Annotated in this window: 48 protein-coding genes and 1 tRNA gene (2 of these 49 running past the window's edge); 29 read left to right on the plus strand and 20 right to left on the minus strand. The window is 64.9% G+C overall.

Annotation, left to right across the window (positions count from 1 at the left end; all coding sequences use genetic code 11):
- The 3 genes from tkt to M2331_RS04525 all read left to right on the plus strand — a co-directional run.
- Positions 1 to 229: the 3' portion of a transketolase gene (tkt, locus tag M2331_RS04515; RefSeq protein WP_181559168.1), read on the plus strand. Its footprint begins 1,739 nt before the window's first position; only the last 229 of its 1,968 coding nucleotides appear in the window; its start codon lies off the left edge, out of view; the stop codon is at positions 227 to 229.
- A 23-nt stretch (positions 230 to 252) separates the two neighbouring features.
- A complete protein-coding gene (gene gap / locus M2331_RS04520) occupies positions 253 to 1,263 on the plus strand; it encodes a type I glyceraldehyde-3-phosphate dehydrogenase (protein WP_181559169.1) in 1,011 nt (336 codons plus the stop codon).
- An 84-nt stretch (positions 1,264 to 1,347) separates the two neighbouring features.
- Entirely contained in the window at positions 1,348 to 2,553 is a 1,206-nt protein-coding gene (locus tag M2331_RS04525; RefSeq protein ID WP_181559170.1) for a phosphoglycerate kinase, read from the plus strand.
- On the opposite strand, the gene M2331_RS04530 is transcribed toward M2331_RS04525, so the two are convergent.
- A complete protein-coding gene (locus tag M2331_RS04530; RefSeq protein ID WP_181559171.1) occupies positions 2,554 to 3,078 on the minus strand; it encodes a TlpA family protein disulfide reductase in 525 nt (174 codons plus the stop codon). It abuts the gene before it with no gap.
- 149 nt (positions 3,079 to 3,227) lie between these two features.
- Between M2331_RS04530 and M2331_RS04535 the strand changes: the two genes are divergently transcribed.
- From M2331_RS04535 to M2331_RS04550, 4 genes are all read left to right on the plus strand, one after another.
- Positions 3,228 to 4,127 carry a fructose bisphosphate aldolase gene (locus M2331_RS04535; RefSeq protein ID WP_181561363.1) on the plus strand — a complete coding sequence of 300 codons (900 nt, stop codon included), beginning with the start codon at positions 3,228 to 3,230 and terminating at the stop codon, positions 4,125 to 4,127.
- Between the two features lie 112 nt (positions 4,128 to 4,239).
- Positions 4,240 to 4,809, plus strand: coding sequence for a glutathione peroxidase (locus tag M2331_RS04540; protein ID WP_181559172.1), 570 nt, complete (start codon positions 4,240 to 4,242; stop codon positions 4,807 to 4,809).
- Between the two features lie 30 nt (positions 4,810 to 4,839).
- Positions 4,840 to 5,484, plus strand: coding sequence for a thiamine phosphate synthase (thiE, locus tag M2331_RS04545; RefSeq protein ID WP_181559173.1), 645 nt, complete (start codon positions 4,840 to 4,842; stop codon positions 5,482 to 5,484).
- Complete coding sequence (locus M2331_RS04550) at positions 5,481 to 6,008, plus strand: TPM domain-containing protein (protein WP_181559174.1); 528 nt, start codon at positions 5,481 to 5,483, stop codon at positions 6,006 to 6,008. The genes thiE and M2331_RS04550 overlap by 4 nt, the downstream gene beginning before the upstream one ends.
- A gap of 11 nt (positions 6,009 to 6,019) precedes the next feature.
- Here the strand turns inward: M2331_RS04550 and epsI are convergent, their stop codons facing one another.
- On the minus strand, positions 6,020 to 6,751 hold the full coding sequence (epsI, locus tag M2331_RS04555; protein ID WP_413716066.1) for an exosortase-associated protein EpsI, V-type: 732 nt from the start codon (positions 6,749 to 6,751) through the stop codon (positions 6,020 to 6,022).
- Positions 6,752 to 7,090: 339 nt separating this feature from the next.
- Here epsI and ffh point away from each other — a divergent pair, with 339 nt between their 5' ends.
- The 9 genes from ffh (at position 7,091) to M2331_RS04600 (ending at position 14,528) form a co-directional block, all read left to right on the plus strand.
- Positions 7,091 to 8,578, plus strand: a complete 1,488-nt coding sequence (gene ffh / locus M2331_RS04560; RefSeq protein WP_181559176.1) for a signal recognition particle protein — start codon at positions 7,091 to 7,093, stop codon at positions 8,576 to 8,578.
- 51 nt (positions 8,579 to 8,629) lie between these two features.
- On the plus strand, positions 8,630 to 9,094 hold the full coding sequence (gene rpsP, locus M2331_RS04565) for a 30S ribosomal protein S16 (RefSeq protein WP_181559177.1): 465 nt from the start codon (positions 8,630 to 8,632) through the stop codon (positions 9,092 to 9,094).
- Between the two features lie 2 nt (positions 9,095 to 9,096).
- A complete protein-coding gene (gene rimM, locus M2331_RS04570; protein ID WP_181559178.1) occupies positions 9,097 to 9,591 on the plus strand; it encodes a ribosome maturation factor RimM in 495 nt (164 codons plus the stop codon).
- Positions 9,592 to 9,682: 91 nt separating this feature from the next.
- Positions 9,683 to 10,687, plus strand: coding sequence for a class I SAM-dependent methyltransferase (locus tag M2331_RS04575; RefSeq protein ID WP_181559179.1), 1,005 nt, complete (start codon positions 9,683 to 9,685; stop codon positions 10,685 to 10,687).
- A gap of 13 nt (positions 10,688 to 10,700) precedes the next feature.
- The gene (gene trmD, locus M2331_RS04580; protein WP_181559180.1) at positions 10,701 to 11,402 is read left to right on the plus strand and encodes a tRNA (guanosine(37)-N1)-methyltransferase TrmD; all 702 of its coding nucleotides are present in this window, start codon (positions 10,701 to 10,703) and stop codon (positions 11,400 to 11,402) included.
- Positions 11,403 to 11,444: 42 nt separating this feature from the next.
- Positions 11,445 to 11,813, plus strand: a complete 369-nt coding sequence (gene rplS / locus M2331_RS04585; protein WP_181559181.1) for a 50S ribosomal protein L19 — start codon at positions 11,445 to 11,447, stop codon at positions 11,811 to 11,813.
- 186 nt (positions 11,814 to 11,999) lie between these two features.
- Entirely contained in the window at positions 12,000 to 12,794 is a 795-nt protein-coding gene (locus M2331_RS04590) for an ATP-binding cassette domain-containing protein (RefSeq protein WP_181559182.1), read from the plus strand.
- 3 nt (positions 12,795 to 12,797) lie between these two features.
- Positions 12,798 to 14,360: an ABC transporter permease/substrate-binding protein gene (locus M2331_RS04595; RefSeq protein WP_181559183.1), complete on the plus strand. Its 1,563-nt coding sequence runs from the start codon at positions 12,798 to 12,800 to the stop codon at positions 14,358 to 14,360.
- A gap of 91 nt (positions 14,361 to 14,451) precedes the next feature.
- Positions 14,452 to 14,528, plus strand: a tRNA-Arg gene (locus M2331_RS04600).
- Positions 14,529 to 14,533: 5 nt separating this feature from the next.
- Here M2331_RS04600 and M2331_RS04605 read toward each other — a convergent pair.
- A complete protein-coding gene (locus M2331_RS04605; protein ID WP_181559184.1) occupies positions 14,534 to 15,247 on the minus strand; it encodes a DNA alkylation repair protein in 714 nt (237 codons plus the stop codon).
- Positions 15,248 to 15,455: 208 nt separating this feature from the next.
- Between M2331_RS04605 and M2331_RS04610 the strand changes: the two genes are divergently transcribed.
- On the plus strand, positions 15,456 to 16,454 hold the full coding sequence (locus M2331_RS04610) for an SdiA-regulated domain-containing protein (protein ID WP_181561364.1): 999 nt from the start codon (positions 15,456 to 15,458) through the stop codon (positions 16,452 to 16,454).
- A 47-nt stretch (positions 16,455 to 16,501) separates the two neighbouring features.
- Here the strand turns inward: M2331_RS04610 and M2331_RS04615 are convergent, their stop codons facing one another.
- From M2331_RS04615 to M2331_RS04630, 4 genes are all read right to left on the minus strand, one after another.
- Positions 16,502 to 16,936, minus strand: coding sequence for a pyridoxamine 5'-phosphate oxidase family protein (locus M2331_RS04615; protein ID WP_181559185.1), 435 nt, complete (start codon positions 16,934 to 16,936; stop codon positions 16,502 to 16,504).
- Between the two features lie 94 nt (positions 16,937 to 17,030).
- On the minus strand, positions 17,031 to 18,473 hold the full coding sequence (locus M2331_RS04620; RefSeq protein WP_181559186.1) for a family 43 glycosylhydrolase: 1,443 nt from the start codon (positions 18,471 to 18,473) through the stop codon (positions 17,031 to 17,033).
- 63 nt (positions 18,474 to 18,536) lie between these two features.
- The gene (locus M2331_RS04625; protein ID WP_264592293.1) at positions 18,537 to 19,241 is read right to left on the minus strand and encodes an acetylxylan esterase; all 705 of its coding nucleotides are present in this window, start codon (positions 19,239 to 19,241) and stop codon (positions 18,537 to 18,539) included.
- A gap of 61 nt (positions 19,242 to 19,302) precedes the next feature.
- Complete coding sequence (locus M2331_RS04630; protein ID WP_181559188.1) at positions 19,303 to 20,253, minus strand: alpha/beta hydrolase; 951 nt, start codon at positions 20,251 to 20,253, stop codon at positions 19,303 to 19,305.
- 325 nt (positions 20,254 to 20,578) lie between these two features.
- Here M2331_RS04630 and M2331_RS04635 point away from each other — a divergent pair, with 325 nt between their 5' ends.
- Positions 20,579 to 23,041 (plus strand): glycoside hydrolase family 9 protein, encoded by a 2,463-nt coding sequence (locus tag M2331_RS04635; protein ID WP_264592294.1) that lies wholly within the window; start codon positions 20,579 to 20,581, stop codon positions 23,039 to 23,041.
- A gap of 193 nt (positions 23,042 to 23,234) precedes the next feature.
- On the opposite strand, the gene M2331_RS04640 is transcribed toward M2331_RS04635, so the two are convergent.
- Complete coding sequence (locus tag M2331_RS04640) at positions 23,235 to 23,831, minus strand: 2-dehydro-3-deoxy-6-phosphogalactonate aldolase (protein WP_181561365.1); 597 nt, start codon at positions 23,829 to 23,831, stop codon at positions 23,235 to 23,237.
- A gap of 46 nt (positions 23,832 to 23,877) precedes the next feature.
- Complete coding sequence (locus M2331_RS04645; RefSeq protein WP_181559190.1) at positions 23,878 to 24,888, minus strand: sugar kinase; 1,011 nt, start codon at positions 24,886 to 24,888, stop codon at positions 23,878 to 23,880.
- Between the two features lie 141 nt (positions 24,889 to 25,029).
- On the opposite strand from M2331_RS04645, the gene M2331_RS04650 reads away from it, so the two are divergent.
- From M2331_RS04650 to M2331_RS04665, 4 genes are all read left to right on the plus strand, one after another.
- Entirely contained in the window at positions 25,030 to 26,130 is a 1,101-nt protein-coding gene (locus tag M2331_RS04650; protein WP_181559191.1) for a fumarylacetoacetate hydrolase family protein, read from the plus strand.
- A complete protein-coding gene (locus M2331_RS04655; RefSeq protein WP_181559192.1) occupies positions 26,127 to 26,891 on the plus strand; it encodes an SDR family NAD(P)-dependent oxidoreductase in 765 nt (254 codons plus the stop codon). The genes M2331_RS04650 and M2331_RS04655 overlap by 4 nt, the downstream gene beginning before the upstream one ends.
- 1 nt (position 26,892) lies before the next feature.
- A complete protein-coding gene (locus tag M2331_RS04660) occupies positions 26,893 to 27,753 on the plus strand; it encodes an SMP-30/gluconolactonase/LRE family protein (RefSeq protein ID WP_181559193.1) in 861 nt (286 codons plus the stop codon).
- A gap of 67 nt (positions 27,754 to 27,820) precedes the next feature.
- On the plus strand, positions 27,821 to 29,239 hold the full coding sequence (locus tag M2331_RS04665) for a sugar porter family MFS transporter (RefSeq protein WP_181559194.1): 1,419 nt from the start codon (positions 27,821 to 27,823) through the stop codon (positions 29,237 to 29,239).
- A 61-nt stretch (positions 29,240 to 29,300) separates the two neighbouring features.
- Here M2331_RS04665 and M2331_RS04670 read toward each other — a convergent pair whose 3' ends face one another.
- From M2331_RS04670 to M2331_RS04685, 4 genes are all read right to left on the minus strand, one after another.
- Positions 29,301 to 30,374 (minus strand): LacI family DNA-binding transcriptional regulator, encoded by a 1,074-nt coding sequence (locus M2331_RS04670; protein WP_181559195.1) that lies wholly within the window; start codon positions 30,372 to 30,374, stop codon positions 29,301 to 29,303.
- A 262-nt stretch (positions 30,375 to 30,636) separates the two neighbouring features.
- On the minus strand, positions 30,637 to 31,947 hold the full coding sequence (gene xylA, locus M2331_RS04675; RefSeq protein WP_181559196.1) for a xylose isomerase: 1,311 nt from the start codon (positions 31,945 to 31,947) through the stop codon (positions 30,637 to 30,639).
- Between the two features lie 28 nt (positions 31,948 to 31,975).
- A complete protein-coding gene (xylB, locus tag M2331_RS04680; RefSeq protein WP_181559197.1) occupies positions 31,976 to 33,424 on the minus strand; it encodes a xylulokinase in 1,449 nt (482 codons plus the stop codon).
- A gap of 5 nt (positions 33,425 to 33,429) precedes the next feature.
- Positions 33,430 to 34,542 carry a glycoside hydrolase family 43 protein gene (locus M2331_RS04685; protein WP_181561366.1) on the minus strand — a complete coding sequence of 371 codons (1,113 nt, stop codon included), beginning with the start codon at positions 34,540 to 34,542 and terminating at the stop codon, positions 33,430 to 33,432.
- A 260-nt stretch (positions 34,543 to 34,802) separates the two neighbouring features.
- Between M2331_RS04685 and M2331_RS04690 the strand changes: the two genes are divergently transcribed.
- Together M2331_RS04690 and M2331_RS04695 are read left to right on the plus strand one after the other, a co-directional pair.
- Complete coding sequence (locus M2331_RS04690; RefSeq protein WP_181559198.1) at positions 34,803 to 36,464, plus strand: glycoside hydrolase family 43 protein; 1,662 nt, start codon at positions 34,803 to 34,805, stop codon at positions 36,462 to 36,464.
- A 19-nt stretch (positions 36,465 to 36,483) separates the two neighbouring features.
- Positions 36,484 to 38,850, plus strand: a complete 2,367-nt coding sequence (locus tag M2331_RS04695; protein ID WP_181559199.1) for a glycosyl hydrolase family 95 catalytic domain-containing protein — start codon at positions 36,484 to 36,486, stop codon at positions 38,848 to 38,850.
- Here the strand turns inward: M2331_RS04695 and M2331_RS04700 are convergent.
- The 4 genes from M2331_RS04700 to M2331_RS04715 form a co-directional block, all read right to left on the minus strand.
- The gene (locus M2331_RS04700; RefSeq protein WP_181559200.1) at positions 38,834 to 41,503 is read right to left on the minus strand and encodes a glycoside hydrolase family 3 C-terminal domain-containing protein; all 2,670 of its coding nucleotides are present in this window, start codon (positions 41,501 to 41,503) and stop codon (positions 38,834 to 38,836) included. The two genes, M2331_RS04695 and M2331_RS04700, sit on opposite strands and share 17 nt — an antisense overlap.
- Before the next feature lie 46 nt (positions 41,504 to 41,549).
- On the minus strand, positions 41,550 to 43,553 hold the full coding sequence (locus tag M2331_RS04705) for a right-handed parallel beta-helix repeat-containing protein (protein WP_264592295.1): 2,004 nt from the start codon (positions 43,551 to 43,553) through the stop codon (positions 41,550 to 41,552).
- 161 nt (positions 43,554 to 43,714) lie between these two features.
- Positions 43,715 to 45,259: a tryptophan halogenase family protein gene (locus tag M2331_RS04710; protein ID WP_181559202.1), complete on the minus strand. Its 1,545-nt coding sequence runs from the start codon at positions 45,257 to 45,259 to the stop codon at positions 43,715 to 43,717.
- A gap of 65 nt (positions 45,260 to 45,324) precedes the next feature.
- Positions 45,325 to 48,228 carry a TonB-dependent receptor gene (locus M2331_RS04715; RefSeq protein WP_181559203.1) on the minus strand — a complete coding sequence of 968 codons (2,904 nt, stop codon included), beginning with the start codon at positions 48,226 to 48,228 and terminating at the stop codon, positions 45,325 to 45,327.
- Positions 48,229 to 48,592: 364 nt separating this feature from the next.
- Here M2331_RS04715 and M2331_RS04720 point away from each other — a divergent pair, with 364 nt between their 5' ends.
- From M2331_RS04720 to M2331_RS04740, 5 genes are all read left to right on the plus strand, one after another.
- Positions 48,593 to 49,282, plus strand: coding sequence for a SapC family protein (locus M2331_RS04720; protein WP_181559204.1), 690 nt, complete (start codon positions 48,593 to 48,595; stop codon positions 49,280 to 49,282).
- Between the two features lie 13 nt (positions 49,283 to 49,295).
- A complete protein-coding gene (locus tag M2331_RS04725; protein ID WP_181559205.1) occupies positions 49,296 to 50,312 on the plus strand; it encodes a cupin-like domain-containing protein in 1,017 nt (338 codons plus the stop codon).
- Positions 50,313 to 50,350: 38 nt separating this feature from the next.
- Positions 50,351 to 51,439: an alpha/beta hydrolase gene (locus tag M2331_RS04730; RefSeq protein WP_181559206.1), complete on the plus strand. Its 1,089-nt coding sequence runs from the start codon at positions 50,351 to 50,353 to the stop codon at positions 51,437 to 51,439.
- Positions 51,436 to 53,385: an NPCBM/NEW2 domain-containing protein gene (locus M2331_RS04735; protein ID WP_181559207.1), complete on the plus strand. Its 1,950-nt coding sequence runs from the start codon at positions 51,436 to 51,438 to the stop codon at positions 53,383 to 53,385. The genes M2331_RS04730 and M2331_RS04735 overlap by 4 nt, the downstream gene beginning before the upstream one ends.
- 366 nt (positions 53,386 to 53,751) lie before the next feature.
- Positions 53,752 to 54,621: an OmpA family protein gene (locus M2331_RS04740; protein ID WP_181559208.1), complete on the plus strand. Its 870-nt coding sequence runs from the start codon at positions 53,752 to 53,754 to the stop codon at positions 54,619 to 54,621.
- A gap of 78 nt (positions 54,622 to 54,699) precedes the next feature.
- On the opposite strand, the gene M2331_RS04745 is transcribed toward M2331_RS04740, so the two are convergent.
- From M2331_RS04745 to M2331_RS04755, 3 genes are all read right to left on the minus strand, one after another.
- Entirely contained in the window at positions 54,700 to 55,509 is an 810-nt protein-coding gene (locus M2331_RS04745) for a FadR/GntR family transcriptional regulator (protein ID WP_181559209.1), read from the minus strand.
- A 120-nt stretch (positions 55,510 to 55,629) separates the two neighbouring features.
- Positions 55,630 to 57,201 (minus strand): alpha-N-arabinofuranosidase, encoded by a 1,572-nt coding sequence (locus M2331_RS04750; protein WP_181559210.1) that lies wholly within the window; start codon positions 57,199 to 57,201, stop codon positions 55,630 to 55,632.
- An 82-nt stretch (positions 57,202 to 57,283) separates the two neighbouring features.
- Positions 57,284 to 57,671 carry the 3' portion of a sialate O-acetylesterase gene (locus M2331_RS04755; protein ID WP_181559211.1) on the minus strand. 1,559 nt of this gene lie beyond the right edge of the window, so the window shows 388 of its 1,947 coding nt (coding positions 1,560-1,947); its start codon lies off the right edge, out of view — the gene reads right to left on this strand; it ends in the stop codon at positions 57,284 to 57,286.

Genomic DNA, 57,671 nt, shown 5'->3' on the forward strand with positions numbered 1-57,671 from the left:
CTTCCTGGCGCAGGACGCGGCTTACAAGGCTGCGGTGCTGCCGCAGGGCGCGCTGCGGGTCTCGATCGAGGCTGGCACCACCTTCGGCTGGGCGACGATTACGGGAACCGATGGCATCAATATCGGTATCGACAGCTTCGGCCTCTCGGCGCCGGCGCAGGAAATTTACGATCATTTCGGGCTGAATGCCCAGAGTGTCGCGGCACGGGTTTCCGCCGCGCTGGTTTGACTTTGAGCTAAGGAGTGCAGGACATGGCGATCAAGGTAGCAATCAACGGGTTCGGACGGATCGGGCGCCTCGTCGCGCGCGCGCTGCTGGAGCGCACCGATCATGATTTCGAGCTGGTCGCGATCAACGACCTGGGCGATGCCAAGTCGAACGCGCTGCTGTTCAAGCGGGACAGCGTGCATGGCAACTGGAAGGGCGAGGTCTCGGTCGATGGCGACAGCCTCGTCGTGGACGGCAAGCGCATCAAGGTGACGGCGGAGCGTGACCCCGCCAATCTGCCGCACGCCGAGCTCGGCGTGGTGATCGCGCTCGAATGCACCGGCATCTTCGCGGACAAGGCCAAGGCCAGCGCGCACCTGACCGCGGGCGCCAAGCGCGTCGTCATTTCCGCGCCGGCCACGGGCGTCGACAAGACCATCGTGTTCGGTGTGAACCATGATGCGCTGACCGCCGACGACATCGTCATCTCCAACGCGAGCTGCACCACCAACTGCCTCGCGCCGCTCGCCAAGGTGCTCAACGATGCGGTTGGCATCGAGAGCGGCTTCATGACGACGATCCACAGCTACACCAACGACCAGAACACGCTGGATCAGATCCACAAGGACATGCGTCGCGCCCGTGCCGCTGCGCTCTCCATGATCCCGACCACGACGGGCGCAGCCCGCGCCGTGGGCGAGGTGCTGCCGGAGCTGAAGGGCAAGCTGGACGGCTCCTCGGTGCGCGTGCCGACGCCGAACGTGTCGGTCGTCGACCTCAAGTTCATCGCCAAGCGTGACACGACGAAGGAAGAGGTCAACAGCCTGCTCAAGGCTGCTGCCGACAACGGCCCGCTCAAGGGCGTGCTGGGCTATTCGGATGAGCCGTTGGTCTCCATCGACTATAATGGCGATCCGCGCAGCTCCACCGTCGACAGCCTCGAGACGGCGGTCATCGACGGCAAGCTCGTGCGCGTGCTGAGCTGGTACGACAATGAGTGGGGCTTCTCGAACCGCATGATCGACACCAGCAAGGTTGTTGCTGGCCTGATCTGAGGATTGCGGAACACCGCTGACATTTCTTCGGGCCGGGCATGTTCACACACGCTCGGCCCGATTCACGCATGGGAGAGTGACGACGTGGCCAAACCCTTCAAGACGCTGGACGACATGGGCGATATCGCCGGCAAGGCCGTGCTGGTCCGCGAGGATCTGAATGTGCCGATGTCGGAAGGGTCGGTGAGCGACGACACGCGCCTGCGGGCCGCCGTGCCGACGCTGCTGGAACTGGCGGACCGGGGCGCGAAAGTGCTGATCCTCGCGCATTTCGGTCGCCCCAAGGGCCAGAAGTCGCCCGATCTCTCGCTCAGCCTCGTCACGCGCGGGCTGAGCCATGTGCTGGGCCGCGACGTGCAGTTCATTCCTGACTGCCAGGGCGAAGCGGCAGCTGCCGGCATTGCGGTTATGCGCGGTGGCGACATCGCCATATTGGAAAACACCCGCTTCCATGCGGGCGAGGAGAAGAATGATCCGGCGCTGGCCGATGCTATGGCCGCGCTTGGCGACATGTATGTGAACGACGCCTTTTCCGCTGCCCATCGCGCGCACTGCTCGACCGAGGGCCTTGCTCATCGCCTTCCGTCCTTCGCCGGTCGTTCGATGGAAAAGGAACTGGATGCGCTCGAAGCCGCGTTGGGCCAGCCGGAGAAGCCGGTCGCGGCGGTCGTGGGCGGCGCCAAGGTTTCGACCAAGCTGGCCGTGCTCGAAAACCTCATCGCCAAGGTCGATCATCTCATCATCGGCGGCGGCATGGCCAACACCTTCCTCGCGGCACGCGGCGTCGATGTGAAGAAGTCGCTGTGCGAGCATGATCTGGTCGATACGGCCAACGAGATTTTCGAGAAGGCCGAAGCAGCGGGCTGCACCCTGCACCTGCCCTATGACGTCGCCGTCGCGACCGAATTCGCTGCCAATCCCGCCAGCTACCGCGTGTGCAACGTGAACGAGCTGGCCGATGGCGAAATGATCCTCGACGTGGGACCGGCCGCCGTCGAGGCGCTCGCGGACGTTCTCAAGACCTGCAAGACCCTGGTGTGGAACGGCCCGCTCGGCGCGTTCGAGCTGACGCCCTTCGACACGGCCACCGTTGCGCTGGCCCGCACCGCCGCGGCGCTGACGGCGGAAAGTTCGCTGGTGTCAGTTGCCGGCGGCGGCGATACGGTCGCCGCGCTCAATCATGCCGGCGTGGCAGCGGACTTCTCGTTCGTTTCGACGGCGGGCGGCGCCTTCCTCGAGTGGATGGAAGGCAAGGAACTGCCGGGCGTCGCGGCGCTTACGCGCGGTTGATCAACGCGAGCGAGCGGGAGCCGTTGGCGCCCGCTCGTTCATCAGCGGAATGATTACGCGGTTGAGTTGATCGAGGTCGAAGGCGCCGGTGGCGGCATAACGAACGCGTCCGTCGCGCCCGATCACGAAGTTTGTGGGGAGCGCGCCCAGATGGCGATAGGGGCCTTTCACCCGTCGAACCATCGGGATGGTCATCCCGGCCAGCATTTTCTTGAGCTTGGGGAGCGGCACGGAATCTTCTGTCGCCACGGCAAAAACGCGCAGCCCCTTGTCCTTCAGGATGTCGTGAAAGGCGTCCAACGTCGGCAGTTCCTTGATGCATGGTCCGCACCATGTCGCCCAGAAATTGAGGACGACGACTTGCCCTTTGAGATCGGCCAGCGAAACCGAGCTTCCATCAGCCAGCATCAGCGTGAACGCTGGCGCTAGGTCGCCCACCTTGATCTTTTGAGCGTGGGCTGGCCGGGCCACGCTCATGCCGATGATCGCAATCAGTGCGGCAACGGCCGCGAATTTTGAGCGCATCGATCGTCCCCCCTTCCAACCATCTTTCGTTCCGGGCAGTGCGCCCGTCAAGATGGTTGACCGGCTTGCAATATGCGGCGCAGGCGCGGCATAGGCGTGCCACACAGCACCGCCGATTTTGGCACCACTTCGAAAAACAGGACAGGATGATGCAGGACTCCGACATGACCGAGAAGATTGCCAAGGGGCAGGGCTTCATTGCCGCGCTCGACCAGAGCGGCGGTTCCACGCCCAAGGCGCTGAAGGGCTATGGCATCGAAGAAAACGCCTATTCGGGCGATGAAGAGATGTTCGGCCTGATCCACCAGATGCGTAGCCGCATCATCACCTCGCCCGCCTTCACCGGCGAGAAGGTGCTGGGCGCCATCCTGTTCGAGAAGACCATGGACGGCACCGTGGACGGCAAGCCGACGCCGGCCGCGCTCATCGAACGCGGCGTCGTGCCGTTCATCAAGATCGACAAGGGCCTGGAAGACGAGGCCAATGGCGTGCAGATGATGAAGCCGATGCCGGAGCTGGACGCGTTGCTTAAGCGCGCCAAGAGCCTTGGCGTGTTCGGCACCAAGGAGCGCTCGGTTGTCAATCTCGCCAACCGCGAGGGGATTGCCGCCATCGTCAAGCAGCAGTTTGAGATTGGCCAGCAGGTGCTGGCGGCGGGCCTGATGCCGATCATCGAGCCGGAAGTGAACATCAAGAGCGCCGAGCGGGCGCAGGCCGATCAGATCCTGCTGGAGGAAATCCTCAAGGCGCTCGATGCACTGCCCGAGGGTCAGCAGGTGATGCTCAAGCTCTCGATTCCCGAGAAGGCCGGTCTGTTCGGTCCGCTGGTCGATCATCCCAAGGTGCTGCGCGTCGTCGCGCTTTCGGGCGGTTACAAGCGCCCCGAGGCGTGCGCCGAACTGGCGAAGAATCGCGGCATGATCGCCAGCTTCAGCCGGGCTCTGCTGGAGGATCTGCGTCATCAGATGAGCGATGAGGCGTTCAACGCCTCGCTCGCCAGCGCGATCGACGAGATCTACGAAGCCTCGACGGACAAGGTCGCGGCCTGACGCGCACGACGGGGCGGCGCCCAATTGCGCCGCCTGCGGTCTCCACCCGATGACAGAGGAAGGGCGGCTCCCTATCTTGGGCGAGCTGCCCTTTTTCATCTGGAGGATGACCATGACCGCGACGACGACTGCATTGGACGAAATTCCGCTCAAGACCATCAAGGGCGATGATGCGTCGCTGGGCGATTACGCCGGCAAGGTGCTGCTGATCGTCAACGTGGCGTCCAAATGCGGCCTCACCCCGCAATATGAGGGGCTGGAAGCGCTCTATCGCAAATATAAGGACGATGGCCTCGTCGTGCTGGGCTTTCCCGCCAACGATTTTGCGGGGCAGGAGCCGGGCTCCAATGAGGAGATCGAGAGCTTCTGCACAACCAATTTCGGCGTGGACTTCCCCATGTTCGAGAAGGTGGTCGCTACCGGGCCGGACAAGCACCCGCTGTTCGCGGCCCTGACGCAGGCGCAGCCGGAGGCGCGCAACGATGGCGCGTTCCGTGAGCGTCTCAAGAGCGGCAACCGCACGCCGAACGATCCGCCGGAACTGCTCTGGAATTTCGAGAAATTCCTCGTCGGACGCGATGGCACGGTGCTGGCGCGCTTCTCGCCGGATACAAAGCCGGACGATGGCGACCTCGTCGCTGCGATCGAGGCGGCCTTGTCGGGTTCCGCCGCCGCCGGTTGACCGCGCGGCCACCGGGCTTATGGGGGCGGAATGACCGAGACCACACAGGCGCTCAGCCTTCCGCCCTGCCAACTCTACCTGATCTCCCCGCCGGTGATCGGAGAGGATTTCGCCGCTCGCCTTGCCGAGGCGCTGGATGGTGGCAGTGTCGCCGCGTTTCAGCTTCGCCTCAAGGGCGTGAGCGAGGAAGAAGTCGCGCGGCTGGCCGAACCGCTCCAGCGCCTGTGCGCGGAGCGGGATGTCGCCTTCATCGTGAATGACAGCATCGCGCTGGCCCAGCGCCTCGGCGCCGATGGCGTTCATCTGGGGCAGGGGGACGGCGACCCTCGCGAGGCCCGACGCTTGCTCGGCCCGTCCGCTCAGATCGGCGTGACCTGTCATGACAGTCGTCATATGGCGATGGAAGCGGGTGAGGCTGGGGCTGATTATGTCGCGTTCGGGGCCTTTTATCCGACCACCACCAAGGAAGTCAGCCACCATGCGGAACCGGACCTGCTGCGCTGGTGGTCGTCCATCTTCGAAATTCCGTGCGTTGCCATCGGCGGCATCACTGCCGACAATGCAGCGCCGCTGGTCCAAGCCGGTGCCGATTTTCTCGCGGTGAGTGGCGCGGTGTGGAACCACCCTGATGGGCCGCGCGCCGGTGTTTCCGCCTTTGCGAAAGTGCTTGGGTGATCCTGACACGCGGGCTTTCCGCCCTTGGCATCGCGGCCCTGTGCGTGGCGGCGGGGCTAATGGGTGCGGCCGCCGCGGCCGGTGAACCGACCGAGACCGCCCGGGTCGTTCTTCCATCCAGCCTGCCGATTGCGCGCGATGGCTGGGTGACCGACGCTGCGGCGCTGTTCACCCCCGATCAGCGTCACCAGATCGAGCGCCGTCTGGTCGCGCTGCAGGCCGCGACGGGGCGGGAAGCCATCGTCGTCACGGTGCCGTCCCTCGATGGGCAAGATATTGCCCGCTATGCGAGCGAGGTTGGGGATCGCTGGGCCGTGGGTGCGCCGGGGGCGGAGGGGATCGTGATCCTGCTCGCGCCGAGAGAACAGCTGGTCCGCATCGCGGTCGGGCAGGGCCTTGCCGCCGCCATTCCGGATGATGACTGCCAGGCGATCATCGACACGGTAATGCTGCCACAGTTTCGCAACGGGCTTTTCGCGGCCGGGCTGGTCGCCGGGATCGCCGAGCTGGAAGGCCGGCTCTAGCGACGCCGGGATCAGGCGTCGCCGACGACCATGTCCCGGGTCGGTTCGCCCGAATGCTTGAGCATGTCTGCGATGAAGCTCTGCATGTTGTGCAGGGACTCATCGTAATTCTTGTCGATCACCGACATGCGGACAAGCAACCCGTCGGCAAGATAGCCGGCGATATTGGCCTTGGTCATCGCGATGCGCTGCATAAGCCAGCTTTGCGGGAAGTCGGAACCGATGCGCGTCCAGTAGAGGATGTTCTCGTTGCGCGAGCCGAGCACCGCCGTCACCGACCGAGCCGGAATGACTGTCTGATGGCCTGCGACATCGACCGGAAGACTGATGGGTTCGCTATGCTCGATCGCGAAGCCCCCCGCATAATAGCAGATTTCGGGGCGGTGGAGCTGGACGTTGTTCAACTGCTTGCTGTTGTAAGCCGCCAGGAACATCACGCACACGCCCTTGGAATTGACGTAGGTACGCGTGAGAATGTGTTGATAGAGCTTGTTGGCAAGGTCGCTCTCGGGCGGCAACACGAGCTCGCTGACCGGGAGCGTCTTCCAATCGCCGAACGCCTTGGGGAACAGGGCCTCGAACTGCTTGTCGGACAGATCACGATAGCGCTGTTGTGGCTCGCGCGCGACGGCAAGGCCGCTGACGGCCAGCATGGCGCCGCCCATGAGGAGATGGCGACGGCTAAGTGTGCCCGGGGTAGGCTCGCTCTCTACCGTAACTGAATTTACGTCGTCCGCTGCCACTGCACCCTCATTCCTTGGCTCTGTCGCGCAGAATAGCAGCTAAGAGCGGATTTCCAAACTGCAAGCGCCATAGCGGCAAATTCCTGCCAAAGCCTTTCTGATTCGGCCTCTCCGTGCGTCCACCGCAGGCCCGGATGCCTGCCTTCTTGTCTTAACCGGCGGATTTCGTTAAGGAGCCGCTGTTCCGGCGCGGTTGTCCAACTGCCCGGGCGCCCTGACAGTCCTGGATTTTCACTGTCCAAGGATAGACGCTGGTCGGCGAGGTTTCGCCCACCGGCGCTTTGTGCGTTGTGGCGTTTTGGTTGGTTTTTCAGCGGCTTCTGCCGCAATGAGGTGGTGATGTTCGATAGTCTGAGCGATCGGCTCGGTGGGGTGTTCGAGAAGCTTCGGGGGCGCGGCGCGCTCACCGAGGCGGACGTGCGCGCCGCGATGCGCGAGGTCCGAATCGCCCTGCTGGAAGCCGACGTCGCCTTGCCGGTCGTGCGCGCGTTCGTCGACAAGGCGACCGAGCGCGCGGTGGGGTCGGACGTTCTGCGCTCGGTCACGCCGGGGCAGATGGTCGTCAAGATCGTCTCTGACACGCTGACCGAGACATTGGGCGCCGAGACCAGCGAGCTGCTGATCGACGTGACGCCGCCGGCCGTCATCATGATGGTCGGCCTGCAGGGCTCGGGCAAGACCACGAGCACGGCCAAGCTCGCCAAGCGCCTCAAGGAAAAAGAGCGCAAGAAGGTGCTGATGGCGTCGCTCGACGTCAATCGCCCGGCGGCGCAGGAGCAGCTGGCCGTTCTCGGCACGCAGACCGATGTCGCGACGCTGCCGATCGTGCCCGGCCAGCAGCCGGTGGATATCGCCCGCCGCGCGCTCCAGTCCGCGAAGCTGCAGGGCTTCGACGTGCTGATGCTGGACACGGCCGGCCGCCTGCATGTCGATCAGGCACTGATGGACGAGATGAAGGCGGTCGCGGACGTGGCCACGCCGGCAGAAATCCTGCTGGTCGTCGACAGCCTGACCGGTCAGGACGCCGTCAACGTCGCCAAGAGCTTCACCGAGCAGGTGCCGCTCACCGGTGTGGTGCTGACCCGCATGGATGGCGACGCGCGCGGTGGTGCGGCGCTCTCCATGCGTGCCGTCACTGGCCAGCCGATTAAGTTCGCCGGCACGGGCGAAAAGCTCGATGCCATCGAGCCCTTCCATCCCGCGCGGGTCGCGCAGCGCATCCTTGGTATGGGCGACGTCGTCAGCCTGGTCGAGCGCGCGGCGGAGACGATCCAGCAGGAAGATGCCGACAAGCTGGCCAAGCGCATGGCTGCCGGCAAGTTCGATCTCAACGATCTGCGCGCCCAGCTCAGCCAGATGCAGCGCATGGGCGGCCTCGGCATGCTGGCGGGCATGATCCCCGGCCTCAAAAAGGCGCAGGCGCAGATGACCAATGCCGGCGTCAACGACAAGACACTCGTTCACCTCGATGCACTCATCGGCTCGATGACGCTCAAGGAGCGTGAGCGTCCGGAATTGCTCAACGCCAAGCGCAAGATCCGCGTGGCCAAGGGCGCTGGGCTTCAGGTGCAAGACGTCAACCGTCTCCTCAAGATGCACAAGGAGATGGAAACCGCCATGAAGAAGATCAAGAAAATGGGCGGTCTCAAGGGACTGGCCAAGATGTTCGCGGGCGGCGGTGGCGGCGGCGGGCTGGGCGGTTTGCTCGGCGGTGGCGGCGGTGCGCCGGGAGCGGGGCAGGGCGATCTCAGCGCGCTCAAGGGACTTCCGGGGATGCCGGACATGCCCAAGCTTCCGCCGGGTTTTCAGAATTTTCTCAAGAAGTAACGCAACGAATTTCAGGTTAAGAGTTCAGAAGAAAGGTAAGGTAAGTTACAGATGGCAACCAGCATTCGCCTGTCGCGCGGTGGCTCCAAGAAGCGCCCCTATTACAAGATCGTGGTGACGGACAGCCGCTCGCCGCGCGATGGCCGCTTCATCGAGCGCATCGGCAGCTACAACCCGCTGCTCGCCAAGGATGACGAGAAGCGCGTCGTGCTCGACACCGAGCGCGCCAAGCACTGGGTGAGCGTCGGCGCCCAGCCGACCGACCGTGTCGCCCGCTTCCTCGATGCCGCAGGCGTCAAGGAGCGCGCCGCGCGCAACAACCCCAACAAGGCAGAGCCGGGCCAGAAGGCCAAGGACCGCGCCGAGGACAAGGCCACCAAGCTGGCCGAGGCCGAGGAAGCCCGCAAGGCTGCGGAAGAAGCCGCCAATGCTCCGGCTGACGAGCCGGCTGCTGAAGCCCCCGCCGAGGAAGCACCCGCTACCGAGGCTGCCGCTGAAGAGCAGGCCGAAGGCTGATCTTGCCCGTGGATCGTCCCGTCACGCTCGCGGCTGTCATCGGCGCGCATGGCGTGACGGGGGAAGTGCGTCTCAAGCTCTTCGGCGATGGGCCGGAGAGCTTGAAGCGCTACAAGAGCTTCGAGGCGGGCGGTCGCACCCTCACGCTCAAGACGGTACGCGATGGCTCGAATGGCGCCGTCGCGCGCTTTGCGGAAATTACCGATCGCAATGCCGCCGAAGCCTTGCGCGGCGTGGAACTCACCGTTCCGCGCTCAGCGCTGCCCCCGCTCGAACCCGGCGAATATTATCATGTCGATTTGATCGGCCTGTCCTGCGTTGCCGAATCGGCTGAAGCGGTGGGGACGGTCGTGGCTGTCGAGAATTTCGGGGCCGGTGACGTCATCGAAATCGAGAAGCCCGGCGGAAAACGGTTCATGGTCCCCATGCTGCCGGAAGCGGTGCTCGACTGGAACGAGGAAAGACTTGTCCTGAGCAGTCTTTTCCTTGCAGACTGACAGGACATTCCGCTTCGGCGAATGAGGACGGGCCTCTTGCTTGCCCACATGGATCGGTCTCGATCGATCACCTCCAAGAGCGCAGGGCCGCATGAACGCGATTGTTTTGGACAATGAGGGTATTGGCTGCCTGCCCGCGCCGGATTGTCCGTTGTGCGGCGAATCGGGCACTCAGCACTATCGCGATCTGCGCGATCCGATGTTCGGCGCGCCGGGACGCTGGGGGCTGAGGATCTGTCGCAACCCGCACTGCGGCTCTGGGTGGATCGACCCCATGCCCACGCCGCAGAGCCTGGCGACGCTCTATCAATCCTACCATACCCATGACCAGGCACCGGTAATCGTGGCGCCGGAGGGGGCCGCCTCGCATGCGCCGGCTTTGCGCTATCGACTTCTGGGCCTGCTGCCCTGGTGGAAGCATCACTACCAGTCGGGCCTCAATTACTTCGCGCACCGTAAGCCCGGCGTCATGCTGGATGTCGGCTGCGGGTCCGGCGGGTTCCTGCGGTCGATTGTCGAGGCGGGCTGGAGCGCCGTCGGCATCGACTTCGATGAACAGGCGGTCGCTGTGGCGTCGCAGGTGCGCGGCGCACAGGTCTTTGCGACCGATATTTTCGATCCGCGATTCGATGGGAAAAAGTTCGACGGCATCCTGCTCGACAATGTCATCGAGCATGTGCCCGAGCCGGGTCGCACGATCGCGCGGTGCAGTGAATTGCTCGCACCCGGCGGGCGGCTGGTGATGATCACGCCGAACGTCGATGCGCTGGGGCACCGCCATTTTGGGGAACATTGGCGGGGGCTGGAAACGCCCCGGCATCTGCATCTGTTTACCCGGCGCGCCCTGAGAAAACTCGCGGTCAGCAATGGTCTGCGGTCTGCCAAGGTTTTTGCCAAGCCCAGCTCGCGGCAGTTCAATTTCATGGTGGGCGCGTCGGAAGAGATCATGCGGACGCGCGGGCTGCGCACGAGGCGCTGGCCGGTCGCGAAACGTCTCCTGCGGGTCAAGTCTCTCCTCTCTGCGCTTCTGGGCGGCGGGGAGGCCGAATTTCTGGTGTGCATCGCCGATCGTCCCGCGCGTCCCAAATCCCGCTGATCGCCTTTAAATCATGACCTTCACCGCGCAGATTCTCACTTTGTATCCGGAGATGTTTCCCGGGCCGCTCGGCATTTCGCTTGCCGGTCGGGCGCTGGGGGAGGGGGCGTGGTCCTGCGCACCCATCCAGATTCGCGATTTCGCGACGGACAAGCACAAGAGCGTGGACGATACGCCGGCAGGCGGCGGGGCAGGCATGGTGCTGCGCGCCGATGTGCTTGGGCGGGCGGTCGATCATGCGCTGGGTGCGCGCCCGGACCTGCCGGTTCTGGCGATGACGCCGCGCGGCACGCCGATCACGCAGGCGCGGGTTCGCACGCTGGCCGAGGGGCCGGGCGCCACGATTCTGTGCGGGCGCTTCGAAGGCTTTGACGAACGCCTGTTCGAAGGGCGGCCGATCGAGCAGGTGTCGATGGGCGACATCATCCTCTCGGGCGGAGAAATCGGCGCTTTCATGCTGCTGGATGCTTGCATTCGCCTGCTTCCCGGCGTAATGGGCGCGGCTTCTAGCGGTGTCGAGGAGTCGTTCGAGAACGGCCTCCTTGAATATCCGCAATATACCCGACCTGCTGAGTGGGAAGGGCGTATGATCCCTGAAGTGTTGCGATCGGGGGATCATGCGAAGATCGCCGCCTGGCGGAAACAACGGGCGGAGGATGACACACGGTTACGCAGGCCGGACCTCTGGGAGCGTTACAGGAACGCTCGGGACTGACCTGCCTCTGGCGCGCGACGCAGACGAAGGAAGACAGGACAGATGAACCTGCTGCAGACCATCGAGGCGGAAAACATTGCCGCCATCTCAAAGGATATTCCGGATTTCCGTCCGGGCGACACGCTGCGCGTGGGCGTGAAGGTCGTCGAAGGCGACCGCACCCGCGTCCAGAACTTCGAGGGCGTGTGCATCGCGCGCTCGAACAAGGGCATGGGCTCCAACTTCACCGTGCGCAAGATCAGTTTCGGTGAGGGTGTCGAGCGCGTGTTCCCGCTTTACTCGCCGAACGTGGACAGCGTCACGGTCGTCCGCAAGGGCGTCGTGCGTCGCGCCAAGCTCTATTATCTGCGTGGCCGCACCGGCAAGCGTGCGCGTATCGCCGAGCGTCGCGACACCCGCGAAGAGGCATAAGCCTTATGGGCGCGGTGACGCGCCCAAAGCCATCAGGCGATGGCGAGCGATCATCCCGCGGGATGATGTGAGCGGAGGCCCAAGGGCCTCCGTTTTCGTTTGTGGGGTGCTGGCATCGCGCCGCATTTGCGGCGGGCCGGGGAAAGTTCGCTTTCTATTCTCGCCTGGCGCCGTCATCATGCCCCGATGAGCCAAGCCGATGCGATCGCGCTGGAGAGCGTTGCCAAGAGTTTCGATGGCGGTCGGACCTTCGCCACGCATGATGTCGATCTGCATATTGCAGCGGGCACCTTCGTGGCGCTCGTGGGCGCCTCCGGCTCGGGCAAGACGACGCTGCTCAAGTGCATCAACCGGCTGATCGAGCCGGACAGCGGTATCGTCCGCATCCACGGCGAGCCCGTGAATGACCGGCCCGCTTATGAAGTGCGGCGGGAGATCGGCTATGTGTTTCAGGGCATCGGCCTGTTTCCGCATCTGAGCGTCGCCGAGAATATCGGCCTGACGCCGCGCCTGCTCGGCTGGCCGGCGCAGGATGTCGCCCGCCGCGTGGCCGAGCTGCTGGCGCTGGTCGAACTGCCCGAGGATTATGGCGTGCGCATGCCTGATGCGCTCTCGGGCGGTCAGCGGCAGCGGGTCGGGATCGCGCGAGCGCTGGCGGCAAGGCCCGGCATCTTGCTGATGGACGAGCCGTTCGGGGCGCTCGACCCGATCACCCGCGACACGCTCGGCCGCGCCTGCCGCCGCCTGCACGAGACGCTGGGCCTCACCACCGTGCTGGTGACCCATGACGTCTTCGAGGCCGTGCTGCTCGCCGACCGGATCGTCATGCTGGAGGGCGGTCGGATCATTGCCGACGATACCCCGCACCGGCTGCTGACCGATCCGCCCAACGAGGCCGTGCGCGCGCTAATGGCGATGCCTATGCGGCAGGCCGAACAGGTCCGCCGCCTGATCGCCGTCGGGCCGGACGGGACCGGCTGAGCGATGGACAGCTCCCTCTCCAGCGCGCTGCGCGTGCTCCCGGAATATCTGGGCTTTCATGTGCTGCTGAGCGCGGCCGCGCTGGGGCTGGGCATCCTGCTCAGCCTGCCGCTGGCCATCGCCGCAAGCCGCAGCGCGCGACTGCGCTGGCCGGTGCTCTCCTTCGTCAGCCTCGTGCAGACCATTCCGGGGCTAGCGCTGATGGCGCTGTTCTACCCCTTATTGCTGGCGCTCTCGCTGCTCTCTTTGCGGCTGACCGGGCAGGGCTTCTCGGCGCTCGGCTTCCTGCCTGCGCTGCTGGCGCTGACCCTCTACTCCATGCTGCCGATCGTGCGGAACATCGTCACCGGCATCACTACGCTCGATCCGGCGCTGATCGAGGCGGCGCATGGCGTCGGCATGACCGACCGGCAACGCCTCTTGCAGGTGGAGATGCCGCTGGTCGCCCCGGTCGCCATGGCGGGGGTGCGGACCGCCGCTGTCTGGGTGATCGGCACCGCCACGCTGGCGACGCCGGTCGGGCAGACGAGCCTTGGCAATTATATCTTCTCCGGCCTCCAGACCGAGAATTGGGTGTGGGTGCTGTTCGGCTGCGGCGTCTCCGCGGCACTGGCGCTGGCCGTGGATCAACTCCTCGGTCTGATCGAGACGGGGATCGCCCGGCGCGCGCGCAGGCGCATCTGGGCGGGGGCGCTGATCCTGTGCCTCGGCATCGCCACGGCGGCGGCCAGCGTGTTCGCCCCGGCAACGAGGGGCGGTTATGTCATCGGCGCCAAGAACTTTACCGAGCAATATATCCTGGCCGATCTTATCGGCCAGCGGCTGGCGGATGAGGGCGGCACGGCCACCGTGCGCAGCGGGCTGGGATCGGCAGTGGTCTTCCGGGCGCTCGCGCAGGGCGATGTGGACGTCTATGTCGATTATTCCGGCACGGTCTGGGCCAATGTGATGGGGCGTACCGATCAGCCGGGGCGCGCCGCGATGCTGGCGCAGATGGCGGAGTGGTTGAAGCGCGAACATGGCGTGACGCTGGTCGGTCCACTCGGCTTCGAGAATGCCTATGCGCTGGCGATGCGGGCCGACAAGGCGCAGCAACTCGGCATCCGCTCGATTGCCGACCTCGCGCCCTACGCTCCACGCTTTGTCATGGGCGGCGATTTCGAGTTCTTCACGCGGCCGGACTGGACGGCGCTGACGCAAGGCTACGGCCTGCGCTTCGCGCGGACGCGCGAATATCAATCCACCTTCCTATATCGGGCGGTGAAGGATGGGGATGTCGATGTGATCTCCGCCTTTTCAAGCGACGGGCGCATCGCGGCGGACAATCTGCTGGTGCTCGCCGATCCGCTGGAGCGCATCCCGCCCTATGACGCGATCGTGATGGTGGCGCCCGGCCGCGAGACGGATGCGCGGCTGATGGCGGCGCTCAAACCGCTGATCGGCGCCATTCCGGTCGAGCAGATGCGCGCGGCCAATCTGATGGTCGACCGCCCGGATCGTCCGGTTGCCCCGGCCGTCGCCGCCCGGTGGCTGATGGAGAGGAACGCAGGGCAGGGCGACCAATAATCGCGGCCCAATCATCGCCCGCCAATAATCGGAGGGCGGCCTACCTTTGCTCTTGGCCGGCTGCATCAAAACTGATAGCGGACCTTTCCACGCACCCGTAGCTCAGCTGGATAGAGCGTTGCCCTCCGAAGGCAAAGGCCACTGGTTCGAATCCAGTCGGGTGCACCAAAATCTCACAATTTTGATCGCTGCTTGTGGTGCAGCCTTTCGATCACCTTCTCACTTGAGAGTTCGCGTCGCGCGTCGCTGCCGATCCAGCGTGCGGTCTTGTCGTCCGATGCGGCGAGCTGCTCCGCGAGCGCCAGGGCCGGGTGGTGACAGGCGAGGTTGCGTTTGCCGATGTTGCGCAGCGCCCAGTTCACCGCCTTGCGCACATAGTTTCGCGCATCCTGTGCGTGGTGCGCGATCAGGGGCAGCGCGTCCATGAAGGTTGCATTCGGCTCGGCCTTGCGATGGACCGCCATGCCGGCGATCATGGCAAAGGCAGCGCGGCGGACGAACTCGCGCTCGTCGGCGGCGAACACGTGAATGAGCGCGTCAAGCCCGGCCTCCACGAACAGGTCGGCGGCAATGTCCACGATCTCCCAGGACTCGAAATCGTCCGCCCATGCGCGGGCTTGCCCCGCCGTCAGCCGCGCCGGCTCGGCGGTATAGATCGCCAGCACCCGCACATCGCGAATGCCAGTCTGCCACAAGGCCATCGCGCGTTCATGGTTAGGGCCGATCTGTTTGGCGATGCCCCGCAAAACCGGGTTGCTCAGCCCCAACGCATTATCGGTACGAATGCCGACCCGCTCCATGCCGGCAAGCACTGGCCCGGAGGCCATGCTTTGCATGGCGGTCACGATCTCCGGCACCGATGATGCTTGGGTGAGGCGGTCGGGCATAAGGTCAGATCCTGTATTGGGAACGTTGCGAGGTCGCATCTAGGCCGCCTGCTGCATTCGCTCTTTGATGTGGCGCAGGCGCATGTCCCGATCTGGTGCGGTCCTTTCCGCAGACGGCGTCATGGTTAACCAAATGTAATCATCCTGTCATTCGCACCTCCGATAGGCGGGCGACCTCCATGGGGGAGGGCATGATTCGGAGGTTGCCATGAAGATGATTTTCCTGCGCGCGGGCATTGCGATGTTCGCCTTTTCTGCTGCGTCTTCCCACGCGGCTGGCCTGCTCGACAACTATGTCGTCGGCTTCAGCAAAGCGATCGACACCAAGGAAGCCAGCGCCGTCGCTTATAATTGGGACACGCGCACGCTGATGGTCACCAATGACGAGGAAGAGGATGACGGTACGAACATCTGGGGCGAATATGATCTGAATGGCAACAAGACCGCCACCATCATCCTCTCCGGCTGCCTCTCGCTCGGCAGTTCGCAATGCGATGCCGAGGGCCTCGCTTATGTGGGCAACGGCCAATATGTCGTCGCCGAAGAGCGCTATCAGGATATCGCGCTGCTCAGCCAGACCGGCGTGGACGGCACGACCCGCACCTACACCGCCTATCCGGATGCGCCGACGATCAGCGTCGGCCCCGATGCCGGCAATAGCGGCCTGGAGGGCATTGCCTACAATAAGGTGACTGGCGACTTTTTCGGCGTGAAGGAACGCAGCCCCGAGACGATCTGGAAGATCTCCGGCGCCAATTTCGGCACGGAGACGGCGACGGTCACCGAGCTGTTCGATATTGCGGCGCTGCCGGGCCTCGATCGGCTTTCCGACATCGCGGTGCTCTCCAACGGCATCTTCTCCGCGACGCCGTTCGGCGACAATCTGTTCATCCTCAGCGGCCGCTCGTTCAACCTTCTCGAGGTGACGCAGGCCGGCCAGATCGTGAGCAGCTATGATCTCTCCGGCTTCAAGTCGCTGGTCGACCCGGCCAACCAGGGCGGCAAGTTCGAGGGCCTGACCCTCGACGATGCCGGTAACATCTACCTCGTGAGCGACGATGGCGACGGGCCGAACCAGTCCTATCTGGTGAAGCTCAGCTATGCCGGATCGGTGCCGGAGCCTGCGACCTGGGCGATGATGCTGGGCGGCTTCGCGCTGATCGGCAGCACCATGCGGCGGCGCAAGGTCGCACTCGCTTTCAGCTAAACGCAGCGGGAACGGGCGTCGCGGGCAAACCGCGGCGCCCACTCAGATCAGAGGGGGACTTCCCCCTCGTCGCTGCCGTTCCAATAATGGATGCGACGGGCGCGGACCTGGATCATGACGAGATCCGGCGTGTCGATGCCCTGCTCGAACCAGCGTTCGAGATCCTTGTTCCAATGCTCGGCAAAGCGCGCCTTGTCGCGGATGAGTTCCGCGCGACCCTCGACGGCGATGAACAGCGGCGGTCCGCCCAGCAGGCCGACCGCGCCGGTGAAGGTGAGGCCGACCTCGGGGTCGCGCTCGATATCGGCGATGGTGCGCGCCGCCTCATAGGTGAAGAAGAAGCTGTCGCCGCGCCAGGCGACTTCGCCATTGTTGCTCATCGGCCGGCTGGCCAGCGCGCCGCCCTCCGTGCGCGTGGAGAGCATCCCGAAATCGATCTTGCCCATTTTTTCGGACAGGTCATCGAGCGTCATGTCAGCCATTAAGGGCCTCCTGGAGAAGCCGGACGAGAGCGTCCGGCCTCCTCCAACGGATCATGATGGCTTAAGGTTGCGTCGGGTCGCCTGACGCCGATCTTCAGGGCTTCTTGAACGTCCAGCGGCCGGCCGGACTCTCGGGATCGAACTTGACCAGCGCCGGCGTAGTACCGCCGATGGCAACGAGGGCGCGTGCTTCGCCCGTGCCGGGCGTGGCCTTCGGCATGATCCGATAGCTGCCGTCGGTGAGCTGGTCGATGCGCCAGAGCTGCTCGGGTGCGCCGGTGAAGGCCGGCACCGCTTCCACCTCACCGGTGGCCGTCGCCGCAAGCGCCCGTTGCGTGCCGGAAATGACGATCTTATAATAAGGCGCGCCCATCACGCCGCCCGCGCCCTGCACGGGGGCGACCGTCCAAAGCTGCTGGGGGCGGACCATATAGTCGCCCAGATCGACGCGCACGGCTCCGGCCGGCCAGCCGGGTTCGACCTGCCCCAAGGTCTGGTCGGGTACGTTGACCGGCGGTGTGCCGGGCGGGGCGAAGAAGCTGCGCCGGGCGTCGAAATCGATCCGCACGAAATCGGCGGCAAGCTGGAGGGCATAGCCGCTACGCTCGGCCTCGATCTCGTAGGTGCCCTCGGCGATGTTATCGCCCGCAACCGGCCAGCCATCCTTCCACAGCAGGGGGCGGATGCCGAGCACGCTGCGGCCCCGGTTCATGTCGATCTCATAGTGCATCGAGAATTTCTCGACGCCACCGCCAAGGTCGATCAGCCCGAAGTGCCCAGGGCCGATGTCCCGCCCGCGCGCGTTGACGACCATTTTGCCGCCGCCCTTGAGCAGCGGAATGCCCATATGATCCACATAAGGCCCAAGCGGATCGCGTGAGCGGCCGACGCGGATGTGGTAGGTGGAATTGGGGCCGTCACAGCAGGTGCCGTGCGTGCCAAGCAGATAATACCAGCCATCGCGGTGGAGCAGGGCGGTGGCTTCCATGTCGATGGCGATATCCACCGCCTTGTTGCCGGCCTTGCGCGCGCCGGTGGCCGGGTCCAGCTCGATCATCTGGATTGCGCCGAAATAGGTGCCGTAGCTCAGCCATAGGCGGCCATCGACATAGAGGAAGGCAGGATCGATGGCGTCGAGATTCTCCTTGCCATCGCTGGAGGCGACCGTGCCCACCTCATGATAGCCAAAGTCGGGGGAGGCGGGATCGAGGGATTTGGTCCACATCATCTTCACGTCGCTGGCATGGCCGCCGGACATGCCGCCGCCACCGACGGCGTAGGAGACGTAATAGCGATCGCCGATCTTGATGACATCGGGCGCAACGCCGCCGCCCGGCCGATTGCCACCGCTGCGCCACGTCCAGCCATCTTCGGAAACCAGGCCGCCTTGACCGGTGCCGAAGGTGTAATATTTGCCGTCCGAATAGGTGATGGTGGACGGATCGTGGATATAGGGCTCGCCTTCAAGCTGTGCGCTGGCGGGGCTCTGGAACAGGAGGGCAAGGGCGAGGCTGGTGGCTGCGATGGTGCGGTTCATGCGATCACCTCGGTCAGGCGAAGGGAAGGAGGAAGGGCTGCGGGGCTGGAGCGCTTGGCTCGTTCAAAGCGTGGTCACGGCGAGATCGGTGATGCCTCGCCCGGCTTCATCGATGAAGCGGACGCAATAGTCGCTCAGGCCCGGCCCGTTGATGACCGCGCCGCGAATGATGTTGCGCCCCTTTTTCAGGGTGATGCGGCGCGAGACCACATCGTCCATCACCATGCGGCGATCGTTGAACAGAACGGCCGTCTCGACTCCATTGACCCACCACATGGAGGCCGAGTTTGAGCCGACGGCCATGCGCACCTCCATGTCGAGCGGGCTGTCCACGACCGTCGCGACATGGAAGATCACGCCATATTTGGTTTTGCCCAGCGACTGGGCGAAATTGAACAGCTTCACGTCGAGCGCGCTTGAATCGAGTGCATGCCAGGCGAGCGTCTGCCCTTCCACGGTCACTGTTTCACCCGCGCGTGGCAGGCCGCTGGTCTGAGTGGGGAAGGGATAGGCGGTCAGCGTCTTGCGCACATAGCTGCCGGTAAACACCGTGTTGGTGCGGTTGGGCTTGGTGATCGGCTCCAGGATGAGCCAGCGGCGGATGAACCCGTCCGCATCCGGCCTGGCCGGGGCGCGTCCGGCAGGCGTGAAATAGGGCGCGAGCGTGCCGGCGCTTTCCGCCGCGCTTGCGACACCCTGCAAGGCACCCAACAGGACCAGCGGGGCGAGGCAGCAACGCACATGGGATATGGCCTTGGACGCGATCATGGTCATTCCTTCAAGGGTGGGCTGCGGCGTGCGCAGCCCGGGGAGAGACCTGCGGGGCAGGTCAGGACGGTTTCAGCAGCCCGTGCATGTCCAGCCACGCTACAAAGGCATCCAGCCAGCCGGTGCTGGTCGTGCCGTCCTTGCCGAGGCCGAAACCGTGGCCGCCGCGCTCGTAGAGGTGGAATTCAACCGGTTTTCCGGCCTCCTGCCAGGCATCGAGCAGGCCGAAGCCCTTTTTGGCGAACAGGGGATCATCCGAGGCGATGACGCCGAACAGCGGCGGCGCGTTGGCCGGAACGGTCACCCGTTCCATCGAGCCGTAGATGGGCGCGATGAACGCCAGGTCGAGATCGGGGCGGGCGAGGGTCGTGACCATCGTCGTCATGGCCCCGGCGGAAAAGCCCATCATGCCGACGCGCTTGGGATCGATCCCCCACTCGGCGGACCGCGCGCGCACCAGCGTGATCGCGGCGACGGCATCGGCGATCTGCTCCGGCAGGCCGGCCACGGCCTCGTCCGGGCTGGACCGCGTCTCCGCTCGGCCGACATTGGCGAAGGCAGCGCGCAACTGGCGATCGAAATCGGCAAGCGCGAGCGGCGTGGGCCGCAGGCGATATTTGAGCACGAAAGCCGTGATGCCCCGGTCTGCCAGCGCACGGGCAACCCGCCAGCCTTCATTTTCCATGGAAAGCAGCAGGAAGGCCCCGCCCGGCGCGACGATGACCGCCGTGCCATTGGCCTTGCCGGGTGCTGGCAGCACAGGGGTGAGCGTGGCGGTGGAGACATTGCGCGCCATCGGCACGCCATATTGGCGGAACCAGCTTTCGGGTGCCGTGGCGCCCTTGACCGGGCCGGTGCCGAGCAGAATGGCGCCGGGTTCAGCCGGCGCGGGAATGGCGGTAACGGTCGCATCCTGCGCGGCGGCAGGAGACAGGGCGGCAGGAAACAGGACGGCCACAGCCAGCGCAGACAGCACGGCGTGAACGGACGCATGACGAATCGAGATGTTCAAGACTTTCCTCCCCGGTTCAGTGGCGGTCGATAGGCCGACCGCCTGACTGCTCCTCGATACGCCATTGCGGCGAACCTGCGAGTCCCCCGATGCGATGGCGGCAGGATAATCGTTGATTTCTTCAAACGTCAACTTGTCCGACAAAAATAGCCCGCAGTTTCGATCGCTGAGCGGTGCCGGGGAGTCTGTAAGCCAACGTTATTCCACAATTTTGTTGCCAACCTGAAAATCACGCCGCTATGTTAGCGTTAACAAAATCAGGAGGGATGGGATGAGGCGCGCAGCTGTGCTTGGGTCTTTTGTCGTAGTTTTTATGGCTTCTGTGATGCCCGCTGCGCATGGCGAGGAGCCCGCCCTGCGGCTAGGAGACTCGGGCTATTTTGAGGCGCCTGCCGCCAATGTGCTGGTGTTCAGCAACTGGTATGACGGCCTCTTCGCCGATTCGAAGATCAGCGGTGTGGAGATCATCCAGCAGGATCGGCGCATCGCCACCAATGGCGATGTCCGCCTCTCCGCCACGCCGGGGCAGTGGGATGCGATCGGGCGGATGATCGAACGCAAGGTCGACGCGCGGACCGGCACCATCGAGGCGGTGCTGGAATACCCAGAGCATGATTTCCGCTACATCATCCGTGCCGTGCCGCGCGGCGCGGACCTTCTCCTGACCGTCGAACTGCCGCGCGCCTTGCCGGCGGCGCTGGTGGGCAAGGCGGGCCTGAATTTGGAGTTCCTGCCCTCGGCTTACTACCACAATGCCTTCATGGTGGATGGCAAGCCCGGCGCCTTCCCGCGTTATCCGGCCAGCGCGATGGTGCGGACGCCGGAGCGTAATCCCGCCAGCGGACGCAGCGACGGCCCGGGTGCCGAACCGCTCCCTCTGGCGCAGGGCAGCGACATCGTCCTCGCGCCGTCCGATGCCGCGCGCCGGGTCCGCCTCCGCTCGCAGACTTCCATCGCGCTCTATGATGGGCGCAATCAGGCGCAGAATGGCTGGTTCGTCCTGCGGTCGCTGCTGCCGGCGGGCAAGACGGGCGTGGTGGTGCAGTGGACTCTCTCGCCAACCAGCGCGCCCGGCTGGCTGCGGCCGCCGTCCATCGGCCATTCGCAGCTTGGCTACACGCCGGGGCAGGCGAAGGTCGCGACGATCGAGATCGACCGCGCCGACACCCGTCGGGCGCAAGCGACCCTTCTGCGCGTCGAGCCTTCGGGGCAGGAGGTGCCCGTTCTCAATGGCACGCCGACCGAAGCGGGGGATTATCTGCGCTATCGCTATCTGCGTTTCGACTTCAGCACCGTGCGCGCGCCGGGCCTCTATCGGCTGGCCTATGGCGACAGCAAGACCGCGCCGTTCCGCATCGCGCAGGATCTGTTTGCCGAGGCCTGGCATCCGACACTGGACGTCTACTTCCCGGTGGCGATGGACCATGTGACCGTCAACGAGGCCTATCGGGTCTGGCACGGCGAGTCCCACAAGGACGATGCCCGGCAGGCGCCGCTCAATCATGAGCATATCGACCTCTATGCGCAGGGGCCGACCACCGATACGCGCTTCAAGCCTGGCGAGCATATTCCCGGCCTCAACATCGGCGGATGGTACGATGCCGGCGACTATGACATCCGCACGCAGACCCAATATGCCGTGATACGCTCCATGGTGCGCAGTTGGGAAAGCTTCGGGCTGGATCGCGACACGACCAGCGTGGATGGTGCCACACGGCGCGTGGAAATCCATGTGCCCGATGGTCAGCCCGACCTGCTCCAGCAGATCCGCCACGGCACGCTCCAGCTCGCCGCGCAATTCGATGCGGTGGGCCATGCGATCCACGGCATCGTGGAGCCGGATGTGGGGCAGTACACGCATCTTGGCGACGCTGTGACCAAGACCGACGGCAAGATCTACGATCCGGCGCTCAAGCCTTATCAGGACAAGGGGGATTACAGTGGCACGCCCGATGATCGCTGGGCGTTCACCAGTCGGTCCTCGGCGCTCAATTACGGTTCGATTGCGGCGCTGGCTGCGGCCAGTCGCGCCCTCAAGACGCTGGACCCGGCGCTCTCCGCCAAGGCACTGGCCATCGCGACGCGGGTGTGGGCCGAGGAGCAGAGCCATCCGCCTTATGTCTTCCAGCATGGCAATACGACCGGCGGGCCGCTCGAAGCCGAGCAGTTTGCGGCCGCCGTGCAATTGCTCAAGACCACGCGCGACAAGCGCTACGTGGCACAGATCGAGGCGCTGTGGCCGTCCGTCTCAAAATTCTTCGGCTTTCAGGCCGCGCTGGCGACAGAAGCCCTGCCGTTCATGCCACCTTCCTATCGCACGGCGATGGAGCCGCTCGTGCGGCAATGGGCCGCGCAGAGCGACAAGATCGCCGCCGCCAATCCCTATGGCGTGCCGATCTCGGAAGGCGGCTGGGCGGGGAATGAAGGCGTGATCGACTATGGCCTCGCCGCTTATGCGCTGCACAAGGCTTTTCCAGCGATCGTGAAGCCCGATGCGGTGTTCCGCAGCATCGACCATCTGCTCGGCAACCATTCCGGCTCGGACATCTCCTTCGTCTCGGCGGTGGGCGCGCGATCCAAGGAAGTGGCCTATGGCACCAATCGTGCGGACTTCAGCTTCATCGCCGGCGGCGTGGTCCCGGGTGCGCTGATCATCAAACCGGATTTTCCGGAGAACCATGAGGACTGGCCGTTCTTCTGGGGACAGAATGAATATGTGATCTCCGCCGGTGCAGGATTTATCGAACTGGCGAACGCTGCGCATGAGTTGGCGAACCCGGAGCGGTAATCAGGGCTGAGACTAACCACCCCTCCAACCGTCACCCCGGGCTTGACCCGGGGTCCAGCTAACCTGTTTCGGCGCATTTCGTCTGGCAAGATCCTGGCGAGAAGTCGGTCCGGAAGGAAGCTGGACCCCGGGTCAAGCCCGGGGTGACGGCGGGGGTGGGGCAGGGTTTTGCCGAACACGCCACCTCAGGCGCTCAGTTCTCAAGGGCGCGCCACGCCGTGACCATGGCATCGGCCCGCTGGCGGACCTGCGCCGCATCCAGACCTGGCTGATAGATCGATGATCCAATGCCGAACCCGGCAGCACCGGCGCTGTGCCATGCGGCCATATTGTCCGGCCCGATGCCGCCCACCACCAGCACAGGAATGTCGGCGGGCAGCACCGCCTTCATCGCCTTGAGCACCGCCGGGCTGTGCATCTCGGCGGGGAAGAGCTTGAGCGCATCGGCCCCGGCATCGATAGCAGCGAAGGCCTCGCTCGGGGTTGCGATGCCGGGCATGGAAAGCATGCCGAGCGCCTTGGTGCGGTGGATTACCGGTGGGTCCATATTGGGCGAGACGATGACGCGTCCGCCCGCCTGCGCGACCTGATCGACCGCGTCCACGCTCAGCACGGTACCGGCCCCGATGAGCGCGCCGCCGGGAAGGCGGGCGAGGGCGGCGATGCTCTCCAGCGGGCGCGGCGAATTGAGCGGCACCTCGATGCAGCGCAGGCCCGCCTCGATGAGCGCAGCCCCGATCGCGGGCGCCTCCTCGGGGGTGAGGCCGCGCAGGATCGCCACCAGCGGCATGTCGGCGATCTGATCGAACCATGGTTTCACAGGGATGCTCGCTTTCTCATCGGCGGACGTCGCCGGTTTGGCCGGGGCGGAATGCGGCGAGTTCCTCCGCGCTGATCGGGCTGAAATCGCCATGGACGAAATGATTGAGCACAGACAGCGCCAGACCGCGCTCGGCGGCGGTGGCGATGCCGGCATCGAGATGCGCGATTACCCCGGCGGCGAATGCGTCCCCGGTGCCGATCCGATCGACGATCCCTCCAACTTCAACAACTTGCGTCTCGAAGCTGTCATCCGGTGTATCGAGGCGGGCGCAAAGGTGGTGGAGCCCGGCATGGGTGACCACGCGATGGGTGGAGGCGATGTGGCGCAGATTTGGGAAGCGCGCAAAGGCTGCCTGGGCGGCGGCGCGACGTCCGTCCGCGTCCTGCGCATCGAAGGACTGGCCGAGCAGCATCGCAATGTCCCGCGCGCTGCCGAAGAACAGATCGGCCATCTCGACATGGCGGGCGAGGATCGGCGCGGGATTGTCGCACCAGCTTTCCCAGAGCGTCGCGCGGAAATTCCCATCGAAGGAGATCGGAATGCCGGCGGCCTTCGCAGCCTCCATCGCCGCGAGGGACAATTTGGGGGCGTCAGGCGAGAGGGCGGGAATGATGCCGGAAAGATGCAGCATGGCCACGCCCTCCAGCGCCGCGGCCCAGTCATAACGTTCGGCTGGGGTGATCGCGAAGCTGCTGCCGGCGCGATCATAGCTGATCGCAGGCGCGCGCAGGCCGCTGCCGGGCATGAGATAGAACAGCCCCATCCGCCCGGGCTGGCGCTGCACATGGCGCACGTCCACGCCGGGCCGGCGCAATGCCTCCAGCGCCGCATCGCCGACCGGCCCCGGCGGGAGCGCGGTGAGAAACGCGCTCGGAACGCCCAGCCGCGCCAGCGCCACCGCGACATTGGCTTCCGCGCCGACGAATCGCGCATCCAGCCGCTCGCTCTGGAACAGGCTTTCGCCGGGGACGGCGGAGAGGCGGAGCAGCAGTTCGCCGAAACAGAGGATGGGGCCGGGTGTCATCGTCTCTCTTGTCAACGCGTTAGAGGCGCAGGAGTAGCCCCTCTTGACAAACAAGCGCAATAGCTCTTGATAGCGCTAACACACAGGGGCGCCCTCGGGGGCGAGGGAGAGGAAGTGATACATCCAGAAGAGTCCGGCCCGATGCTGCCCGTCGATTGGGAAGAGGGCATGTTTCTGGGGCGAGCCGATTTTGGCGATGGCCCAAGCCCCGTGCTCGTCCGGCAGGGTGAGCTGCTCGATATGGCGCACGTCTGGCCGACCGTCTCGGCCCTTGTAGAAAGCGGCGATTTTTCAGGCGCTGGCGGCACCTCGCTGGGCCATTTTGATCCTGCATCCACGCGCTTGCTCAGCCCCGTCGATCTACAATGCGTCAAGGCTTGCGGCGTCACCTTCGCTCTCTCCGCCATCGAGCGGGTGATCGAGGAGCGGGCGCGGGGCGACTGGAGCCGGGCTGCCTCGATCCGTGAGCGGCTGGAGTCGCGCATTGGCGGGCAAATCCGCTCCGTCCAGCCCGGTACGCCGGAAGCCGCCTCGCTCAAGGAGGCGCTGATCGAGGACGGGCTGTGGTCGCAATATCTGGAGGTCGCCATCGGCCCGGATGCGGAGGTATTCACCAAGTCGCCGGTGCTCTCCACCGTGGGGCCGGGCGCCGCGATCGGCATTCGCTCGGATTCTGCGTGGAACAACCCCGAGCCGGAGATCGTGCTGCTGGCGGACAGCCTCGGCGCCGTCGTCGGCGCGACGCTCGGCAATGACGTCAATCTGCGCGATTTCGAGGGCCGCTCGGCGCTGCTGCTCGGTAAGGCCAAGGACAATAACGCCTCCTGTTCCATCGGCCCGCTGGTGCGATTGTTCGATGACAGCTTCAGCATCGATGATGTGCGCCGTGCCGAAGTGCGGCTGACCATCGCCGGAGAGGATGGGTTCGTGCTCGAAGGCGTGAGCAACATGGCGGAGATCAGCCGCGATCCGCTCGATCTGGTGCGCCAGACGCTGAGCGAGCATCAATATCCCGATGGCTTTGCGCTGTTCCTCGGCACGCTGTTCGCGCCCGTGCAGGACCGCGACGAGCCGGGGCGTGGCTTCACCCACAAGGTGGGCGATGTCGTGACCATCGCCTCCGACAAGCTCGGGCGCCTGGTCAACCGGGTCGTCACCTCGCGCGATGCACCACCCTGGCAGCTGGGTATTGGCGCCTTCTACGCAAATCTGCAGCGGCGCGGTCTTCTGGAATCGGCATGAACAAGTCTGAGCAAACACAATACGCCGTCTATCCCAGCCTGGCGGGCAAGAACGTGCTGGTCACCGGTGGGGCGACCGGGATCGGGGCGGCCATTGTCGCGGCGTTTGCGGGGCAGGGCGCGCATGTCGCCTTCCTCGATTTCAACGACATTGCCGGCGCCGATCTGGCGCGGGATCTCGCCGGCGCGCGCTTTCGCCATTGCGACCTGCGCAATGTCGCTGAGCTGGACCGGACCGTCCGAGCGCTGGAGAGCGAGATGGGCGGGTTCGACGTGCTGGTCAACAATGCCGCCAATGACGACCGCCACCGCTATGACGAGGTGACCGCCGATTATTGGGACGAGCGCATGGCGACCAACCTGCGCCACCAGTTCTTCGCCGCGCAAGCCGTGGTTCCGGCGATGCGCGCGCGGGGCGGCGGTGCCGTCATCAATCTGGGCTCGGTGAGCTGGCATCTCGGCATGTCTGAACTGGTTCTTTACCAGACGGCGAAGGCCGGCGTGGAAGGCATGACTCGGGCGCTGGCCCGCGATCTGGGCGGCGACAATATCCGCGTGACCGCCATCGTGCCGGGCAATGTCGATACCCCCCGCCAGAAGCAGTGGTACACGCCGGAAGGTGAGGCGGAGATCCTGCAGGCGCAGTGCCTCCCGCGCCGCATCCAGCCGCGCGATGTCGCTGCGCTGGCGCTGTTCCTCGCTTCCGATGACGGCGCGCTGTGCAGCGGGCACGAATATTTCGTCGACGCAGGCTGGCGCTGAGATGCAGCCCGAGCCGATCCTTCCCTTGGGCATGACGCTCGGCGAAGGGCCGGTCTGGTGGGACGATGCCCTGTGGTTCGTCGATATCAAGGCGCACAGGCTCTACCGCCATGTGCCGGCCACCGGCGCGCTGGCGGTATGGGATGCGCCGGACCAGATCGGCTGGGCACTGCCCACGCGCAGTGGCGACATGATGACTGGCGTGCGCACCGGCCTGCATCGGTTCGATCCGCAAAGCGGGGTATTTTCGCTGTTCCACGATCCCGAGCCGCATCTGCCCGGCAATCGGCTGAACGACGCCGCCACCGATACTCAAGGGCGGCTGTGGTTCGGCAGCATGGACGATAGCGAAGTCGCGCAAACCGGGCACCTCTATTGCCTAGCCGGCGGGCAGTGCGCCGCCACGGCCGTGCCTGCTGTCGAGATCACCAACGGCCCTGCCATCAGCGCAGATGGGCGCACGCTTTATCATACCGACACGCTTGGCCGGAAAATCTGGAAAGTCCCGGTCGATGAGAACGGCACGGTTGGCGCAGGCGAGCCGTTCATCACCATCGAGGATGGCGCGGGCTGGCCCGACGGCTCCGTGCTGGATAGTGAGGGCTGCCTGTGGGTCGCCTTGTTCGGCGGCTGGGGCGTGCGGCGCTACGATCCGCAGGGTCGGCTGATGCAGACCATCTCCTTCCCGGTCGCCAACGTGACCAAGATCGCCTTTGGTGGGCCGGATCTGCGCACCGCCTATGCCACCACCGCGAACAAGGGGCTGGATGCTGCCGCGCGTAAGGCACAGCCGTTGGCCGGCCACGTTTTCGCATTCGATCCCAAGGTTGCAGGATTGCCGGTTACCCCGGCAGATATTTGACAGAAGAAACGCCGTCACGGCCTCGGCTGGAGTCGGCAGAATTTTTGAGAGAGAGGAGGGGCTCGGCATGAGCGCTGAAACGCACGCCATCGGGCGAACCAACATCGGGTTCATATTCGCCATCGTGGCCATCGCCACCATTGGTGGCTTCATGTTCGGCTATGATTCCGGCGTGATCAACGGCACCCAGAAAGGGCTGGAATCCGCGTTTGACCTGGGCGCGCTGGGCATCGGTATCAATGTCGGCGCCATTCTGGTCGGCTCCGCGCTGGGCGCGTTTCTCGCCGGGCGCATGTCCGACCTCATTGGCCGTCGCGGCGTGATGATGCTGGCCGGCCTGCTCTTCCTCATCAGCGCGCTTCTGGCCGGTGCGGCCGGGTCTTCGGCGATGTTCATCATGGCGCGGATCATCGGCGGTCTCGGCGTCGGCGCGGCCAGCGTGATTTCGCCGGTCTATATTTCCGAGGTGACGCCCGCCTCGATCCGGGGGCGCCTCTCCAGCATCCAGCAGGTGATGATCATCACCGGCCTTACCGGAGCGTTCGTCGCCAACTTCGTGCTGGCGCGCTATGCCGGCGGCTCGACGGCGACCTTGTGGTTCGACCTGCCGGCCTGGCGCTGGATGTTCCTGCTGCAGGCGATCCCGGCAGCCATCTACATCCTGGCGCTGCTGATCATTCCCGAAAGCCCACGCTATCTGGTGGTCAAAGGCAAGGAAGAGCGCGCCCATGCGGTTCTCTCGCGGCTGTTCGGGCCGGAGGAAGCGACGCGCAAGGTTGGTGAGATCCGCGACAGCCTCGCTGCCGATCACCATCGCCCGCGTCTCTCCGATCTCATCGACAAGACGACCGGGCGCATCCGGCCGATCGTGTGGACCGGCATCGGCCTTGCGATCTTCCAGCAGTTCGTCGGCATCAACGTGGTCTTCTATTATGGCGCCACCTTGTGGGAGGCCGTCGGCTTCTCGGAGGATTATGCGCTGCAGACGAACATCCTCTCGGGCGTGCTCTCCATCGGCGCCTGCATCGCCACCATGTTCCTTGTGGACAAGATCGGCCGCAAGCCGCTGCTGCTGTTCGGATCGGCCGGCATGGCCGTCACGCTGGCGGTCGTGGCCTATGCTTTCTCCACAGCGGTCACGGGCGCGGATGGCGGCGTGGTGCTGCCGGGCAGCAATGGCATCATCGCGCTGATTTCCGCCAATCTCTACGTGATCTTCTTCAACCTGAGCTGGGGGCCGATCATGTGGGTGATGCTGGGCGAGATGTTCCCTAACCAGATCCGCGGCTCGGGCCTGGCGGTGGCGGGGCTGGCGCAGTGGCTGGCGAACGCCCTCGTTTCGGTGAGCTTCCCCTCGCTGGTCATCAGCCCCGGCCTTGCGGTGGCCTATTTCGGCTATGCCTTCTTTGCCGCCGTCTCCTTCTTCTTCGTCCGCGCCATGGTGCGCGAGACCAAGGGACGGGAACTGGAGCAGATGGAAGGCTGATCGCTCACCCGACAGCACGCTCGGCCCGGTCACGCTTAGGCGTCGCCGGGCTGTTCGCTTTTCAGGGCTTGGGCTGGGGCGGGGGGCCGTCGCTCTCGCGCGCAATCAGCGTGTAGGGCGTCACGACATGCGGGTGGTCCACGCCCTTCGATGAGGCGTTGCGCATCCGGATTTCCCGGGTCAGCAGCGCCACCGCCTGCTGCGCCATATCGGTGATCGGCTGGCGGATCGTGGTCAGCTCCGGCCAACTGGTGAGCGCCAGAGCGGTATCGTCGAAGCCGCAGATGGTCAGCATTTGCGGCACGTCGATGCCACGGCGGTGCGCGACGGTGAGCGCAGCTGCGGCCATGTCGTCGTTGGAGGCGAAGATCGCCGTTGGCGGCTCGGCCAGATCGAGCAGGCGCGTGGCTGCCTCCAGGCCGGAGCGGAAGGTGAAGAAGCCCTGCTCGATCAGCTCGGGCTGCGGCTCGATGCCGTGCTTCTCCAGCGCGGAGCGATAGCCCTCCAGCCGTTCGGCGCTGGCCGTCTGGTTGGGGTGGCCGGTGATGAAGCCGATGCGCTGATGCCCGAGCAGGATCAGATGATCGGTCATGGCGTGGGCGGCCGCCTTGTCATCGATGCTCACCGAGAGCGCCCAGTCGGGCGCGCGCCCGGTGGCGACCGCGACGACCGGCACACCGGCGCCCTCCAGCACGGCGAGCACGGAGGGGGAATCGCTCAGCGGCGGGGGCAGGACGATCCCGTCCACCCGGCCCTTGAGCAGCGCCTCGATGGCCTTGTCCTCTGCGCCTTCCTCATTGCACTCCTTGACGATCAATTGCGCGCCGGTGCGGCTGGTCTCCGCCAATATGCCGACCAGAAACTCGCTGAGATAGGCAAAGCTCGGGTTGGAGTGGAGCAGCCCGATGCGCGTGTCCTCGCCACCCGCGAGGGTGCGGGCGGCGATGTTGGGCGCATAGTTCAGCTCGGCAATCGCGGCCTCGACCGCCAGGCGCTTGTCCTCACGGACATTGGTGCCCTTGTTGATCACGCGGCTCACGGTCATCGGCGAAACGCCGGCCAGGCGGGCGACATCCTCGATCTTGGGACCAGAGCTCTGCCGACGGGACGAGCGGGAACTGCGGTTGGTGACCATCGCCTGACTTGTTCGCCTTCCTATCCGGAGCTGGGCGAGACCTCTCCCAATATCGTGCGTTCATCGCAACAGATAAGATGAGGGGGCGATCTTGCTTTGGCTCCGCGCCGTTGTCGTCTCTTTGTGCCGATCTATGGGCACGGCAATTTCGGTTTCGTTAGCGCCTGGGCGAGAAGATAGCAAAAAAAGAGGTGGCCGCCGTAGCGACCACCTCATCAGTGACCTGACCCGGCGAAGAGGAAGCGCCCGGGTCCGGCATGGCTCAGATGAAGCGATTGACGAGATTTTCGATCCGCTCCTGCCTTCCGGAGGCAGGCTTGGGGTCGAGCGCGCGGGTCACGGCGAGGTCGGCGATCCCGGCGAGGTCGAGCGCAGCGATCTCCTTGCCCAGCGGACCATCCCAGCCCGCATAGCGCTGATTGCGCAGGGCATCGATGCGGCCATCCTCGATGATCGCGGCGGCATTCAACAGCCCGCGCGCCACCGTATCGATGCCGCCGATATGGCCGTAGAACAGGTCAACCGGGTCCATCGACTGGCGCCGGACCTTGGAATCGAAGTTGAACCCGCCGGTGGTGAAGCCGCCGGCGCGGATCACCTCGATCATCGCGACGGTGAGTTCTTCCACCGAATTGGGAAACTGGTCGGTGTCCCAGCCATTCTGGTGGTCGCCGCGATTGGCGTCGATCGAGCCGAAGATGCCCAGCGCGTTCGCCGTCGCCAGCTCATGCTCGAAGGTGTGGCCGGCGAGCGTGGCATGATTGGCTTCGATGTTCACGCGCACTTCGTTCTCCAGCCCGTAGCGCTTGAGGAAGCCGTAAACCGTGGCGGTGTCGAAATCATATTGATGCTTGGTCGGCTCGTGCGGCTTGGGCTCGATGAGGATGGTGCCGGAAAAGCCGATCTTGTGCTTGTGCTCGACCACCAGCGTCAGGAAGCGCCCGAAATTATCGAGCTCGCGCTTCAAGTTGGTGTTGTGCAGCGTCTCATAGCCCTCACGGCCGCCCCACAGCACATAGTTGACGCCGCCCAGGCGATGCGTGGCCTCCAGCGCATCGCGCACCTGCATTGCGGCGAAGGCATAGACTTCCGGGTCCGGATTTGTCGCGGCGCCAGCAGCAAAACGGGGGTGGCCGAACAGGTTGGCGGTGCCCCACAGCAGCTTGCGCCCGCTCGAAGCCTGCAGCTCTTCCAGATGATCGACGGCCTCGGCGAGGTAGCGGCGATGCTCGGCCACGCTTTCGGCCTGCGCCATCACGTCGACATCGTGGAAGCAGTAGAAGGGCACATCGAGCTTCTTGAAGAAGTCGAAGGCGACCGCGCGCTTCTGGGCCGCAGCGGCGCTGTCATTGGCGCCAGCATGCCAGGGGCGGTTGAAGGTGCCGGCGCCGAACACGTCCGAGCCCGGCCAGCAGAATGTGTGCCAGAAGCATACGGCAAAGCGGAGATGATCCTCCATCCGCTTGCCGAGCACGACGCGATCCTTGTCATACCAGCGATAGGCCAGCTCGTCGTCGGTATCCGGGCCTTTATAGGCGATGGGGGCAATGTCTGCGAAATACTCGGTGGCCATCAGGCGCTCCCTATCGGTTTCAAGAATGTCAGCTCTGTGCGGCGCGAATGGCCGGATAGGCGCGGCGGAAGGCCTCGCGCTTGGGAGCCAGTCGCTCGGCGGTCAGCGGGTCGGGCTCGATCACATGGGCGATCGGCGGCGTCGTGCAGATGTCGGTGGGCGAACCGCCGGTCACGCCGATCTGGGCCAGGCGGGCCGCGCCCATCGCCGGACCGACCTCTCCGCCCTTGAGGTAGTTGAGGCGCGTGCCGAGCGCAGCCGCGATGATCTGGCCCCAATAGCGCGACCGCGCGCCACCGCCGATCACGGCCAGTTCCTGCACATCGCTGCCGGCGTCGCGCAGCGCGTTCAGCCCGTCCGCAAAGGCAAAGGCAACGCCCTCCAGCACCGCCTGCGCCAGCCGCTCCGGCCCGCTATCATGATCGAGATTGAGGAAGGCGCCGCGCACCTGCGGGTCGTTATGCGGTGTGCGTTCGCCAGAGAGATAGGGGAGGAAGAGTTCCGGACCGCACGCGGCGCCAATCGACTCCGCGCGGGAAAAGAGGTCGGCGGCGCCGGCTGCACCGGAGAGGCGTGCAGCAAAGTCTATGCACGACGCCGCCGACAGGTGCACGGCCATCTGATGCCAGTGTGCAGGCAGGCAGTGACAGAAGGCGTGCACGGTTCGGTCTGGATTGGGTTTGAACTGGTCGTTGGCGATGAAGATCACGCCCGATGTGCCGAGGGAAAGCAGCCCGTCGCCATCGCTGACGATGCCGATGCCCGCGGCACCGGCGGCATTATCGCTGCCCCCCGCGGCGACCGGAACGGGGGACATGCCCCAGAGCTGAGCGACCTCCGCCCGCAACGTGCCGGTCAGCTCTGTGCCCTCGTACAGCGCCGGCATGTGCGTAAGGCTGAGGCCGGTCGCGTCCAGCAGTGCTTCCGCCCAGCGCCGCCCGGCAACATCCAGCCACAAGGTGCCGGCGGCGTCGGACATGTCCGTGGCCTTTTCGCCGGTCATTTGCAGGCGGATATAGTCCTTGGGCAGCAGCACGGTGCGTGTGGCGGCGAAGATCTCCGGCTCGTGCCGGGCCACCCAGGCGAGCTTTGGCGCGGTGAAGCCGGGCATGACGATGTTGCCGCCGATTGTGCGGAAGGCGTCGGTCTTGTCTTCCAGCGCGATGCATTCGGCGTGGCTGCGCCCGTCATTCCACAGGATCGCAGGACGCAGCGGCTGATCGTCCGCGCCGAGCAGCGTGGCGCCGTGCATCTGGCCGGCGAGCCCGACGCCGAGCACGGCGCGCCGCACGGCGGGGTCGACGGCCTGCACGGCTGCCGTGGTGGCAGCCCACCACGCGGCCGGGTCTTGCTCGGACCAGAGCGGTTGCGGCCGCTGCACGGTGAGCGCCGCCGTTCCCTGGCCGACAACGGCGCCATGCTGGTCGATGACGACCGCTTTCACGCCGGAGGTGCCGATGTCGATGCCGAGGAACATGCCGGTCAGTCGCGGAACGGATTGATCGTCTGGATCGTGCCGTCGGCGTTGAAGGTCAGCTCGGTGACCTTCACATTGCGCAGGTGGTTTTTGCCGCTCAGCTGCGTGTCATGATAAAAGAGCCAGGTCTTGCCGCCCCAGTCCACAATCGAGTGGTGGGTGGTCCAGCCCTGCACCGGCTCCATGATTTTGCCGCGATAGGTGAACGGACCATAAGGCGTCTTGCCCGTGGCGTAGACGAGGAAGTGCGTGTCGCCGGTCGAGTAGGTCAGGTAGTAAGTGTCGCCGCGCTTGTACATCCAGGTGCCCTCGAAGAAGCGGCGATCATGATCGCCACCGAGGAGCGGCTTGCCTTTCTCATCGAGGATCACCGCGTCGCGGGGCGCTTCGGCATAGCTCTTCATGTCCGGAGCCATTTTGGCGACCTTGGGCATGAGCGCGGGCTGATCGTCCGCCTTCAGGTCGGTCACGCCGATCGCGGCGTCATACTTGCCCTTGGCCCAGTTCTGGAGTTGGCCGCCCCAGATGCCGCCGAAATACATGTAGCTGGTTCCATCCGTGTCCGTGAACACATTGGGGTCCATGGAGAAGCTGCCGGCGATCGGCTTGGGCTCGGCCTTGAACGGACCCATGGGCGTGCTGCTGGTCGCCACGCCGATGTGGAAGATGCCGTCCTTGTCCTTGGCCGGGAAGTACAGATAGTAGGTGCCATTCTTGAACGCGGCGTCGGGTGCCCACATCTGCTTGGCGGCCCAAGGCACGTCCTTCACGTCCAGCGCGACCGGGCCGATCTTCACCGGGCCGCCGATCTTGTCCATCTCCAGCACGCGATAGTCGTGCATGGCATATTGGTTGCCGAGGTCATCGTCCGGGATGCCTGCGTCGACATCATGGCTGGGATAGACGTAAATCTTGCCGTTGAAGACATGGGCCGAAGGATCGGCGGTGAAAATCTCTGTGACGAGCGGCTGGGAGAGGAAGCGCTTGCCGTCGGCCGAGATGCCATCCGATTCATGCGCCGCGCCAGTCGCGCCATTGTTTGCAGCGCCGGGTTCATCCGAGGAGCAGGCGGAAAGGGCGGTGGCGAGACCAAGCACGACAAGGCTGGTCCGGAGCATCGGGACTTTCGACAAGGGGCTCTCCTTTGTTTATCTTGCGCGCCGCTTATGGTTGTGCGGCGTTGTTAAGGTAGCGCTACCATTATGGATGCGGGGCGGTCAAATGGATTCCGCTCTTGCATGAATTTGCCTTGTTTGGAGGGGGATACACGCCGCTGCGCGTAAACAGGGCTGGGCAAGGAGAAATGGGAGCGCTACCATTGAGACTTAAGGTGGCGAATCCGCACAGGATCGATCTGCCGCCAAACAGGAGAGGGACGATGAAGATCGCGGCAGGACTGTGGGCGCGTGGATGGATGGCCGCAGCGCTGGCCTTGATGTCTGCAGCAGCATGGGCAGGGCCGGAGGCCCGCTTTGCCAGTTTCGATTATGATGGCCAGTCCATCGAGCAAGTCACCGTCAAGCCGGGCGCATACCGCAACCCCATCCTCTCAGGCTATTATCCCGATCCCTCGATCACCCGGGTGGGGGAGGATTATTACCTGGTCACCTCGTCCTTCGCGCATTTCCCGGGGCTTCCGGTCTGGCATTCGAAGGATCTGGTAAACTGGACGCAGATCGGCAATGCGATCGACCGGCCAGGCCAGCTCAACCTCGCCGGGCGGGGCGTGTCCGAAGCCGTGTTCGCGCCGGACATCAGCTTTCACGATGGCACCTTCTACATCGTCAACACATGCGTGGGATGCCGGGACAATTTCGTCATCACCGCCAAGAACCCGGCCGGGCCGTGGTCCGATCCCATCTGGTTGCCGTTCGAGGGGATCGACCCGTCGATCTACTGGGAAGGCGACAAGGCCTATATCGTCAACAATCGCGGGCCGGATGAGACGCCACGCTATGAGGGGCACCGCGCCATCTGGATTCAGGAATATGACTGGCGAGCCGGCAAGATGGTGGGGCCAAGCACCCAGCTCATCAATGGCGGGGTGGACCTGAGCAAGAAGCCGATCTGGATCGAGGGGCCGCACATTCTGCGCAAGGATGGCTGGTATTATCTGACCGCGGCGGAAGGCGGCACGAGCGTCGATCACTCCCAGGTGGTGTTCCGCTCGCGCAAGCTGCGCGGACCTTATGTGCCGCACAAGGATAACCCCATCCTCACCCAGCGCGACCTCGATCCCGCGCGGCGCGATCCGGTCACCTCGGCCGGTCATGCCAAGCTGGTGCAGACCCCGGCTGGCGACTGGTGGGCAACGTTTCTGGCGGTACGGCCTTATGCCGATAACTATTACAACATCGGTCGCGAGACCTTCCTGCTGCCGGTCCAGTGGAAAGACGGCTGGCCGGTCATCCTGCCGCATGGCGAGACGATTCCGTTCGCGCCCAAGGCGCCCGCGCTACCTCCACAGGCCCGACCAGCGCTGCCGACCAATGGCGATTTTGCTTATGCGGACAGTTTCGAGGGCGACCGGTTGGCGATGCAATGGCTCGGAGTCCGCACGCCCGATCACCATTTCTATCGGCTGGAGCGTGGCGATCTGGTGTTGGCGAGTGCCGCGCCGCTCGGCGACAAGTTCGGAACGCCCGCCTTCCTCGGGCGGCGCCAGCAGCATCATGTCGCGACCATGCGCACCGTCGTCACCTTCTCGCCCGAGCAGGAAGGCGACCGCGCCGGCCTTGCCGCGATGCAAAGCGACGATGCCTGGCTGTTCTTCGGCCTCACACGGCTGAACGGGCAGGATGCAATCGCGCTGTATGCCCGCGCCCAGGGCAAGGAGCGGCTGGTCGCCTCTGCGCCTATCGCCAACCGAGGCCCGATGACTTTGACGATCCGCGCCAATGGCGGGACCATGTCCTTCGACTATGCCGGGGCAGGGGGCCTGGGCCGGCTCGCGGCGGATGTGGACGCCCGGTTCCTCAGCACACAGGATGCAGGCGGGTTCACCGGCACCATCGTGGGCCCCTATGTCTGGACGCGCTAGCCGAAAGGGTCGCTGAGCGATGGTCACGCGCCGCGATGTGCTGGAAGGCTCGCTGCTGCTCGCCGCCAATGCCTGTTTGCCGGGCACCGCCGTGGCCGCGTCCGAAAGCGACAGACCCTCGCGCGACCGGCTCTGGTATCGGCGCCCGGCGACCGAATGGACGCAGGCCCTGCCGGTCGGCAATGGCCGAATTGGCGCGATGGTGTTCGGCGGTGTCGGCACTGAGCGCCTGCAACTCAACGAGGATACAGTGTGGTCCGGCGGGCCTTATGATCCAGTCAATCCCGCTGCCCGTGATGCCTTGCCGGAGGTGCGCAGGCTGATTGCGCAGGGAGATTACGCGCAGGCGCACGACCTCGCGAACCGCAGCTTGATCGGCCAGCCGGTCCAGCAGATGGCCTATCAGAGCTTCGGCGATCTGTTGCTCAGGTTGCCGGGGGCCGCCTCCGCTGCTGTCCCGGCGGATTATGCGCGTGTGCTCGACCTCGATAGCGCCACGGCAACGACGACGTTCACGCTGGCGGGCACACGCCACCACCGCACCGTCTTCGCGTCCCCTGTCCGGCAGGTGATCGTGCTGCGCCATGAAGTGGACGGCCCTGCGTCGCTCGATCTCGATATCGGCTTTGCCCCGGCACAGGAGGCACAGGTGGAGGCGCGCGACGGGCTGTTGCTCATCCGGGGGCGCAATCGCGGCGCGCATGGCGTCGACGGTGCGCTGAAGCTGGCAGGGCTGGTGCGCGTGATCCCGGAAGGCGGTTCGCTCACCGCGCAGGGCGATCATCTGGCGCTGCGCGGCGCGCGGGCGGTGACGGTGCTGGTCGCGATGGCGACGAGCTTTCGCCGTTTCGACGATGTCTCCGGTGACCCGGATGCGCTTGTGCGCGACTGGATCGTCGATGCGATGGCGCGCAGTTCCGAGCAACTGCATGGCGAAGCGGTCGCTGCCCATCGCGCCCTGTACCGCCGCGTCGAGATCGACCTTGGCGATGACAGCGCAGTCGCGCTGCCCACCGATCAGCGCGTTATCGCCGCGCAGAGTCGCGATGACCCCGGCCTTGCCGCGCTCTACTTCAATTATGGGCGCTATCTGTTGATTGCCTCGTCACGCCCCGGCTCGCAGGCCGCGAACCTGCAGGGCATCTGGAATGGCAGCATCGACCCGCCTTGGGGATCGAAATACACGATCAACATCAACACGCAGATGAATTACTGGCCGGCCGAGATCACGGCATTGCCCGAATGCACCGAGCCGCTGGTGCGCATGGTGCGGGAGCTGGCGGAAAGCGGCGCCCGTACCGCGCGGGAGATGTATGGCGCGCGCGGCTGGGTGGCGCATCATAATAGCGACATCTGGCGCGCCACCGCGCCGGTGGATGGCGCGCGCTGGGGGATGTGGCCGACGGGCGGGGCGTGGCTGTGCACCCATTTGTGGGAACGCTGGGATTATGGGCGGGACAAGACCTTCCTGCGCGATGTCTATCCGCTCATGCGCGGGGCGGCGCTGTTCTTTGTCGATACGCTGCAGGTCGATCCCGAGACCGGCGCTCTCGTTACCAGCCCGTCGCTCTCTCCGGAGAACGCCCATCATGGCGACATCGCGATCTGCGCCGGGCCGGCGATGGACCAGCAGATTTTGCGCGACCTGTTCGACCAGACAGCGCAGGCCGCCGATTTGCTCGGCATCGACAGCGCGTTCGCGGCGGAGCTTCGCGCCTTGCGCAGCCGTCTCGCGCTGGATCGCATCGGCGCGCAAGGGCAGTTGCAGGAATGGCAGCAGGATTGGGATGCGCAGGCGCCCGAGCCGGACCATCGCCACGTCTCGCATCTCTACGGGCTGTTCCCGAGCCAGCAGATCGATCTGGACGACACGCCAGCGCTCGCGGCGGCGGCGCGCCGCTCGCTGGAATTGCGCGGGGATCTCGGAACGGGCTGGGCGACGGCCTGGCGGATCAACCTGTGGGCGCGGCTTGGCGATGGCGACCGCGCCCACCGCATCCTGCGCTTTCTTCTCGGACCGGAGCGGACTTATCCCAATTTGTTCGATGCCCATCCGCCTTTCCAGATCGACGGCAATTTCGGCGGCACCGCTGGCATCGCGCATATGCTCATGCGCAGCCGGGGCGACGAGATCCATCTCCTGCCGGCTCTGCCCTCGGCTTGGCCGACCGGCGCGGTGCGGGGGCTGCGGGCGCGGGGCGCCTGCAGCGTCGATTTCAGCTGGGCGCAGTCCCGGCCGCGCACGCTCACGCTCACCAGCGCGATCGATGCTGAGCGGACCGTCCGCTTCGGCAGCCAGCGCGTGATCGTGCGGCTGACGGCTAGCCGCCCACAGCAGGTCGACGTGAGCGGCTGGCTGGGCCTCCCGCCTATTTCGGCAGGGTGACGCCGGTGGCGATGGCAAAGTCCGCGCTTTGCACCGGCAGGCCACTATCGGGCTGAGCCGAGCCGACCGACACGCGATACGCACCGGGGAAGACCTGCCGCACGCCCTCCAGAGAGACCGCGCTCAAATCGCGCGGCGAGAGATCGAAGCTGATCTGGCGGGATTCACCGGGCTTTAGCTCCACGCGCTGAAAGCCACGCAAGGCGATACGCGGGGTGCCGGGCACATCCGGGAAATCGAGATAGAGCTGCGCCACCTCTTCGCCCGCTCGCTGCCCGCTATTGCGCACGGTGGCCGAGACCCGCACGCCTTGCGCGGCATCGCCGGAAGTCTGCACCCGCAGCGGCTCATATGCGAATTGCGTGTAGCTCAGCCCATAGCCAAAGCCATAGACCGGCGTGCCGGTGAAGTAGCGATAGGTCCGGCCGGCCATGCTGTAGTCGCCGAAGGGCGGCAGCTCATCCACGCTGCGATAGAAGGTGAGGGGCAGGCGCCCGGAGGGATTGGTCTTGCCGGAGAGGACATTGGCGACCGCGAGGCCGCCATTCTGCCCCGGATACCAGGCCTCCACGATGCCCGCCGCATGGTCCTTCGCCCAGGCGAGGTTGATCGGGCTGCCGTTCATCGCCACGATGACCAGCGGCTTGCCCAGCGCGCGGGCCTTTTCCAGCATGTCAAGCTGCTCGGCAGGCAGATCGAGCGTGGTCTTGTCGCCTCCCTCGAAGCCCGGCACCTTCACCGGCGTTTCCTCGGCTTCGAGATCAGAAGTGAGGCCGACGACCGCGACGATCACGTCCGATTGCGCCGCAGCAGCGGCAAGCGCCGCATCGGCATCGGGCGAAACGCGCTTCCACATCAGGTCGATGCCGGTATTGATGTGCGAGGTCATCATGATCTCGATCGGGTAGCGCTTGCCCTTCTCCAAGGTCAGCGTCTTCATCGTCGGCAGGCTGTTCCAGCGCGAGTTTTTGAGGTCCACGAACGGCTTGCCGTCGAGCAGCATCTCGCCGTTGGAGCCGGACAGGCCGAGCCGGTAGGTGCCGCTCTCCGGCGGCACGAGGAAGCCGGTCCAGACCACGCGGTGATGGTCGGAGACGTTCGCCAGATCGAGGCTGCGCCCGGCCACATCGGCCTCCCTGCGGGTCACGACCGGCTTGGTCTGGAAGGTCATCGCCTTGGTTGCGCTGTCGAACGTCCCCGGCGCGAAGCGGGCCGGCGGCGTCTGCGTGGGATTATAATAGCGCGCCAGCAGCCCGGGCTTGCCATCCGGCGCGACGAGCGCCGTTGTCGGTACGCGGTCGCCGTCGGTAAAGGTCTCGGCGAAGGGGGCATGGTGGATCGTCGCGCCCGGCATCGCCTGACGAAGCCCCTCCAGCACGGATATCGGCGGGCCGGAGAGCGTAGAAGAATAATTGCCGCGCAGCACGCGGGTGGCATCCGCCAGCGGGCCGATGACGGCAATGCGGGCATCGGGCTTGAGCGGCAGCGAGCCATCATTTTTGAGCAGCACCAGGCTCTTTTCGGCGGCCTTCAACGCCAGCGCTCCATGGTCCGGCGCGCCGATGACGGATAGTGCGATGGCCGGGCGCGGCGACAGGCCAGGTAGATCGCCATTGCGCAGGCGCGCGGAAAACAGGCGCACGAGCGCAGTATCGACATCGCTCTGCGTGATGAGATTGCGGTTCAGCGCATCGAGATAGGGCTGTCCCAGCCCGGCGGTGTCGCTCAGCGTCGCGCCATTGCACTCGCTGTCGACCCCGGCGCGCATCGCGGCGGCGACGGCCGTGGCGGCATCCGGCGCATAATGGTGGTTGCGGTCGATATCGGTCACCGCATCGCAATCGGAGACGACATAGCCCTTGAAGCCCCAGGCATCGCGCAGGTGTGTCTTGAGCAACTCGTCCCTGGCGCACGCCGGCTGCCCGTTCACCCGGTTATAGGCGCACATGATCGATCCCGCCTTGGCGTCCACGATGGCAGCGCGGAAGGCGGGCAGATAGGTGTCCTCCATATCATGGCGAGAGACATAGACATTGGCATGATGGCGCGTCGATTCCGGGCCGCTGTGCACGGCATAATGCTTGGGTGTGGCGATGATGTTAGGCCGTGCCGGGTCAGGCCCCTGCATGCCAGTGATGAACGCCTTGCCGATCTCGGCCGTGAGGAAGGGATCCTCGCCATAGGTTTCCTGCCCGCGCCCCCAGCGCGGATCGCGGAAGATGTTGATATTGGGCGACCATGTGTCCAGCCCTGTGCCGATGCGCCCCAGGCGTCCGGTCTGCCGCGCCAGCGTATGCAGGCCCCGCATCTCGACGCTGATGATGTTGGCGACATCATGGACCAGCGGCGCATCGAAGGTGGCGGCAAGGCCGATCGGTTCGGGGAAGTTGGTGGTCGGCAGCGTGCCCATCGCGCCGTGCAGCGATTCCGTCCACCAGTTGTAGCCGGGAATACCAAGGCGCGGGATGGCAGGCGCGACATTCACAAGCTGGTCCGCTTTCTCCTGCGGCGTGAGCTTCGCCACGATCTCCGCTGCCTGCCGCTCCGACTGCGCCATGACCGTGTCGGCATCGTCCGTCTGAGCGGCCAGCGGCACGGCGAACGCTGCCGCACCGGCGAGGATGAGGGCGCGTAGGGAGGGGGCGGGGGTCATGATCTGTCTCCAGCGTCTGAATCGGCGAAAGGATGGGGAAGGGCGGTCATGGCGGGGTGCCGTCCATCTGCACCCCGGCGCGTGAGATGACGGCGCGCGCCTCGGGCGGCCAGGCCTGCCCGTTGACGGCGATGTTATCGGCGAGGTGGTTGTTCAGATAGGCTGACCAATTGCCATTGGCCTTGCCGCTGTTGAACCAGTTGCCGGTCGCAAGATTATCCAGATTGGTTCGACGTGGCCGGGCATCGTCCTGCGCATTGAGGTTCACCCACAGGCCGACGCCGTCGATGACGTTATTGCGCACGGTGACGTAGCGCGAGCCTTCGTCCAGATAGACGCCGATGCCGCCGGGGACATCATAGATGTGGTTTTCGGCAATCAGCGCGCCCGGATCGGCAGAGAGATGGTAGATGGCGCCGCCGTCCGGAAACCAGCGTTTCACGCCATGAACGCGGTTGCCGAAGATCACCGTGTCGCGCAGGATCGTCGGCGTCTCATAGATGCGATTGCCGGGCTGATCATAATAGCCGCGCGCCCGCGTCATATAGGCGGTGTTGCCGCCGGGATCATTGGTCCCCCAGCCCCAGCCGACATCAATGCCATCATAAGGCGCATCGGAAACATCATTATGCAGGATGAGCGTGGCCGAGGCGTAAGTAACCAGAATGGCGGCCTGCTCGCGATAATCCTGCGATACCGTCTCGATGTGATTGTTGCGGATCAGTATGTCGCGGACGGCCAGGTCGGGCGTTGAGGGGTGGTGGGCATCGACGGTCGTTCCCCCGACTATGATCGCACCGCCGGCCAGCGGGCCGAAGCGCGAGCCACTGACCTCGATCGACTGCGCGCCAAGCCCGGGGCCGCGCATATTCGCCTCCGGGTTGTTGCCGATGCCGAGCGCAATCTGCCCGAGTTGCGCGAAGGTGACATTGCGGAACGTGATCCGCCGCGCGGCGGAAATCTGCACGGCGGCGGGCTGCTGGCGCCAGTGGTTGCGTTGCGCCTCGAACGCGGCACAGCCCCAGCTGCAATCGCGAACTGGATCGGCGGGATAATTGGCGATGTCGCCTGCGAGATAACTCCCGCTCTGCTGGCTGGCATAGCCCTCGGCGCTGCTCGGCCCGCGCCAGCTTGTGTGGCGGAAGGCCAGTCCCTCGAAGAGAATGTCGGACACCGGCGCCTCCGCGCTCCCGGCGATCGTGATGAGCGCCTCCCGTCGCGGCACGACGATCTCATGGGCCTCGGGCGACTGGCCATCCTGCGGCTTGTAGTAGAGCACGCCTTTCGCCGGATCGGCGTACCAGTCCCCGGCTGCGCGCATGAAGGCCAGGGCATTGGCGATGAAGAAGCGGGCCTTGGTCCCGGAGACCGGCTTGGCGAAGGTATCGTAGCCGATCAGATTGTTCCGCCAGCCCGGCTGCTTGAGCAGGATGCGATCGCCCTCGATCCGGTCGATGACGGCCCGTCGATCGGTGAAAAAGCCGGTGTTCTCCACCTCCATGCGGCTCTGGTCGGGCAGGGTCGCAAGGAAGCGCCACGCCGAATCGACGATCTGAATGCCCCAATCGAAAAAGGCGAAGGCGCTCCGAGGCGCCTCGACAGCGGCGCGATGGGCGAGGCGGCCATCGACCCATAATTGGCGCGGATCGCTGCCCTTGCCGATCGACGCCGTCCAGATGTTGCGGTCGCGGTCGGCGAGCGTCCAACCCTGCACGATCGACCCGCCGGAGAGCGTCGGCTGCGCGCCCGGCGCGGCTTCCCAGCGGACGATATGGCCGGCATGACCGCCATCCTCCGCGCCAAAGTGCAAAGGCGCGTCGAGGGAATAGACGCCGTCGGCGAGCTGGACGGTAACCGGCCTGTCGCGGTTCAGCCGCCGCACCGCCGCCTGCGCCTGCACCAGCGTGCCGAACGGACGCGCGGCGCTACCATCGCCGGTCTCGTTTCCGAGCGGCGCGACATAGAGCACCACCGGCTCGGCCTCCGGTCGGGGGGATATCTGCACATTGGCGAAGGCATCTTCCGAATTGGGTGCGCCTCGCGCAGGCATTGCGGGGATGACGGGCGCAGGCGGCAATTGCGCGGCGACGACGCACGGCCATCCGCAGGTCAATGCGATCAGGACGCGAAGTGGTGGAAGAAAGGTAGCGCTACCCAATAAGCGTGGGACGTGGGGTCGAATGCCGGAAGCCTGTCTCATGCCCCCAAAGCTCAGACGGGCTGGAGGCCGTAGTCGCGAATCTTGCGCAGCAGTTCGCGATGGCGCGGGAGGCTGGTGCGCAGCCGGTCGGTCTGGCGGCTGTTCTCACGGATCGCCTGCATGGCGACGGCGGCCTCGGGCGTCAGCGCTTCGGGCGCGACCTCGGTGCGGAAGCCCATGCCGTACAGCACATATTGGTAGCTCGCGGCGGGGAAGACCTCCTCGATGCGGTCGAACTCGTCATGGAACCAGGGCGACTGGTAACGCCAGAGGTGCAGCAGGTCCTGCAATCGGTCCGGAATGGTCTCCGGCAGCAGATTGTCCCGCCAGAAGGCGCTGTCGGTGCGCTTGGTCAGCACATAATGCAGCTTGAGGAAATCGATGATCCGGCCCCAGCGATAGCTGGTGGTCTCGTTGAAGCGTCGGGCGATGATGTCCATCACCTCGCGGCAGGCCGGCATCTGCTCGGCGATCATCTTGGCGGAGAGTTCCACCAGCACGATGGCGGAGGCTTCCAGCGGCTCGAGGAAACCGGCGGCGAGGCCCACCGCGACGCAATTGCGCTTCCAGAAGATTTCGCGATGGCCCGAGCGGATGTCGATCTTCCGCAACGGCAGGTCCGCGCCCGCCGGGCCGAGATAGGCGCGCAACTCGCGCTCGGCCTCCTCCTGCGTAATGTGGCGGCTTGAATAGACATGACCGATGCCCCGGCGGGAGGGCAGGCCGATGTCCCAGATCCAGCCGGCGCTTTGCGCGGTGGAGATGGTGTGCGTCGCGACCGGGCTGCTCTCGCTCTCATAGGGCAGTTGCACGGCCAGCGCGGTGTCGCAGAACAGAATGTCGCCGCAGTCCTTGAACGGCACGCCCAGCGCATCGCCGAGCAGCAGGCTGCGAAAACCCGTGCAGTCGATGAACAGATCGCCTTCGATTTCGCCCGCCTGCTCGGTGTCGATGGCGCGGATGTCGCCATCCTCGGCCAGCAGCACTTGCCGGGCATCGGCCAGCACATGCCGCACGCCCAAGGTCTCGCAGCAATGGCGCTGGAGGAAGGGCGCGAACTTTCCGGCATCGAGATGGTAGGCGTAGTTGGCGGCGCCTTCATATTCCGCCGTGGTGATGGATTTGGGCCCTAGATTCTCGTCGCAGATCACGCCCTGCGGACACACCGTGTCGCAAAAGCTCTGGCCTTTTCCGTTAGCGAGCCAGTGGGGGACGAGATTGACCCGGGCAAAACCCTCCGGGAGAACGAGCGGGTGATAATAGCCGTCATCGGCCGCGCCGGTGGTCCAGCGGTTGAAGCGCGCGCCCTGTTTGAAGGCCGCGTCGCATTCGCGGAAGAAGTCGGTTTCGGATACGCCCATGGTCTTGAGCGTCGAGCGCAAGGTGGGCCAGGTGCCTTCGCCAACCCCGATGATCGGCGTGTTCGGCGATTCCACCAGCGTAACCGTGAAACTGTGCGGGATGCGGCCACGATGTCTCGCCGCGATGATCCCAGCCGTCAGCCACCCGGCGGTGCCGCCGCCGACGATCACGATATTCTTGACCGGATGAACCATGACCACTCACATGAACGATGCGGGGGAGCGCAGGAGTGCGCTCCCCCGGCAAGAAGTCAACCCGATCAGTACTTCACGCGGACACCGGCCGAGAAGCGGCGTCCGTAAGAGAACACATCCAGCGTCTGATTGCTGAACCGCCCGTGCGTGCTGTAGGTGGAATTGTTGAGGTTGTTGGCCTCGACAAAGACCGTCGCGAAAGGCGTGACGTCATAGCTGGCCGAGGCATCGATCTGCAGTTGCTGATCGACATAGACCGGCTCCGCACCGAAGGTACCGCCCTGATCCTGACCGAGCCGGACCAGATATTCGTCACGCCAGTTGAGGGCGCCACGGATCTGGAAACCGTCCTTGTCATAGAAGGCGATCAGGTTGGCCGACTTGGCAAGGCCGGTGATCGAGAAGGCCGAGCCGTCCGTGCTGGTGGGATCGTAGTTGCGATTGCTCCACGGGAAGGTGGCATTGGCCTGGAAGCCGAAGCCGCTCTCGCCAAAGACGTGCTGCACCGCGATTTCCACGCCCTTCACGGTCGCTTCCGGCCCGTTGACCTGGCTATTCACGTTGAAGCGCGCAATCCGGCCGGTGCTGGGATCGACCGCATCGTCAATCGACTGCACCGACACACCGCCGACGACGAAGTTGGTGATGTGCTTGAGGTAGAAGTTGGCCGAAACATAGGAGTTGCGCTGATAGTACCACTCTGCCGCCGCATCGAAGTTATCGGAGAGATACGGCTTCAAGTCGGGGTTACCGCCACTGGCCGAGAGGCTGCCCACGCGCAACGTTCCCAGCGTGACGGTGGGACGCAGCGCGGCGAGGCCCGGACGGGTGAGGGTCCGCGAGGCACTCATGCGCAGCAGCAGGTTGGGCATCACCTCCAGCTTCGCATCCAGGCTGGGCAGGAGGAAGGTGTAGTTGGAGCTGCGCGAGATGGTGGTGGGATCGGAGAAGCCGTTGGTCCCCAAGGCCGGGTTCGGCTGGATGAGGGTCGGATCGCCCGACGGGATCGACAGGCCTAGCAGACGGCGCCCGATTGCGTTGGACGTCAGATGCGTGCCCTCGTGCCGCAGACCGGCCGTCAGGCTGAACGGCATGCCGCCCAGATCGGTGTCGAAGGTCGCCCGGAAGAAGATGGCATAGGTCTTCTCGCGGATTTCATAGACGCTGGCCGGATCGAGCGTCGGTGCCACCGATCCACCCGAGGCTTCGAGCAGCTTGTAGACCTGATAGGGGTCATAGACGATGACCGAAGGCCCGAGATTACCCTGATAGCCGGGGATCCAGTTCGCGGTGCTGATGATGCCCTGATAGACGCTGGCCGGCAGCGGCGCGATGCCGCCGCTTGATCCGCCGGGGCGTCCGGAAGGCGTGCCATAGCCCGAGCGGCTGGCGAACACGCCATTGCTGAACGTGCTGGTGTTCTCGCCGTACAGCTTGTCTTCCATATACTGGGCACCGAAGGCCAGCTTGACGTTGTCCTGATCCCAGCGAAGAACGGCCCGCAATTGCTTGACGGTGTCGGCATTGTAGGGCGCGCCACGGACAATCACGTGCGAACCGATCACGCTGGTGTCGGTAAAGCGCGAGACATTGCCTGCCGGACCGATGTCGTGGATCTGCGGCAGATAGTCCTTGCTGGGCCCAAGGATCGTGACGCCGGTATTGGCCCCCAGGATGGTGGTGCCACCGGCATTGGTGCCGCCGTAGCCGATGTCCATGCTGTCATTATAGCCGTTCCGACCCGGATTGCGGGTGCTGCGGGAAATGAAGCCGTCAACATCCAGCTTGAGGTTCTCGCTGACATCCCATTTGACGTTCGCGCCAAAGGTGTTGGTCTCGAGAATGGTGCGGGTGTAGTTGGCGTTGAAATCCATCGGCGTACCGAACTGCGAGAAGTCGACGACCGTGCCGTTCTCGTCATACTTCACGTTGCGCAGGTCGCTGCCGTTGAACCAGGCGGCATAGCCGAACGCATTGCTGTGCACGGTCTGACGGCTGAAATTGTCATCGACCGTGATGAGCAGATTGTCCGAGGGCTGCCACTGCAGGGCGATGCGCGCATCGAGGCGCTCGTCCTTGGTGTGAATCTGCTCGATGCCGGTTTGCTGTGGGAACCAGTTCAGCACCGAATTGCGATTATTGGGGTCAGCCCAGGCGGCGCTGGTGGCATCGCTGGTCGGTGTGCAGGTCGGCACATTGGGGCCGGCCTGGCAGGGCGCGAAATTGGCGCCGATCCAGCCCGGTACGAACACGCGGTTAGAGGTGGTGTCCGTGCGCTTGTAGTTGACGTTGCCGAGGATGCCGATGGTGTCATCCGCGAACGTGTTGGAAATCAGCAGGCCGGCAGACGGCGTCACATCCTTGCTGCGCGACTGGAGCGAGCCGGAGGCGCGGCCGATGACCTGGAAACCCGGACGGTCGAACGGCTTGGGCATCTCCACATTGATGAAGCCGCCGATGGCGCTTGTGGAGAGTTCAACATTGGGCGTCTTGTAGACGTTCAGCCGGCCGACGAAGTCCGAGCCGATGGTCGTGAAATCGACGCCGCGGTTGCCGATGGCGGTGGAAATGTGGCGACCATCGACCAGCGTGTCGATGAAGTCGCCGCCAAAGCCACGGATGGTGACTCCGTCCGCTTCGCCACGGCGACCGTTGCGCTGCACGGAGACGCCAGGCAGGCGCTGCAGGGCGGCCGCGACGTTAGGATCGGGGAACTTGCCGATGTCCTCGGCCGAGATCGCTTCCACGACGCCGGCGGACTCGCGCTTGATGTCGAGATTCTGCTGGAGCGAGGCGCGGTAGCCGGTGACGATGATGTCTTCAGTCGATGCGCTCTGGGGCGCTGCGCTGCTTTGGGCCATCGCCGGTGCCGAGACGATCAGCGCCAGGGCACTGGGGGCGCCGAGCAGGACCGCCTTGAGAATTGCAGGACGATTGAGATAATCGAAGTTAGGCTGATTGCCTTTCATAACCCCCTCCACTTGTAATCATCGAACGGCTCCGCTGGCCGGTTTCCCGGACAGAAGACGCCACGAAACGGCATTGCTGCCGCCGGTTTTCACATAATGCGGATAAAGTGGTCCCTTGTCGGCGTGACACGTCACGCTTACACCCTCTCCAGACATCGTGTTTTTCTATGCTTGAACGTTAGTGCGAAAAGGTAGCGCTATCAAGCTCAAATTTTCGGTGTATATATGGCCCACCAAAGGGCTGGATTATCGACCGAAAACGTCCGATTCCTGCGGTGGATTGCAGCGATTGGAATTGCGGTGCGGAGAATAGCGTCAAGAAGCGCGCTCCCGCCACCGCAAGAAAAATGAGGAGAGGGATGGCATGGAAGCAGCACTCGAAATTCTGGATTCGCAGGCCCATCGGCACCTGCGCCTGGGCGCAATTTCGGCGGAAACGCGCAATTTCGTGCCGGTCCTGCCGTCGGAATTTGCGGCGGCTGCGGCGGTCTGCCCGATTCTCTTTGCGAAGAACCCGGAAACCGGCGCTTTCTATGTCGGTGCCCTGTTCGGCTTCAAGGAAGGCGAAAATCTGCTGGTCGACTCGCATTCCGGCAAGGCGCCTTTCCGCTCGCTCGATGAGCAGCGTGAGGCCTTCTTCGTGTCCGGTGAGAATATCGCGATCGACCGGGCCAGCCCCCGCCTGAGCGAAGTGTCCGGCGAGCCTTTGTTCGATGAGGATGGCGGGGCGACATCGACCACGCGGCATATGCAGCGGTTGCTTGGACAGATTGTCGCCGGCCAGCAGGAGGCCGAGCGCTTCATTGCCACGCTCAATCGCCTGGGCATCATTCAGCCGATCGATATCTCGCTGCGGTTCGACGATGGCGAAACCATTGAGTTGGCGGGCTTATACACGGTCAGCCTCGATCGGTTGCACGATCTTGACGATGCCAGCGTGCTGGCGCTGTTCCGCAATGGCGATCTTCAACTGGCTTATTGCGTCGCGGCGTCGCTCAAACAGGTTCCGGTGCTGGCCGAGCGTCGCAACCAGATGCTGACCCGGGCCGGTTGATCGGAGAAGCTCGATGGCCGCCGCCATTGCCGAGCTGGACCGGGAGGCACTGACCGACGCCGGCGCGTTTCGGCGCCTGCTGGTCGAGCCCTGCCAGCCTGCGGTTGTTCGCGGCCTGTGCGCCGATTGGCCGGTCGTCCGCGCGGCCGCGCAGGCGGACGGTGCGCTCGCGGACTATCTGGACCGTTTCGCCACAGACCGGCCGGGAGAAATCTTCGTCGGCGCGCCGGACATTGCCGGGCGCTATTTTTACGACGATGGCCTGGACGGCTTCAATTTCGAGCGGCGCGAGGTGCCTCTGCGCGAGGGCTTGCGGCAGATCCTGGCGCGCGCCGAGACCCCCGGCGATGGCACAGTGTATATGGGCTCGCTGCCGACCAGCAGCTATGTGCCGGGCTTTGAGGCGGACAATGCCCTGCCATTCATGCCGCAGGGCGTTGTGCCGCGCATCTGGCTGGGCAACGCATCTCATGTGAGCTGCCATTACGACACGTTCGAGAATCTCGCTTGCGTGGTGGCGGGCCGGCGATGCTTCACGCTGTACCCGCCCGATGCGATTGGCGACCTGTATGTGGGGCCGATCGACCGCACCTTGTCCGGTCCGCCCATCAGTCTCGCGGCCTCGGCGCCGGAGGGCGATCCCCGTTACCCCCGCATGGCGCAGGCCCGCGCGCGGGCCACGACGGTCGAGCTCCTGCCGGGCGACGCGCTCTACCTCCCCAAATTATGGTGGCATCAGGTGGAGGCGACCGCATCCTTCAACATGCTCGTCAATTACTGGTGGGATGCCTTCTCCGCTGGCCCGGATGCGCCGATGACAGCGATGATGCTGGCCATGATCGCCATCGCCGTTCGCCCGGCCGCCGAGCGGGAAGCATGGCGCGCTTATTTCGATCATTATGTTTTTCAGCGCGACGGGCATCCGCTTGCCCATCTGCCGGAGGCGCAGCGCGGTCTGTTGGGGCCGCTGCGGCAGGGCAATTACTCCCGCATCCGAGCGCTCGTCATGCAGCAACTGCGCGGTGGCTGACTGGCTGCCGCTGATAATCACCAAAACAGGAGGATGGGATGACTAGGAAGAAAAGCGCAATTCACGCGGCCCTGCTGGCAGGTCTGTGCCTGGCGATGCCTCCCGCGCCGGCTCTGGCGCAGGTTGCCACCAACGCGCCGGGGCCGGTGCCGGGCGCGCCGAAGGTGACGGTCGAGCGTATCAAGGTCCATTCCCCGGCCATCGCAGGGAATCTGGAAGGCGAGTCTGCCGATCGCGATGTCATCGTCGTCCTGCCGCCCAGTTATGCCACCAACCGGGCCAAAAGATATCCGGTCGTCTACGCTCTGCACGGCTATTCCATCGGCGCTGAGCAGTGGATCGGCGAAATCCATGTGCCGCAAGTGATCGAGGGTGCGCTGGCCAAGGGCGCGCAGGAGATGATCCTGGTCTTCCCGGACAGCAAGACCATCCACAATGGCTCGATGTACTCAAGCTCGGCGACAACCGGCGACTTTGAGCGGTTCATCTCGCACGATCTCATCGCCTATATCGACAGTCACTATCGCACGCTGGCGAGCCCGCAGAGCCGGGGCCTCGTCGGCCATTCCATGGGCGGCTATGGCGCGGCGCGGATCGGCATGAAGCACGCCGATCAGTTTGGGGCGCTCTATCTGATGAGCCCGTGCTGCCTGTCTGCGCGCGATGCCTTTGCGCTGGACGAAGCCGGGTTGGCGCAGATCGCGGCGGTCAAATCCCCCGCTGACTCCGCGAACCTGCCATTCCCGCTGCGGGCGCAGCTCGCGGTCGGCGCGGCCTGGTCGCCCAACCCCAAGAAGCCGCCGCTCTATCTCGATCTTCCGAGCGGCGACGAGGCGCAGCGCAATGCCATTCTGGCAAAATGGGCGGCCAATGCGCCATTGGCTTTTGTCGACCAATATATCGGCGCGCTGAAAGGCTATGCCGCGATCGCGATGGACGTCGGCGATCAGGATAGTCTCAAGACCGACACCGAGACGCTGCACAAGGTCCTCGATTCCTACGGCATCGCGAACAGCTTCACCCTCTATGAGGGCACGCATACCAGCCATGTCGCGTTCCGATTCCAGGACCATGTGCTGCCGTTCTTTAGTACCCATCTGGTCGCCAAGGCCGGTGCGGCACGATGACGGTCGGGCGTGCGTCCCGCCTCTGGCTGACGGTGGCGGCGGTGGCGCTGGCAGCGACGCAGGCCGTCGCCCAGACAGCCCCCGCCACGCCGTCGGGTGCCGCCCGCAGCGCTACGGTTGATCCGCTGGCGCCAACGGGGCGCTGGAGCATCTATAGCGGCGGGCACGCCCCGCTGCCGCCAATGGGCTGGAACAGCTGGAACGCCTTCACCAGCGATATCGACGAAGCCAAGCTGATGGCCTCGGCGCGGGTGATCGTGGAGAGCGGCCTCGCCGCAAAAGGCTATCGCTACATCAACATCGATGATGGCTGGTGGCTCAAGCGCCGCCAGCCGGACGGGCGGATGCTGATCCGGACCGAGACTTTTCCCTCGGCGGCGACCGCAGGCGGCGGCAACAGCTTTCGGCCGCTCACCGAAAAGCTGCACGCCATGGGCCTCAAGGCCGGCATCTATTCCGATATCGGTCGCAATTCCTGTGGGCAGGTGTTCACATCGACCTTCCCGAACCAGCCTGAAGGCACGGTGCTGGAGCGGGAAGTGGGCCTCTACGGTCATGTCGATCAGGACATCGCGCTCTACTTCAAGGAATGGGGCTTCGATCTCATCAAAGTTGACGCCTGCGGTATTCGCGGGCTGCCACCCAGCGACCCGCGCGTGAAGGCAGGGCAGTATCGCGGCCTCGATCCGCTGATCGACGTGGAGTCGCTCGGGCGTACCAACATTCCGGCCGTCAAGGCGCTGTATGACGAGGTGCGGCAGGCGCTGGAGCGACATAATCCCGACCAGGATTATGTTTATTCGCTGTGCCTGTGGGGATCGGCGGACTCGCGGGCATGGTCCCGAACGGTCGGCAACATGTCGCGCACCAGCGAGGATATCTTCCCCACCTGGAGCCGGATGCTGCACAATCTCGACAGCGTCGCGCATCGCCCCCTTTATGCTCACCCCGGCTCCTGGAACGACCCCGACATGCTGTTCGTCGGCACCGGGGATTTCGACATGACCAACCCCGTCCGTGCGCGCTCGCACATGGCGCTGTGGGCCATGGTCAATGCCCCGCTGATCATCGGTTATGATCTGCGCACGGCCTCGCCGCAGATGCTGGAGATCCTCGGCAATGAGCGGATCGTCGCGCTCAATCAGGACCCCGCAGGCAATCAGGCGGTGCTCGCCTTCGATTCGCAGGACGTGCAGATTTTCGTGAAGACGCTTGCCGATGGCGACAAGGCGGTCGCGGTCTTCAACCGCACGGCGGCGCCCGCCAAGGCAGTGCTGACGGCGGATCACCTGAAGTTCTCGACCAGTGCGCCGGTCAGGCTGACCGATCTCTGGCAGGGCGCAGACCGCCAGTTCACCGGCGAGCAAGCCCTCGACCTCGCGCCCTATGAGACGCTGATCTTTCGCGCAAAGGGTGCGCGGCGGCTCGTTGGCGGGCTTTATCTTTCCGAGCTGCCGTCACGGGTCAATCCTGCGGAGGATGGCGTCGTCGTGCCGGAGGCGGACCCGCAAGTGCATCGCGGACTCCTCCCCTGGCGCGGGACCAAGGGTGGAGGCGAGCGCACGCAATATGGCGGCTGGGGCGGGGCACGGTTGGACCAGACGCCGTTCGGGCAGGCCCTGTCCATCGCAGGCACGCACTTCGAGACCGGTCTTGGCATTCTCGCCAATTCGCGGGTGGAGGTGCGCAACGAGGGGTTTCGGCGCTTCGTCGCCTCCGTGGGAGTGGATGACTCCGCGCGCTCCCGCCAGCAGCCGGTGACATTCTTGATCTACGGGGATGGCAAGCTGCTCGCCCGATCCAAGCCGGCCCAGGCGGGGGAAACGGCGCAACTGCTGGATGTTGCGGTCCACGGGGTGCGTATCATCGAGTTGGTCGCCCGGACGGCGCAGGCTGAGCGCTTTCCCGACCCGGTAACCTGGGGTGATGCGGCGCTGATGGAATAGGCGCCGACACGCTGCCATGAGGCATGCCTTCGCTGTCCTCGCCGAGCGAGGCGGACCCTGTTGCACGTTCGTCGGTCATCGCATTTCTGTGCGCCTGCATCGCCGAGTTGAGTCGGCGCAAAGTCGTCCTGCCGCATGATCCACTCTGGTTACCGGTGGTTAACGTGGGGGGAGGGGAACCGTTCATCTATGCGCAAGGTTCCCCTGAACACGCAGGAACTCGTGGTGCTTCCTGCGCCGCATTGAAAGGTTCGGAGAGTTCATGACGGAGGGGTTTCTGACAGTCGAATACGCACCTCGCGAGCGGCGGTCGGATGATGCTGCGATCCTGCAGACCCCGGCCGATCGACGAGTAGGAGAAACGCAATGAATACCCTTTCCACCAGTTCCAAGCTTCTTATGACGCTGGCCTTGATGACGGGCGTGGCATCCGGCAGCGTGCTCGCGCAGACGGAAACCGCGCCTGAGGCGGATGTCTCGACGACGGTTTACACCGATTCCGCGCAGATGACGGCGGGCCCGGAGATCGAGGGGATTATCTCCGCGCGCAATGGCGACCAGCTGCAGATCACCTCGACCGATGGCACGCGCAATACGGTTACCGTTAACAGTTCGACCCGCATTACCGCCAGCGGCGGCTTCCTCGGCCTCAACCGCGATCAGCTGGGTGCCGATCAGCTCCTGAACGGCCTGCCGGTCAAGGTCGACACGCTGCAGGGCGGCGGCGGTCTCGTCGCCAGCAAGATCGACCTCAAGAACCGCGATCTGCGCACGGCGGAAATGATCCACAATGGCACCTCGCAGCGCTTTGAGGAGCAGACCGCCGCGACGGACGCCCTGCGCGCCCGCATGGGTGATATCGACAAGTACAACATCAAGAGCACGACCAACGTGAACTTCGACACCGGCAAGGCGGTGCTCTCGCCGATGGCCAAGCAGAACCTCTGCGCCACTGCGGCGCAGGCTGAGGCCACCGAGAATGCCCTGCTGCTCGTGGTCGGCTATACGGACTCGACCGGCGACCCGGAATTCAACCAGACGCTGAGCGAGAAGCGTGCGGCGAGCGTGCTCAATTATCTGCAGCAGACCTGCAAGTGGAAGCCATACCGCATGCTCGCCCCGGCCGGCATGTCGCTTTCCGATCCGGTCGCTGATAACGCCACGCCGGAAGGCAAAGCCCAGAACCGTCGCGTGGAAGTCCATGTGTTGGTCAGCAAGGCGGTCGACGGCGCCTAAGTCAGGATCGCTCCGGCCCCGTCCATCTCTGGCTCAGTCGAGCCGGCGGTTGGCGGGGCCGATCTGCGTTCGGAAGCGTCAGGCGAGGTCGCCTGGCTCGCCGTCCGCAGGACGCTGCATCGCCGCCCGTGTGTCATCGAGGGCGAGCTGCACGAGAACCTGCATGGCCTCCGCCGCCGCATCTGCGTCCCCGGCGGCAATCGCATCATAGACGCGCATATGGTCGGGCACGGGGTCACGAGGAAGGCCGACGGACCGCTGCTTGAACTGGGTCGTCCAGTTGACGGCCGCACCGATACTGGCGCTGAGCGTCATGAGCACGGCGTTGCCGGTGCAGGCAAGCAAGGCGCTGTGGAAATCCCGGTCCGCTTCCCGCCCTTGCTCGGTCGCCAGCGTGAAGCGGCGCATCCGGGTCAGCGCATCCTTCATCGCGGCAACATCATTGCGATCCCGCCGCTTGGCGGCGAGGCGCGCCGCCTCTGGCTCGACGATCGCTCGCAGCTCGAACAGGTCGCGCACATAATTCACGTCCGGTTCGCCGCCGAACGCCCAGGCCAGCACCATCGGATCGAGCAGGTTCCAGTGACTGCGCGGCAATACGCGCGTGCCAGCCTTGGGGCGGCTTTCCACCAGCCCCTTGGCGGTCAGCACCTGGATGGCCTCACGATAGGCACTGCGGGAGACGTCCAGCGCCTCGGCATTTTCAATCTCGCCCGTCAGCCGCTCGCCCGGCGCGATCCGCCCGGAGACGATCGCCGAGCCGAGATAATGGGCCACAGCCCCGCGGAGCCGCCGGCCCGAGCCCTTGGCCGAGCGGGGGAGCCCGGTCGGGGTGTCGCCCAAACCCCCGTTCCCGGCTGCGCTGTTATCCTGCGTGCTGATAGTCATGCCCCTGTTGCCGCCAGATCGTCTGGACGTTGCTGGAGGCTCAATTAGCGGGACTTGGGGCCTTGTGGCAACAGGAGGGCTGGCGCGGGCGCGATCGTGCCTGCCCGCGCCGCTTCTACATCAGGGCTCCAGCGCGATCACCGCGACGGACTTGGCTGGCATGTCGATCGTCAGCTTGCCGCCGCGCACGCTGCCTGTAATCGGCTTGGGGCTGACGGTATTGGGGGCGGCGAAGCTGTTGATGCTGTCCACCTTGGGCGCGGTCAGCACCTCGCCGCGGGCCGAGCGAACGTTCAGCCCTGCGACGTTCACCGTCACCGGCGCGGCGCGCTGGGTGTCGACATTGGTCAGCGCCAGCCACAATTTGCCCTGCTTGTCCTTCGCTGCCACGGCATCGATGCGCGGCATGGTGATGTCTCCATGCTGGAACGTACCGGCCTGGAAACTGACCGGAATGAAGGTCGCATCCTGGAACGGCACATACATTTTGAAGACGTGATAGGTGGGCGTGAGCACCATCTTGTCTTCATCGGTGAGGATCATCGCCTGCAGCACGTTGATCATCTGTGCGATGTTGGTCAGCTTCACCCGGTCCGCATGGCGCGCGAAGATGTTGATGTTGAGCGCCGCGATAATGGCGTCGCGCAGCGAGTTCTGCTGCTGGAGGAAGCCGGGATTGGTGCCGGGCAGGGGCTTGAGCCACACGCCCCATTCATCGACGGCGAGCGAAACCTTCTTCTCGGGGTCATATTTGTCCATCACCGCCGCATTGGCCTTGATGAAGCCGTCCATCCCGAGCGTTTCCTTGACCAGCCGGGCATAGGCACCCTCATCGAAGGCGTCGCTGGGGTAGGAGGGCGGCCAGCCGCCGGTCGTGTAGCGATGGAGGGAGAGGCTCTCGATCGACCAGGCCCAGTCATGCTGCTTCCAGGTCTTCATCACCTCATCGGTGTAGGCGGTATTGTCATCGCCCGGCCCGACGGCGACGCGCAGCATGGCATCGGGTTTTCCCTCGCCCTGCTCAGGGTGATAGTTGCGCACGAAGCGCGCATAGAGCTTCATCTGGTCGGCATAGAATTCCGGCCGCATCGCGCCGCCACAGCTCCAGCTCTCATTGCCGAGGCCGAGATACTTGATCTTGTAGGGCTCGCGATGGCCATTGTCGGCACGCTCCTTGCCGGCCGATGTGGTGGGATCGGCGGTCATATAGGCGACCCAATCTGCCGCTTCCTTCACCGTTCCGGAGCCGACATTGACGTTGAGATAGACCTCAGCGCCCACCTGGCCGACGAAATCCATGAACTCGTCGGTGCCGAATGCGCTGGTCTCGACCGAGCCGCCCCAGTTCGAATTGATCGAGCTGCGGCGGTTCTTGGCCGGGCCGACGCCGTCGCGCCAATGATATTCGTCCGCAAAGCAGCCGCCCGGCCAGCGCACCAGCGGGGTACGAATGGCGCGCAGGGCGTTGACGACATCGGTGCGGATGCCGCGGACATTGGGAATCTTGCTATCCTTGCCGACCCACACGCCGCCATAGATGCCGGTGCCAAGATGCTCGGCGAACTGGCCGAAGATGTCGCGGCTGATCGTCGCGCCCGGCTTGGTGGCGTCGATCCGCACCTCGACCGGATCGCCGGCGCGAGCCTGCGCGGCGGCGGGCGTGGTCGCGGCGGTGAAAGCCGGGATGCTCATGGCTGTGGCCAGCAGGGCCAATGTTGCAAATCTCAAAGTCTCTCTCCCCTATTTGAATGTCTTCACTGCGAATGATCTTTTGTCAGGGCTGCGCCTCGCTGCGGATCGGCAGTTCAAAGCCGGGAACGGGCAGCGCGCGGCCATCGAAGAGATTGACGATGGGACTGTCTCCCCACGCATAGCGCACCCGGCTGGCGGCGTGGCCATCGTCCTCGAGCCACACGTCCGCTCCCGAGATGCGCGCCTGCGCATAGCGGCAGCTCTCCTGCGCATCGCCGCATAGCTCGAAGCCAATGGGCGCAGCGGCGCTCCATGCGGCGAGGCTGCCCTCGATGCCTGAAAAGCTGATCCTGATCCGTCCTTGCGTGCGCATGGCCTGCATGGGCATCGGCAAAGGCGTTCCCTGCGCGGCCATGGCCAAGCGAGCGCCGAGCAGCGCCTTATTGGCCGGGTGAATATCGGTGCGCTCG

It is taken from the genome of Sphingobium sp. B10D7B, assembly GCF_025961955.1.
Taxonomy (GTDB): Bacteria; Pseudomonadota; Alphaproteobacteria; order Sphingomonadales; family Sphingomonadaceae; genus Sphingobium.

Coding starts and splice junctions, on each gene's coding strand:
- gap (WP_181559169.1), top strand. CDS start 253: ATGGCGATCAAGGTAGCAATCAACGGGTTCGGACGGATCGGGCGCCTC.
- M2331_RS04530 (WP_181559171.1), bottom strand. CDS start 3,078: ATGCGCTCAAAATTCGCGGCCGTTGCCGCACTGATTGCGATCATCGGC.
- M2331_RS04535 (WP_181561363.1), top strand. CDS start 3,228: ATGCAGGACTCCGACATGACCGAGAAGATTGCCAAGGGGCAGGGCTTC.
- M2331_RS04540 (WP_181559172.1), top strand. CDS start 4,240: ATGACCGCGACGACGACTGCATTGGACGAAATTCCGCTCAAGACCATC.
- thiE (WP_181559173.1), top strand. CDS start 4,840: ATGACCGAGACCACACAGGCGCTCAGCCTTCCGCCCTGCCAACTCTAC.
- ffh (WP_181559176.1), top strand. CDS start 7,091: ATGTTCGATAGTCTGAGCGATCGGCTCGGTGGGGTGTTCGAGAAGCTT.
- rpsP (WP_181559177.1), top strand. CDS start 8,630: ATGGCAACCAGCATTCGCCTGTCGCGCGGTGGCTCCAAGAAGCGCCCC.
- M2331_RS04575 (WP_181559179.1), top strand. CDS start 9,683: ATGAACGCGATTGTTTTGGACAATGAGGGTATTGGCTGCCTGCCCGCG.
- trmD (WP_181559180.1), top strand. CDS start 10,701: ATGACCTTCACCGCGCAGATTCTCACTTTGTATCCGGAGATGTTTCCC.
- rplS (WP_181559181.1), top strand. CDS start 11,445: ATGAACCTGCTGCAGACCATCGAGGCGGAAAACATTGCCGCCATCTCA.
- M2331_RS04590 (WP_181559182.1), top strand. CDS start 12,000: ATGAGCCAAGCCGATGCGATCGCGCTGGAGAGCGTTGCCAAGAGTTTC.
- M2331_RS04595 (WP_181559183.1), top strand. CDS start 12,798: ATGGACAGCTCCCTCTCCAGCGCGCTGCGCGTGCTCCCGGAATATCTG.
- M2331_RS04605 (WP_181559184.1), bottom strand. CDS start 15,247: ATGCCCGACCGCCTCACCCAAGCATCATCGGTGCCGGAGATCGTGACC.
- M2331_RS04610 (WP_181561364.1), top strand. CDS start 15,456: ATGAAGATGATTTTCCTGCGCGCGGGCATTGCGATGTTCGCCTTTTCT.
- M2331_RS04615 (WP_181559185.1), bottom strand. CDS start 16,936: ATGGCTGACATGACGCTCGATGACCTGTCCGAAAAAATGGGCAAGATC.
- M2331_RS04620 (WP_181559186.1), bottom strand. CDS start 18,473: ATGAACCGCACCATCGCAGCCACCAGCCTCGCCCTTGCCCTCCTGTTC.
- M2331_RS04625 (WP_264592293.1), bottom strand. CDS start 19,241: ATGATCGCGTCCAAGGCCATATCCCATGTGCGTTGCTGCCTCGCCCCG.
- M2331_RS04635 (WP_264592294.1), top strand. CDS start 20,579: ATGCCCGCTGCGCATGGCGAGGAGCCCGCCCTGCGGCTAGGAGACTCG.
- M2331_RS04640 (WP_181561365.1), bottom strand. CDS start 23,831: ATGCCGCTGGTGGCGATCCTGCGCGGCCTCACCCCCGAGGAGGCGCCC.
- M2331_RS04645 (WP_181559190.1), bottom strand. CDS start 24,888: ATGACACCCGGCCCCATCCTCTGTTTCGGCGAACTGCTGCTCCGCCTC.
- M2331_RS04650 (WP_181559191.1), top strand. CDS start 25,030: ATGCTGCCCGTCGATTGGGAAGAGGGCATGTTTCTGGGGCGAGCCGAT.
- M2331_RS04655 (WP_181559192.1), top strand. CDS start 26,127: ATGAACAAGTCTGAGCAAACACAATACGCCGTCTATCCCAGCCTGGCG.
- M2331_RS04660 (WP_181559193.1), top strand. CDS start 26,893: ATGCAGCCCGAGCCGATCCTTCCCTTGGGCATGACGCTCGGCGAAGGG.
- M2331_RS04665 (WP_181559194.1), top strand. CDS start 27,821: ATGAGCGCTGAAACGCACGCCATCGGGCGAACCAACATCGGGTTCATA.
- M2331_RS04670 (WP_181559195.1), bottom strand. CDS start 30,374: ATGGTCACCAACCGCAGTTCCCGCTCGTCCCGTCGGCAGAGCTCTGGT.
- xylA (WP_181559196.1), bottom strand. CDS start 31,947: ATGGCCACCGAGTATTTCGCAGACATTGCCCCCATCGCCTATAAAGGC.
- xylB (WP_181559197.1), bottom strand. CDS start 33,424: ATGTTCCTCGGCATCGACATCGGCACCTCCGGCGTGAAAGCGGTCGTC.
- M2331_RS04685 (WP_181561366.1), bottom strand. CDS start 34,542: ATGCTCCGGACCAGCCTTGTCGTGCTTGGTCTCGCCACCGCCCTTTCC.
- M2331_RS04690 (WP_181559198.1), top strand. CDS start 34,803: ATGAAGATCGCGGCAGGACTGTGGGCGCGTGGATGGATGGCCGCAGCG.
- M2331_RS04695 (WP_181559199.1), top strand. CDS start 36,484: ATGGTCACGCGCCGCGATGTGCTGGAAGGCTCGCTGCTGCTCGCCGCC.
- M2331_RS04700 (WP_181559200.1), bottom strand. CDS start 41,503: ATGACCCCCGCCCCCTCCCTACGCGCCCTCATCCTCGCCGGTGCGGCA.
- M2331_RS04705 (WP_264592295.1), bottom strand. CDS start 43,553: ATGCCTGCGCGAGGCGCACCCAATTCGGAAGATGCCTTCGCCAATGTG.
- M2331_RS04710 (WP_181559202.1), bottom strand. CDS start 45,259: ATGGTTCATCCGGTCAAGAATATCGTGATCGTCGGCGGCGGCACCGCC.
- M2331_RS04715 (WP_181559203.1), bottom strand. CDS start 48,228: ATGAAAGGCAATCAGCCTAACTTCGATTATCTCAATCGTCCTGCAATT.
- M2331_RS04720 (WP_181559204.1), top strand. CDS start 48,593: ATGGAAGCAGCACTCGAAATTCTGGATTCGCAGGCCCATCGGCACCTG.
- M2331_RS04725 (WP_181559205.1), top strand. CDS start 49,296: ATGGCCGCCGCCATTGCCGAGCTGGACCGGGAGGCACTGACCGACGCC.
- M2331_RS04730 (WP_181559206.1), top strand. CDS start 50,351: ATGACTAGGAAGAAAAGCGCAATTCACGCGGCCCTGCTGGCAGGTCTG.
- M2331_RS04735 (WP_181559207.1), top strand. CDS start 51,436: ATGACGGTCGGGCGTGCGTCCCGCCTCTGGCTGACGGTGGCGGCGGTG.
- M2331_RS04740 (WP_181559208.1), top strand. CDS start 53,752: ATGAATACCCTTTCCACCAGTTCCAAGCTTCTTATGACGCTGGCCTTG.
- M2331_RS04745 (WP_181559209.1), bottom strand. CDS start 55,509: ATGACTATCAGCACGCAGGATAACAGCGCAGCCGGGAACGGGGGTTTG.
- M2331_RS04750 (WP_181559210.1), bottom strand. CDS start 57,201: ATGAGCATCCCGGCTTTCACCGCCGCGACCACGCCCGCCGCCGCGCAG.